The sequence below is a fragment of the Salmonella sp. 741265073_HBA genome (assembly GCF_046569105.1).
GTDB classification, from domain to species: Bacteria; Pseudomonadota; Gammaproteobacteria; order Enterobacterales; family Enterobacteriaceae; genus Salmonella; species Salmonella enterica.
Genome location: NZ_JBKFRY010000001.1, coordinates 398,931 through 454,119, shown reverse-complemented (window position 1 = coordinate 454,119; position 55,189 = coordinate 398,931). Strand labels below are relative to the sequence as shown.

Genomic DNA, 55,189 nt, shown 5'->3' with positions numbered 1-55,189 from the left:
CCGTTAACCCGGCGGTCAATTCGGCATAAAAGGGTGCCGATAAATCACGCACGATCAAACCGATAACGCCGCTTTGCCCGCCACGCAGCGCGGACGCCTGGCGGTTACGCACAAAGCCCAGTTGCTCAATTGCCGCGTTCACGCGCTCGCCGGTCGCGGCCGATATTCGCCCCTTGCCGCTCAGCACTAAGGAAACGGTGCTCACCGACACGCCAGCCGCCAGCGCAACATCGTGGATAGTGATTTTTTTGGCGATAGCCATGTCAACAAATCGCTCCAGAATCTGACAGATAAAACGTTTTACCTATCCGTTATCTTTATACGCGTTATTATCGGTCAGTAATGTGATTAATGCCGCACTAAAATTTGATAAAACGTTTTATCTTTTCGCCATCATAACCTGACACCAGCCTTTATTAACAAGGAGTCGTTAGATGACGACGAAAACCACGCCAAAAATAACGCTATGGGAATTTTTCCAGCAACTGGGTAAAACGTTTATGTTGCCCGTCGCCTTGCTCTCGTTCTGCGGCATTATGCTCGGTATCGGCAGCTCGCTTAGTAGCCACGACGTTATCACCCTGCTCCCCGTGCTGGGTAATCCCTTGCTACAGGCTATCTTCACCTGGATGAGTAAAGTAGGTTCTTTTGCCTTTAGCTTCCTGCCGGTGATGTTTTGTATCGCGATTCCGCTCGGTCTGGCGCGGGAAAACAAAGGCGTCGCCGCATTTGCCGGGTTCGTCGGTTATGCGGTAATGAACCTTGCAGTCAACTTCTGGCTCACGGCAAAAGGCATTCTGCCGACCACCGATGCGGCGGTGCTGAAAGCCAATAACGTACAAAATATTCTGGGCATCCCCTCTATCGATACCGGCATCCTCGGCGCCGTTATCGCTGGTATTATTGTCTGGATGCTGCATGAACGGTTTCATACCATTCGTTTGCCGGATGCGCTGGCTTTTTTCGGCGGTACGCGTTTTGTACCTATCGTTTCCGCCGTTGTGATGGGGCTTGTCGGCCTGGTTATCCCGCTCGTCTGGCCGGTTTTTGCGATGGGAATTAGTGGACTGGGTCATATCATCAACAGCGCCGGCGACTTTGGACCGATGATTTTCGGCACCGGCGAGCGCCTGCTGTTACCTTTTGGTCTGCACCATATTCTGGTAGCGCTGATTCGCTTCACCGAGGCGGGGGGTACGCAAGAGGTATGCGGGCATACCGTGAGCGGCGCATTGACTATTTTCCAGGCCCAACTCAGTTGCCCAACGACGCACGGCTTCTCTGAAAGCGCCACTCGCTTCTTATCGCAAGGCAAAATGCCGGCGTTTCTCGGTGGGTTGCCGGGCGCCGCGCTGGCAATGTACCACTGTGCCCGTCCAGAAAACCGTCCTAAAATTAAAGGATTATTGATTTCCGGTTTAATCGCCTGCGTTGTCGGCGGTACAACGGAGCCGCTGGAATTCCTGTTCCTGTTCGTAGCGCCGGTGCTGTACGTTATTCATGCTCTGCTGACCGGACTAGGCTTTACCATCATGGCTATTCTCGGCGTCACTATCGGCAATACGGATGGCAATATTATTGACTTTGTGGTGTTTGGCATCCTGCATGGTCTGTCAACAAAATGGTATCTGGTTCCGGTAGTGGCGGCGATTTGGTTTGCGGTTTACTACGTCATTTTCCGCTTCGCCATTACACGCTTTAACCTCAAAACACCGGGGCGCGAAGCGGAGATCGCCACCAGCATTGAAAAAGCGATCGCTGGCGCGCCAGGAAAATCCGGCTACAACGTGCCTGCTATCCTGGCGGCATTAGGCGGCACGGAAAACATCGTGAGTCTGGACAACTGCATCACCCGCCTACGTCTGTCCGTGAAAGATATGTCGCTTGTCGATGTCCAGGCATTGAAGGACAATCGTGCGATAGGCGTCGTACAGCTCAATCAGCATAATTTGCAGGTGGTTATCGGCCCACAGGTTCAGTCGGTAAAAGATGAAATGGTTGGTCTGATGAATACCGTTCAGGCATAAGGAAGAGATATGTTCGATTTTTCACAGGAAGTTGACCGTCGCGGAACGTGGTGTACGCAGTGGGATTATGTCGCCGATCGTTTTGGCGAGGCCGATCTACTCCCCTTTACGATCTCGGATATGGATTTTGCCACCGCGCCGTGTATCCTGGAGGCGCTAAACCAGCGCCTTTCCCACGGTGTGCTGGGCTATAGCCGCTGGAAAAATGAGGCGTTTTTAGGGGCGATTACCCACTGGTTTGCGACACGCCATCAGACCACGATAGATGCCCACTCCCTCGTATACGGCCCCTCCGTTATCTATATGGCGTCCGAGCTTATCCGCCAGTGGTCCGACGAAGGCGATGGCGTGGTAGTTCATACCCCCGCTTACGATGCTTTTTATAAGGCGATTGAAGGCAACCATCGCATCGTCACTCCCGTCCCGCTGGAGAAAGAAGGCAACGCCTGGTATTGCGATATGGCCAAACTAGAGGCGGCGCTGGCGCGTCCGGAAAGCAAAATCCTGCTGCTGTGCAGTCCGCAAAATCCCACCGGTAAAGTGTGGACGCGTGACGAGCTGGAAACGATGTCAACGCTGTGCGAGCGCCATGGCGTACGGGTGATTTCCGATGAAATTCACATGGATATGGTATGGGGAAACCTGCCGCATATTCCCTGGAGCAATGTCGCGCGCGGAGACTGGGCGCTGCTCTCCTCCGGCTCGAAAAGCTTCAACATTCCGGCATTAACCGGCGCTTATGGAATCATTGAAAATAGTGAAAGCCGTGAACGCTATCTGGCCGCCTTAAAAGGGCGCGACGGCCTCTCTTCGCCAGCGGTGCTCTCGCTCACGGCGCATATTGCCGCGTATCAGCACGGCGCGACGTGGCTGGATGCGTTACGCGCCTCGCTGGCGGCTAATATGCGCTATATTGAGCAGGCGCTGAATGGCGCCGTTCCGACGTTGAACTGGCAAGCGCCGCCATCGACCTATCTGGCCTGGATTGATCTCCGTCCACTCGGCATTGACGATCAAAAATTACAGCACACGCTCATTCATCAGGAGAAAGTCGCCATTATGCCCGGCGATACCTATGGCGCCGAAGGCCGGGGATTTGTGCGTCTGAATGCCGGATGCCCTCGCCTGAAACTTGAAAAAGGCGTCAACGGATTGATTAACGCTATCCGCACCGTTCGCTGATACTGTCTACAAGCGGTGGGCTGACCCTTTATCCTAAGATGCGATAACAGAGACAACCCCCGTGAGCTGACTGGGGGCGCGTTAAAGAGAATGATACAAAATTTCTCCCGCGCTCTCGCGAAGTTGCAACGTAATGACTCCGTTTTTGCAAAATTTCCAGAGCATTATCAATCTGTAGTATAATGGTGCGCACTTTTATTAAAAATTGAGTGCGCCCATGATTGATATTACGCTTCCTTTGACTGACATCCACCGCCACCTTGATGGCAACATTCGCGCCCAAACAATTCTGGATCTTGGTCGGCAGTTCAACATCGCCCTTCCCGCCCAAACGCTGGAAACGCTGATTCCGCATGTCCAGGTCACCTCAACCGAACCCGATTTAGTGAGCTTTCTCACGAAGCTCGATTGGGGGGTAAAAGTCCTGGCATCGCTTGACGCCTGCCGCCGTGTAGCCTTTGAAAATATTGAAGATGCCGCACGTAACGGCCTGCATTACGTCGAGCTTCGCTTTTCGCCCGGCTATATGGCGATGGCGCATCAGTTACCGATCGCAGGCGTGGTTGAAGCCGTTATCGACGGCGTACGCGACGGCTGTAACACGTTTGGCGTCGAGGCGCGACTCATTGGCATTATGAGCCGTACCTTCGGCGAGGCGGCATGTTTACAGGAGCTTGATGCGCTGCTGGCGCACAGAGAGAAAATCACCGCGCTGGATTTAGCCGGTGATGAGCTGGGCTTTCCCGGCAGTCTGTTTTTGTCGCACTTTAATCGGGCGCGCGATGCGGGCTGGCATATTACCGTTCACGCTGGCGAAGCCGCAGGGCCGGAAAGTATCTGGCAGGCGATTCGCGAACTGGGGGCCGAACGTATCGGACATGGCGTAAAAGCTGTCGAAGATCGCGCGTTAATGGATTTTCTTGCACAGCAGCGTATCGGTATTGAATCCTGTCTGACCTCGAATATTCAGACCAGTACCGTCGCATCGCTGGCAGATCATCCGCTCAAAACCTTCCTTGAGCATGGCGTTCTCGCCAGTCTTAATACGGACGATCCGGCTGTTCAGGGCGTAGATATTATCCATGAATATCACGTCGCCGCGCCAGCGGCAGGATTGAGCCGCGAACAGATTCGCCAGGCGCAGATTAACGGTCTGGAAATCGCCTTTCTGAGCGATGGCGAAAAACGTGCGCTGCGCGAAAAAGTGGCCGCGGCGTAAAATTGCTTTATTGATGCTAACGCCCTCTCTCCGCCTGCGGTTTAATGCTATCCCAGGCGGAGAAATGCGACATCTCAGGCAAGACACAGCGTCGCGCGATGTTTTGCCGATTCCATGCCCAGTTCAATCAACTCCATAATTTGAATCGCCTGACTTGCCGGCACGGGATTTTCACCGTTACCGTTTAACGCATCGCGGATGGCGGCATAATATGCCGGATAGTTACCCGGCAACGTAAGCCAGTTTTCTTCTTTGCGCGTCTCTCCCTCAACCAGGGTCAATACGCCGTCACGCATGTCGTATCCCCAGTCTTCCTGCGGTAAACGCTCGCCGTTTTTTAACCGTTCTTCCTGGGGATCGAGGCCATATTTTACATAGCTACCGCGCGAACCATGAACGATGTATCGCGCGGATTCCGCCGCGGCCAGCATCGTACCGTGCAAAATCACGCGGCGCTGGGGGTAGGATAAAATCGCGTGGAAATAATCTGTAGATTGCGCGCCCGGACGCAGTTGCGCTAAATCCACCGTCATGCTGACGGGCAGGCCAAAAAGTTGAATGGCCTGATCCAACAAGTGCGGCGCCAGATCGTACCAGATACCACTTCCCGGCCCGCCTTGTTCGCGCCAGCGGTCGCGCACCTGGGGACGGAATCGATCAAAGTGGGATTCAAACAAGGACACCTCGCCGAGCACGCCATCCGCCAGCAAGGCTTTCAGCGTCAAAAAATCGCTGTCCCAACGTCGGTTGTGGAAGACGGAAAGTACCCGGCCAGTACTCCGCGCAAGCGCATCCAATTCTCGCGCCTGTGACAGTGTCACGGTAAAAGGTTTATCAACCACCACATGCTTACCGGCTTCCAGCGCAGCTTTCGCCAGCGGGAAATGGGTATCGTTGGGCGTCGGGATCACGACCAGGTCGATATGCGGATCGTTAAATAAGTGTCGGGGCTCAGAGACCACGGAGACCGCCGGCCAGTCTGCTTTCACTTTTGTTTCATCGCTGCTGGATACCGCCGCAAGCTCTAGCCCTGGCGTTCCCATAATTAAGGGCGCATGAAAGGTTTTACTGGCGTAGCCATAACCGATTAACCCAACGCGGATTTTGTCATTCATCTCACTGCCTCCGGTTTTAGATATCGCTATTCCACACCATCGTGCGACTAGCCGCAATAGCGTCCTGACCATCAACGTAGCATCAAATGATTAACTTGTTACAGAACAAAGGCTGAAATCGTTTCCCTCCCTCTTGCCGACCGTTCGCCAGGAAAGTAACATTTACCCTCTGTGTTTATGGATAAATCAAAGCAAATGTCGTCAATAATGAATCGTCTTATTGAATTAACTGGGTGGATAGTTCTCGTTATCTCAGTCATTCTTTTAGGTATTGCCAACCATATTGACAATTACCAACCACCAGAGCCCACGGCTTCCGTCCAGAAGAAGTAAGCGTCAGATAATGTAAAGGCATTTTCGCGTGGTACGGTAAGCGGCGCCCCGGGGGGTGCAAAGAAAAGTCAAAAACCGGCAAAAAAAACGAAATATGTCCTATCTGGTCTGACGTTTATTGCCTGTTGTAGGAAAGCGCGTTAACCTTTCGCCCCAGGCGCCATGTGGCGCCTGACTCTTTACCGGTAAGAATATTCCCTTTTTACCTGCACCCCTGACCTCTCACTGGTGCGGTTTTGTTTATTTTTTATCAGTGACTACTCCGTTGGCATTATATTTAATATGGATCAACTTTATATGACTGTTCAGGATTATCTATTAAAATTCCGCAAAATTAGTTCGCTCGAAAGTCTGGAAAAACTGTTCGACCACCTTAACTATACCCTTACTGATGACATGGACATTGTTAATATGTATCGCGCTGCAGATCACCGCCGTGCCGAACTGGTTTCCGGAGGACGCCTGTTTGATGTAGGTCAGGTTCCGCAATCCGTCTGGCGCTATGTGCAATAAAGAAAGTAGCGTTTAACATCAAAAACCTTATAATATTTGCCCCAAAATGAGCGGCATGACCGTTAACGCGCGTAACCCCGGAGAAGATATGACTACAACACCGCCACAACGAATTGGAGGCTGGCTTCTTGGCCCGTTAGCCTGGCTGTTAGTCGCGTTGTTGAGCGCCTCGCTGGCGTTATTACTCTACGTTATGGCGCTTGCCACACCGCAAACGTTCAAGACGCTTAGCGGACAGGAAACCGGTAATTTACTGCTATGGGGCATTTCATTTATTACCGCTATCGCCATGTGGTACTATACCCTGTGGTTGACGATCGCATTCTTCAAGCGCAGACGCTGCGTGCCGAAGCATTACATTATCTGGCTGCTGGTGTCGGTGTTACTGGCGGTTAAAGCATTTGCCTTTTCGCCCGTCTCAGATGCCTTTGCCGTGCGTCAGTTACTCTTCCCACTGTTGGCGACGGCGCTCATTGTGCCTTATCTCAAACGTTCAGCGCGCGTTAAAACAACGTTTGTTAATCCGTAATAACCCTACAGTTAACCTGTTGTCGCCTGTGGTAGTTTGACAGATAATAGGCGGCTTTTTTATTTCAGGCCGAAACATGACTGATTACCTGCTGCTCTTTGTCGGAACTGTACTGGTCAATAACTTTGTACTGGTCAAATTCCTGGGCCTTTGTCCCTTTATGGGCGTATCCAAAAAACTGGAAACCGCCATGGGGATGGGCCTCGCGACGACCTTTGTCATGACGCTGGCGTCGATATGCGCCTGGCTTATCGACACCTGGATACTTATTCCGCTGGATCTGATTTATCTGCGGACGCTGGCCTTTATCCTCGTCATTGCTGTGGTCGTGCAATTTACCGAAATGGTTGTACGGAAAACCAGCCCGGCGTTATACCGCTTGTTAGGCATCTTCTTACCACTGATTACCACTAACTGTGCGGTTCTGGGCGTAGCGTTACTGAATATTAATCTCGGTCATCACTTTCTTCAGTCGGCGCTGTACGGGTTTTCCGCCGCCGTCGGTTTTTCATTAGTGATGGTTCTGTTCGCCGCCATCCGCGAACGCCTTGCCGTGGCGGATGTGCCCGCCCCTTTTCGTGGTAACGCGATAGCATTGATTACCGCAGGATTAATGTCTTTGGCCTTTATGGGCTTTAGTGGTTTGGTGAAGTTGTAATGAATACTATCTGGATTGCCGTTGGCGCCCTGACCCTTCTGGGCCTGGTGTTCGGCGCCATTCTGGGTTATGCCTCCCGCCGATTCGCGGTTGAAGATGATCCGGTTGTTGAAAAAATCGATGCGATTTTGCCGCAGAGTCAGTGTGGTCAGTGCGGCTATCCCGGCTGTCGCCCCTACGCCGAAGCCGTGGGTCTCCAGGGCGAGAAAATCAATCGTTGCGCGCCCGGCGGCGAAGCCGTCATGCTGAAAATGGCAGAGCTGCTAAACGTAGAGCCGCAACCATGCGATGGTGAAGAACAGCAGGCTGCGCCAGTACGTATGCTGGCAGTTATTGATGAAAATAACTGCATTGGCTGCACAAAATGCATTCAGGCCTGCCCGGTTGACGCCATCGTTGGCGCAACGCGCGCCATGCACACGGTCATGAGCGATCTCTGTACTGGCTGTAATCTGTGCGTCGATCCGTGTCCGACGCACTGCATCGAATTACGTCCGGTGAATGAGACGCCCGACAGTTGGAAATGGGATTTGAACACCATTCCCGTTCGCATCATTCCCGTGGAACAACATGCTTAAACTATTTTCCGCTTTCAGAAAAGATAAAATCTGGGATTTCGACGGTGGTATTCATCCGCCCGAAATGAAGACCCAGTCAAACGGCACGCCGCTGCGCCAGGTGCCTTTAGCGCCACGCTTTGTTATCCCTTTAAAACAGCACATTGGCGCTGAGGGCGAGCTGTGCGTTAGCGTCGGCGATCGCGTGCTACGCGGCCAGGCGCTTACCCGTGGACGTGGGAGAATGCTGCCGGTACACGCGCCCACCTCCGGGACGGTTATCGCTATTGCCCCCCACTCGACGGCACATCCTTCGGCGCTGGCGGAGTTAAGCGTCATCATTGATGCCGACGGCGAGGACCGCTGGATTGAACGCGAGGGCTGGTCTGATTACCGCGCCCACAGCCGTGAAGCGCTCATTGAACGCATTCATCAGTATGGCGTTGCCGGGCTTGGCGGCGCAGGGTTTCCCACCGGCGTTAAATTGCAGGGCGGCGGCGATAAAATCACTACGCTTATTATCAATGCCGCAGAGTGCGAACCTTACATTACGGCGGACGATCGTCTGATGCAGGACTGCGCCGCGCAGATTGTGGAAGGTATTCGCATCCTGGCGCATATTCTGCAACCCCGTGAGGTATTAATCGGCATTGAAGATAACAAACCGCAGGCTATTTCCATGCTGCGCGCCGTACTGGCTGACGCCCACGATATTTCGTTACGTGTGATCCCAACCAAATACCCTTCCGGCGGCGCAAAACAGCTCACCCAAATACTGACGGGAAAACAGGTTCCCCACGGCGGGCGCTCCTCTGATATTGGCGTGCTGATGCAAAACGTCGGTACGGCTTATGCCGTTAAACGCGCCGTGGTTGACGGCGAACCGATCACAGAACGCGTTGTCACCTTAACGGGTGAAGCGGTAAGCCGTCCGGGTAACGTCTGGGCGCGGCTCGGCACTCCCGTTCGTCATTTGCTTAACGATGCCGGGTTCTGCCCTTCCGCTGACCAGATGGTCATCATGGGCGGCCCGTTGATGGGATTCACCCTTCCCTGGCTTGACGTACCGGTCGTAAAAATCACCAACTGCTTGCTGGCGCCATCCGTGACTGAAATGGGAGCGCCTCAGGAAGAGAAAAGCTGTATTCGTTGCAGTGCTTGCGCTGACGCTTGCCCTGCCGACCTTTTACCGCAGCAGCTTTATTGGTTCAGCAAAGGGCAGCAGCATGACAAGGCTACCGCTCACCATATTGCTGATTGTATAGAATGCGGCGCCTGCGCCTGGGTCTGCCCCAGTAATATTCCGCTCGTCCAATATTTCCGTCAGGAAAAAGCGGAGATTAATGCGATCAGGCTTGAAGAAAAACGCGCCGCCGAAGCCAAAGCACGTTTTGAGGCTCGTCAGGCAAGACTGGAGCGCGAAAAAGCCGCCCGCCTTGCACGTCATAAGAGCGCAGCGGTACAACCAGCGGCAAAAGATCAGGATGCCATTGCCGCTGCGCTGGCGCGGGTAAAAGAGAAACAGGCGCAGGCCACGCAACCGGTGGTTATTCAGGCGGGTAGTCTGCCAGACAATAGCGCCGTCATCGCGGCCCGTGAAGCGCGTAAAGCGCAAGCGCGCGCTAAACAAGCCGCTCATCCGATGGCTGACAGCGCGATACCCGGCGACGACCCGCGTAAAGCTGCAGTGGAGGCAGCCATCGCCCGCGCCAAAGCCCGTAAGCAGGAGCAGCAGGCCGGAAGCGAACCTGCCGAACCGGTCGATCCGCGTAAAGCCGCGGTGGAGACAGCCATCGCCCGCGCCAAAGCCCGTAAGCAGGAGCAGCAGGCCGGAAGCGAACCGGTCGAACCGGCCGATCCGCGTAAAGCCGCAGTGGAAGCGGCTATCGCCCGCGCCAAAGCCCGCAAGCAGGAGCAGCAGACCGGAAGCGAACCTGCCGAACCGGTCGATCCGCGTAAAGCTGCGGTGGAAGCGGCCATCGCCCGCGCCAAAGCCCGCAAGCAGGAGCAGCAGGCCGGAAGCGAACCTGTCGAACCGGCCGACCCGCGTAAAGCCGCGGTGGAGGCGGCTATCGCCCGCGCCAAAGCCCGCAAGCAGGAGCAGCAGGCCGGAAGCGAACCTGCCGAACCGGCCGACCCGCGTAAAGCCGCGGTGGAAGCGGCCATCGCCCGCGTTCAGGCAAAAAAAGCAGCACAGCAGCAGGTAGTTAACGAGGATTAAATGGTATTCAGAATCGCAAGCTCGCCTTATACCCATAACCAGCGCCAGACATCGCGAATCATGTTGCTGGTATTAATCGCCGCTCTGCCGGGGATTGCCGCGCAGACGTGGTTTTTTGGTTGGGGAACGCTTTTCCAGATCGTTCTGGCTGCCATCACGGCGCTCGTCGCGGAAGCCATTGTCCTTAGACTGCGCAAACAATCGGTCGCCAGTCACCTACAGGATTATTCCGCGTTATTGACGGGGCTTTTGCTGGCGGTCAGCATCCCTCCGCTCGCGCCCTGGTGGATGGTCGTGCTGGGAACCGGATTCGCCATTATTATCGCTAAACAGTTATATGGCGGGCTGGGACAAAACCCCTTTAATCCGGCAATGATCGGTTACGTGGTGCTCTTAATCTCCTTTCCGGTGCAAATGACAAGCTGGTTGCCGCCTTATGAAATAGCCGCAACAACGCCCGATATGCTGGACACGTTGCGGATGATTTTTACCGGGCATACCGCCAGCGGCGGCGATATGACACTGCTACGTATTGGTATTGACGGTATCAGCCAGGCGACGCCGCTGGATACGTTTAAAACGTCCTTGCGCGCCGGGCACTCCGTTGAGCAAATCATGCAGTACCCGATATACAGCGGCGCGCTGGCTGGCGTGGGCTGGCAGTGGGTTAACCTCGCCTGGCTTGTCGGCGGCGTATTCCTGCTGTGGCAAAAAGCTATCCGCTGGCATATCCCGGTCAGTTTTCTACTGACGCTGGCGCTATGCGCCGCGTTAGGTTGGCTTTTTTCGCCCGCTACGCTGGCCTCGCCGCAGCTTCATCTGCTGTCAGGCGCCACCATGCTGGGCGCATTTTTTATCTTGACGGATCCGGTTACCGCCTCCACGACCAACCGTGGACGTTTAATTTTCGGCGCGCTGGCTGGGGTATTAGTGTGGCTGATTCGTAGCTTCGGCGGCTATCCGGACGGCGTTGCTTTTGCTGTCCTGTTGGCGAATATCACGGTTCCTCTGATCGACTACTACACGCGCCCCCGCGTCTATGGACATCGCAAAGGATAAACCATGCTGAAAACGATTCGTAAACACGGTATTACGCTGGCGCTTTTTGCCGCAGGTTCTACGGGATTGACTGCGGTGATTAATCAGATGACAAAATCAACCATCCACGAACAAGCGCTGCAACAACAGCATGCCCTGTTCGATCAGGTATTGCCGCCAGATCGTTACAATAATAATCTGCAAGATAGCTGTTATCTGGTCGATGCGCCCGCCCTCGGCAAAGGCACACATCGTGTTTTTATCGCTCGCAAGGATGATAAACCCGTAGCAGCCATCATTGAGGCCACCGCGCCAGATGGCTATTCCGGCGCTATCCAGCTTATTGTTGGTGCAGATTTCAACGGTACCGTCCTGGGGACGCGCGTGACGGAACATCATGAGACGCCAGGGTTAGGTGATAAAATTGAACGCCGTTTGTCTGACTGGATTACCCACTTTAGCGGTAAAACCATCAGCGGTGAAAATGATACGCACTGGGCGGTGAAAAAAGATGGCGGTGATTTTGATCAATTTACCGGGGCGACAATAACGCCGCGCGCCGTGGTGAATGCGGTTAAACGCGCCGGGCTGTACGCCGAATCACTGCCCGCTCAGCTCCCCCATTTAACCGCCTGTGGAGAATAGCCATGAGCGAAATAAAAGACATTGTTGTTCAGGGGTTATGGAAAAATAACTCTGCTCTGGTGCAGCTACTTGGCCTGTGCCCTTTACTGGCGGTGACGTCTACGGCAACCAACGCTCTGGGGCTGGGTCTGGCCACAACGCTGGTATTAACGCTGACCAACCTTACGGTGTCCGCACTACGTCGCTGGACGCCGGCAGAAATCCGTATCCCGATTTACGTTATGATCATTGCCTCGGTGGTAAGCGCAGTACAGATGCTGATCAATGCGTATGCGTTCGGTTTATATCAGTCTTTAGGGATTTTTATTCCGCTGATTGTAACGAACTGCATTGTTGTCGGTCGCGCCGAAGCGTTTGCCGCGAAAAAAGGACCGTGGCTTTCCGCGTTGGACGGTTTTTCCATCGGCATGGGCGCGACAGGCGCGATGTTCGTGCTGGGTTCGCTGCGCGAGATCCTCGGGAATGGTACGCTTTTCGATGGCGCGGATAGCCTGCTGGGAGGCTGGGCAAAAGTATTACGGGTCGAGATATTTCACACCGACTCGCCTTTCCTGCTGGCGATGCTGCCGCCAGGCGCGTTTATCGGCCTGGGGCTCATGCTGGCGGTAAAATATCTTATTGATGAAAAAATGAAGAAACGCCGCGCCGAAACCGCGCCTTCCGCTGTTCCGGCAGGTGAAACAGGGAAAGTCTGATGAACAAAGCAAAAAGGCTGGAAATTCTGACGCGCCTGCGCGACAACAATCCGCACCCCACAACGGAACTCAATTTCACGTCGCCGTTTGAGTTGCTGATTGCCGTGTTGCTTTCCGCGCAGGCAACCGACGTCAGCGTGAACAAGGCTACCGCCAAACTTTACCCGGTCGCCAATACGCCAGCCGCGATGCTGGAACTGGGCGTAGAAGGCGTGAAATCCTATATCAAAACCATCGGTTTATTTAACAGTAAAGCGGAAAACGTGATTAAGACCTGCCGTATTTTACTGGACAAGCATAATGGCGAAGTGCCGGAGGATCGGGCGGCGCTGGAAGCGCTTCCCGGCGTGGGCCGTAAAACCGCTAACGTGGTGCTAAATACCGCCTTCGGCTGGCCGACCATCGCCGTTGATACGCATATATTTCGTGTATGCAACCGAACACAGTTCGCGCCGGGTAAAAATGTCGAGCAGGTAGAAGAGAAGTTACTGAAAGTAGTGCCGAATGAGTTCAAAGTGGACTGCCATCACTGGTTAATTTTGCATGGCCGCTATACCTGTATCGCCCGAAAACCCCGCTGCGGCTCCTGCCTCATTGAAGACCTTTGCGAATACAAAGAAAAAGTCGATATTTGATATGGTCGGAGTGCGTCCGTCACGCCAGCGCGCTCCCACCTTCGGCCTGGATCTATTTTAGCCATCAATCATTCCAGTCTCTGTCCTTTTTCTGATGTAATGTGCTTTCGTTTTCCCTCCACGTCAGGTTAATCATTTTTTTAATCGCAAAAATTTCTATCTATCCGTGATCAGGATCACTTTGATAACTTCATGTGAAATTTAATGACATCTAAGGTTACATTTACAACCGGATAGACTGACGCCCCGTTTTCACTACAAAATATTACTCTGCCATTTTTTCAGATAATGGCCTATATCACTGCTTTTCACCTTAAATAGCAGAAGATATCGCCTTTCACCCAAACCAATGGCCTTTTTGCAGTGTAAAAATCTGCCATTCTTCAAATGAAGAAATTTAACGCTGGATAACATTTCTGACATCGGACGATTCAACCAGAAGAGTTATATGTAACAGATTATTACAAAGCTCTTGTCTGGAGAGGAAAGATAGTGAACATTACCTGCCGTTTCCCCTCCAATATAACAATCGGACGGATGAGTCTGACTCATCACGCGCCAGACAATCCCTGTTAATACGGGGCGTAAAAAAGAGGTAAAAGTGTCTACTGCAAACAAAAAACCAACTGAAAGCGTCAGTTTGAACGCTTTCAAACAACCGAAGGCGTTCTATCTCATCTTCTCGATAGAGTTATGGGAGCGTTTTGGTTATTACGGCCTGCAAGGCATTATGGCCGTCTACCTGGTAAAACAACTGGGTATGTCAGAAGCGGATTCCATCACCCTTTTCTCTTCCTTCAGTGCGCTGGTGTACGGCCTGGTCGCCATTGGCGGTTGGTTAGGTGATAAAATTCTGGGCACCAAACGCGTTATTATGCTGGGTGCCGTGGTGCTGGCTATCGGTTATGCGCTGGTCGCATGGTCTGGTCATGACGCTGGCATCGTCTATATGGGCATGGCGGCTATCGCTGTGGGTAACGGTCTGTTTAAAGCTAACCCGTCTTCCCTGCTGTCTACCTGTTACGCGAAGGACGATCCGCGTCTCGACGGCGCATTTACTATGTATTATATGTCCGTCAACATCGGCTCCTTCTTCTCTATGCTGGCGACGCCGTGGCTGGCGGCGCGTTATGGCTGGAGCACCGCGTTTGCGCTTAGCGTCGTCGGTATGCTGATAACCGTCGTTAACTTTGCTTTCTGCCAGCGCTGGGTGAAAAGCTACGGTTCCAAACCCGACTTTGAACCGATCAACTTCCGTAATCTGCTGCTGACAATCGTGGGTATTGTCGTTCTGATTGCGGTCGCCACCTGGCTGCTGCACAACCAGGACATCGCGCGTATGGTGCTGGGCGTAATCGCTCTTGGCATCGTCATTATCTTCGGTAAAGAAGCGTTTTCCATGCACGGCGCGGCTCGCCGTAAAATGATCGTCGCCTTTATTTTGATGCTGCAGGCGATTATCTTCTTCGTACTGTACAGCCAGATGCCGACGTCGCTGAACTTCTTTGCCATTCGTAACGTCGAGCACTCTATTCTCGGTATCGCGTTCGAACCGGAACAGTATCAGGCGCTGAACCCATTCTGGATCATTATCGGCAGCCCGATTCTGGCCGCTATCTATAACAGGATGGGCGATACGCTGCCGATGCCGATGAAATTCGCCATTGGTATGGTGCTGTGTTCCGGCGCGTTCCTGATTCTGCCGCTGGGCGCCAAATTTGCGAACGATGCCGGCATCGTATCCGTAAACTGGCTGATCGCAAGCTACGGCCTGCAAAGTATCGGTGAGCTGATGATCTCCGGTCTGGGACTGGCAATGGTCGCACAGTTGGTTCCGCAGCGTCTGATGGGCTTCATCATGGGTAGCTGGTTCCTGACAACGGCAGGCGCTAACATCATCGGCGGTTATGTCGCCAACCTGATGGCTGTGCCGAGCGACGTGACTGACCCACTGATGTCCCTGGAAGTCTATGGTCGCGTATTTATGCAGATTGGCATAGCAACCGCCGTTATCGCCATCCTGATGCTGCTGACAGCGCCTAAGCTGAACCGTATGACCCAGGACGATGATAACGCTGAAAAAGGCTCTAAAGCCGCTACAGTTTAATTTTCCGGGAAACAACATTCAGGCCGCTAACTGTGCGTTAGCGGCTTTTTTTTTGCTCGTCCCCGCACTACCATACTTTAAACCTCAGCAAAAAGGAGTTACCGATGAAACTGTTCTACAAACCGGGTGCCTGCTCTCTTGCTTCCCATATTACCCTGCGCGAAATTGGCAAAGACTTTACGCTTGATGGCGTCGATCTCGCAAAAAAACGCCTGGAAAATGGTGATGATTACCTGGCAGTCAACCCTAAAGGACAGGTTCCGGCTCTGCTGCTGGATGACGGCACACTGTTGACTGAAGGCGTCGCCATTATGCAGTATCTCGCCGACAGCGTTCCCGACCGCCAGCTTCTGGCGCCGGTAAGTAGTCTTGCTCGCTATCATACGCTGGAATGGCTCAACTATATTGCAACGGAACTGCATAAAGGCTTTACCCCTCTGTTCCGCCCTGACACGCCAGAAACACTCAAACCCGCCGTTCACGCCGGTCTGGAAAAGAAATTGCAGTATGTGGATGAGTCGCTTTCAGACGACCAGTGGATTTGCGGCCAGCGTTTTACCATTGCAGACGCTTATCTGTTTACCGTATTGCGTTGGGCCTATGGCGTAAAACTGAATATGGACGGGTTAACGCATATTGAAAGTTATATGCAGCGTGTCGCAAAAAGACCGACCGTTGCGGCAGCGCTTAAAGCGGAAGGACTGAATTAATGTCATGTTGCCGGATAGCTCGCTGTACCGCCATCCGGCCTCTTTTTAGCAGCAATAATTACAGCCGCGTTGCGCTGAAGTAATGTTCAGGGTTAGCGATCCTGTCCTGGGCCGCCACGACCTGCAGTTCGTACTCCTGCATCGTTTTGGTGGCGATCATAATCTCATAGACTGCCGCCGTAACGTGCTCCAGCGCCTGCTGCAACGTCGCGCCCTGCAAAAGTTTGACCAGCAATAAACCACTGGTGACATCGCCAACGCCAACCGGCTGACGTGAGCCGAAATCCACCAGCGGACGGCTAATATGCCAGGCTTCCTGCGCTGTCACCAGCAGCATTTCAAAGCGTTCTGAACTGTAACCGGCGCGGGCGAGATGTTTTACCAGTACAATTTCTGGCCCCTGAGCAATCAGTTCGCGCGCCGCCTGCACGGCGTCATCCACACTATTCACGCTATGTTTGCTGAGAATTTCCAGTTCAATCAGGTTAGGCGCGATAATATCGCTGGCGGGTAGCGCATAACGCACATGGAACTCTGCGACGCCAGGCGCCACGATACAGCCCTTTTCCGGATGCCCCATCACGGGATCGCAGAAATATTTTGCCTGCGGATTTGCCGCTTTAACCTGGCGCACAATACCGAGAATGTGTTCTCCCTGCTCGGCAGATCCCAGGTAACCGCTAAGTACGGCGTCGCAGTGCGCTAACTGGCCAATGTCCGCAATCCCCTGGACAATCTCAGTCAGATGGCTGGGCGGCATGACACAGCCGGTCCATTTACCATATTGCGTGTGGTTAGAAAACTGAACGGTATTCAGCGGCCAAACATTCGCGCCAAGACGGCGCATGGGAAATTCGGCGGCGCTGTTGCCCGCATGTCCGAAAACAACATGGGACTGGATAGCGAGGATATTCTTCATTTTTTTACCTGAACATCAAAAATAAGGGAGTGATTTCTCACTCCCTGTTACTTAATGCCTTATTTCCAGCAAATCAGACAATAGTTCTTTTTGCCGCGACGTAATAAGGTATAGCGGCCAAACAGACGGTCCTCATCGTTAAAGATGTATTCAGGATCGGATTGTTTTTCACCATTGATAGTGACAGCGTTGGAGGCGATAGTCTTACGCGCCTGACCACGTGACGGCTGGAGCTCGGCGTCTACCAGCGCCTGCATCAGGTCGGCGCCTTTTTCCATTTCAACCATCGGTACGCCGTCCTGCGCCAACTGCTCAAAGTCAGCTTCGCTCAGCGCGCTCAGTGAACCGCTGAACAGACATTCAGTGATCCGTTTCGCCGCGACCAGCCCTTCTTCACCATGAACCAGGCGCGTCACCTGCTCGGCCAGCACATACTGCGCGCGCGGCGCTTTCCCGCTGTTTTTATCTTCTTCTTCCAGGGCATTGATCTCTTCAATGTCCATAAAAGTGAAGAATTTCAGGAAGCGATAAACATCGGCATCTGCGGTGTTAATCCAGAACTGGTAGAATTTGTACGGACTGGTTTTCTTCGGATCCAGCCAGACAGCGCCGCCTTCGGTTTTACCGAATTTCGTGCCGTCAGCTTTGGTGATCAGTGGAACGGTCAAACCAAATACCTGATTCTGGTGCAGGCGACGGGTCAGGTCGATACCGGAAGTGATGTTCCCCCACTGGTCAGAACCGCCAATCTGTAAGGCAACGCCGTGCAGTTTATTCAGACAAGCGAAGTCGTACCCCTGTAGCAGGTTATAAGAGAACTCCGTGAAAGAGATACCCTGATCGTCACGGTTCAGACGCTGCTTCACCGCTTCTTTGTTGATCATCTGATTAACGGAAAAATGTTTACCGATATCGCGCAGGAAAGTCAGCACATTCATGCTGCCGAACCAGTCATAGTTATTGGCCGCGATAGCGGAGTTTTCGCCGCAATCAAAGTCCAGGAATGGGGCAACCTGTTTACGAATTTTCGCCACCCACTCCTGAACGGTCTCTTCAGTGTTCAGTTTACGCTCGGCGGCTTTGAAGCTCGGGTCGCCAATCAGACCGGTCGCGCCGCCTACCAGCGCAACAGGTTTGTGCCCTGCCTGCTGGAAGCGTTTCAGGCATAACAATGGAACCAGATGCCCCAAATGCAAGCTGTCAGCGGTAGGATCGAAGCCGCAATAGAGCGCGATCGGGCCTTGCGCCAGTCGCTCTGCCAACGCGTCTTCGTCCGTCACCTGGGCTACCAGCCCCCGCTCTTGCAATTGTTTAATCAAGTTACTGCTTGCCATCAAAATCTCCATGTATAAAACGACTGCACCTTTGCCGGTACACGACTTTTCGCCAGACGCGAAAGAGACATAGCATAAAACGGCGGATTCATCCGCACCAGTGCTTAAAACAAGATTTTTGCATCTTTAGGGCGCAAGACGGTCGATTTTCCATGCGCCGTCGTCGCGTTGGTACAAAAAGCGATCGTGCAGACGATGTTCGCCGCCCTGCCAGAACTCCATCTGTTCGATACTCACGCGAAAACCGCCCCAGAAGCTGGGTAACGGCACTTCGCCCTGTTGAAACTTCTGCTTAAGCTCCAGGAATTTGCTTTCGAGGATACCGCGCGCGGAAATGCGGCTGGATTGTTTAGAGACCCATGCGCCGATCTGGCTGTCGCGCGGACGGCTGTGGAAATACCTCACCACCTCAAGTGTGGAGAGACGCTCGGCTTTGCCTGTCACCATCACCTGGCGTTCAAGCATATGCCAGGGAAATAACAGACTGATACGCGGATTGTGCTCAATTTGATGCGCCTTGCGGCTTCCCAGGTTGGTATAAAAGACCAGGCCTTTTTCATCATAATGCTTGAGCAATACAATACGCTGGTACGGTTGCCCCTTGTCATCTACGGTCGCCACGACCATTGCCGTCGGATCGGCCAGTCTGGCGTCGCACGCTTGCCCAAGCCAGCGCTCAAATAAGGTTAACGGTTCAGCGGGTAAATCGCGGCGACGCAAGCCGCCTTTCGTGTATTCACGGCGCAGATGCGCGATCTGCTGCAATTGGTCGTTATCAGACATGGCGTTGATCAGAAATAATCAGTGGGTGGCGCTATTGTGCGCCCCCATACTGAAAATCTCAACGCTTCGGATTTTGTAACTGACAGTTATTAAGCACAATTCTGTCTCGTTTATAGACCGTGGCGCTCTCGCCTTGCGACCAGAAAACATAAATCCCGTCGGTATAACGCGCGCCCGAGGCCGAGATTCCTTGCTTCAGGGTCAGCAGCTTATTGTCATAAACAAAACTGACCTCTTCACGCGGGTTATTGACTTTAACGGTAAGCGGCTTCTCATCACACTGGTATTCCAGCGTATCCGTTTGCATACGTTCAACAAATTGTTGATAAACGCTACAGCCGGTCAGCAGCACAGGTAAACACATTATTGCGATCTTTTTCATAGGCATATCCCGAAAGCTCTCCTGCTTCTGGAAGGGCAAACGCCCCTTCCTGACCTTGCTAGTTTACCGATATAGGGTCCGGGAAAAATTCAGTTAACTCTGAGTTATTGGGTTAGCCGGGTAAATAGCGCCTAAAACAGTGGCTTCTGTAGCCCCCGTCACGGAAGGTAAATTTCCCGGCAGGCCCGCGAGCGTTCGCCAGGCAAGCCAGGCAAAGGCCAGCGCTTCCATATCATCGCCGCTGATCCCCGCCTTATCGGTGGTCGAAACCTCGATACCGGGCAACAGCGCCGCCAGACGGGCCATCACTAACGGATTCCGGCTTCCGCCGCCACAAACCATCAGCCGCTCGCAGCCGCCATTGAGCAGCACCTGTTGGGCGATGGAGACCGCCGTCAGCTCCGCCAGCGTGGCCTGTACATCGCGCGCGTCTGCGCCAGGGAAAGCCGTAAGATGACGCTCTAACCAGCCATAGTTGAAATATTCGCGTCCTGTACTTTTGGGCGCCGACGCAGCAAAGTACGGATCGCGCAACATCTTTTGCAGCAATGGAAGAATAACCTGACCTTCTTTCGCCCATGCCGCGTCTTTGTCGTAGGGCTGCGCGCATTGTCGCCAAATCCACGCATCCATCAACATATTACCCGGCCCCGTGTCGTACCCGCGCACCGCCTGTCCGGGGAAAAGCAGAGATAAATTGGCGATGCCGCCGATATTCAGGACCATACGTTTTTCCGTCGGATGTCCCAACAGCGCGTGATGGAAAGCGGGCACCAGCGGCGCGCCTTGTCCGCCCAGCGCAATATCCCGCCGCCGAAAATCGCCGACCACTGTAATCCCCGTATGGGCGACGATGTGATTATTATCGCCAATTTGCAGCGTATGCGGGGCCTCGCCGGTCGGCTCATGCCAGACCGTTTGCCCATGACAACCAATGGCGACGATATCCCGCGGCTGCAAACGTTGTTGCGCTAACAGCGCATTAACCGCCTGTGCAAAAAGCCGGCCTAACTGGGTATCCAGCTGGCCGAGTTGCGAGAGCGTAAGCGGCTGTCCCTGGCAAATATCGAGAATGCCTTTTTTCAGATGAACGGGAATGGGCCAGGTGAGACTTGCCTGTTGCGCTACCATTGTTTCATCAATTGCCGCCAGTACAACATCCACGCCATCAAGGCTGGTCCCGGACATAACGCCAATAAAACGGCCCGATTTCATACCTCTTCCTTATTAAGCTGGGTTAAGCCTTAACACTCGGCATAACGTATTTTGCAATGCTATGCCCGCGTCACGTTTTTTGCCGTGCAGTCCACGGATATCAATGACCTGTCTTTTCTTGCTTCCCACTTCGTTTAAGATTAGTTAATTAACTTCTGATTATGATTTTTACATTCTTTTGGCAGAAGATATGACCTTAACTGCATAAATGCCATATAATTTAGCTATAGGGATGCTGAAATAGCGTTTCGTGAAGAACAGGAGATGGGTAAATGATTAAACGTGTACTGGCCGTTTCACTGATGGGGTTATCCTTAGCGGGGTGTGTTAACAATGATAGCCTTTCGGGTGATGTTTATACCGCATCCGAGGCTAAACAAGTTCAGAATGTAACGTACGGTACTATCGTTAACGTTCGTCCGGTTCAAATTCAGGGCGGTGATGATTCTAACGTGATTGGCGCTATCGGCGGCGCGGTGTTGGGCGGATTCCTCGGCAACACTATCGGCGGCGGTACGGGTCGTTCACTGGCGACCGCGGCAGGCGCGGTGGCTGGCGGCGTAGCGGGCCAGGGCGTCCAGAGCGCAATGAATAAAACCCAGGGTGTGGAACTGGAAATTCGTAAAGACGATGGCAACACCATTATGGTTGTGCAGAAACAAGGAAATACGCGTTTCTCGGCAGGTCAGCGTGTCGTGCTGGCCAGCAATGGCAGCCAGGTTACTGTCTCTCCACGCTAAACCAGGCTTTACGTGTGGTCACATGGCCACACGTATGCCCCTGCACCTCAATCGTGAGAGTGCAATTCCATAATGTTGTGTTCAAGTTTGGCGATAAGTTTAATCAGAATCTCAATCTCTTCTGAAGAAATCCCAGCCAAAATTTCACCGCGCGTTTTATGAATGACCGCTTCCATCTCAGCGATCAGCGGCTCCGCTTTTTCGGTCAGTTTAATGCGCTTAGCGCGACGATCGCTGGCGCAGGTTTGCCGCGAAATTAGCCCCTTATCTTCAAGTTGATCCAACGTGCGTACCAGCGATGGCTGCTCAATGCCTATCGCTTTAGCCAATTGAATCTGCGACTGGTCAGGCGGCAATTGATGAATATTGTGCAACGTGACCCAATGTGTCTGCGTCAATTCCAGAGGCTTGAGGCGATGGTCAATCAGAGCACGCCAAATGCGCACCAACCGTGCCAGATCAGAACCTAGTGGCGATTCCAATTTCATCTCCTTATAATTAGCTTGCTAAGTTATTATGCTGATTTTAGAATAGTGTGCAGTATTTGTATTCTCAAAACAAATGTATTGCTAAATTTGCTTACCAATAGACATTTTTTCAGACATAGTGCGCACCTGGCACCTGTAGCTTCAGTTTTGGCTAAAACTAAAGCATCGATGTCTGACGCAAAGGAACATTGCTTGTGAAGTGTATACTCAACGCCACAGGATTGCCCTTACAAGATCTCATGTTGGGAGCATCTGTTTACTTTCCGCCATTCTTTAAAGCCTTTGCGCTTGGGTTCGTTATCTGGTTGTTTATTCACCGACTCCTGCGTGACCGGATATACTCTGATGAAATCTGGCATCCCCTGTTAATGGATCTCTCCCTCTTTACGCTTTGCGTATGTCTGGGCCTCGTTTTACTGATCGCGTGGTAAATATGTCGTTAAAAACAATAAAATATTTTTCTACTCTCATTGTCGCCGTCGTCGCCGTTCTGGCCGCGTGGTGGTTATGGAATTACTATATGCAGTCACCGTGGACACGCGATGGTAAAATCCGCGCGGAACAGGTCAGCGTAACGCCGCAGGTTTCTGGCAGCATTACCCAACTCAATATCAAAGATAATCAGTTCGTCAACGCCGGGGACGTTCTCTTTGTCATTGATAAAACGCCCTTCCATATTGCAGAACTTAACGCGCAGGCGCAGTTGGCCAAAGCGCAGTCCGATCTGGCAAAAGCGAATAATGAAGCCGATCGACGTCGACATTTATCGCGTAACTACATCTCTGCTGAAGATCTGGATAGCGCCAATCTGAATGTTAAAGCGATGCAGGCCAACGTAGATGTCGCACTGGCAACGTTAAAACAGGCGCAGTGGCAGCTTAGCCAGACGGAAGTAAAAGCGCCGGTATCCGGCTGGGTGACCAACCTTTCCACACGTACCGGTGATTATGCCAGTACCGGTAAGCCGCTTTTCGCCCTGGTAGATAGCCATTCATTTTATGTAATGGGATATTTCGAAGAAACCAAACTACGCCATATCCGCGAAGGTGAGCCTGCATTAATAACACTGTATAGTGGCAATATTAAGTTACAGGGTCACGTTGGCAGCATCGGGCGCGCTATTTACGACCAAAGCGTGGAAAGCGACTCCGGTTTAGTGCCCGATATCAAACCCAACGTACCGTGGGTACGTCTGGCGCAACGCGTACCGGTACGTATCGAATTTGACGCTTTGCCGCAGGATATCACGCTCGTCTCCGGCACTACCTGCAGCGTAGCCATTGGACAGCGGTAATGAAACTCTCCCTGCCGGCCCTGCGAAATACGCCCTGGTTTAAAGCGACCTCCGGCCAGTGGCGTTACGCGTTGCGCAATACCATTGCTATGTGTCTCGCGCTGACATTCGCTTATTATCTCAATCTGGATGAGCCCTACTGGGCGATGACTTCGGCCGCAGTGGTGAGCTTTCCGACCGTAGGCGGCGTAATCAGTAAAAGTCTGGGGCGTATTGCCGGGAGTTTACTCGGCGCGACCGCCGCGTTAATTATTGCCGGCCATACGCTGAATGAACCCTGGTTGTTCTTATTTAGCATGGCCGCCTGGATCGGTTTTTGTACCTGGGCCTGCGCGCATTTTACCAATAATGCCGCTTATGCTTTCCAGTTGTCCGGCTACACGGCGGCAATCATCGCGTTCCCGATGGTTAATATTGTAGAAATCACGCAGTTGTGGGATATCGCCCAGGCACGTGTATGTGAAGTTATCGTCGGCATCCTCTGTGGCGGCATGATGATGATGATCCTACCCAGCACATCGGATGGCACTGCCCTGCTCACCGCGTTGAAAAACATGCATGCGCGCTTGCTGGAACATGCCAGTCTACTTTGGCAGCCGGAGACTACCGACGCCATCCGCTCCGCGCATGAGGGCGTGATTGGGCAAATCCTGACCATGAACCTGCTGCGTATTCAGGCCTTCTGGAGTCACTACCGTTTTCGCCGCCAGAATGCATTGCTAAATGCATTGTTACACCAGCAATTACGGCTAACCAGCGTGATCTCCAGTCTGCGTAGAATGCTTTTAAACTGGCCGACGCCGCCGGAAAACAGCCGCGAAGTTATTGAACAACTCTTAGCTGCGCTGGCGAAACCGCGCGCGGACAGCTACACCGTGGCGCGGATTATTGCCCCGCTACGCCCGCAGGATGAACAGGATTATCGTCACCTCGCGTTCTGGCAGCGATTACGCTATTTTTGCCAGCTATATCTGCGCAGCAGCCGCCAGTTATATCTGATCGAAAGCGGCGCGCCGGTGGATCAAATCCATATCCGCCGCACTCCCGGCCTTGCGCGGCATACGGATAACGCAGAGGCCATCTGGAGCGGCGTGCGTACCTTTTGCACGCTCACGGTAATTGGCGCCTGGAGTATTGGCGCGCAATGGGAATCCGGGCCCGGCGCATTAACCCTGGCGGCGATCAGTTGCGTCCTCTATTCCATCGTCGCCACGCCGTTTAAGTCGCTCACCTTATTGATGCGTACTTTAGTGCTGCTGTCCTTATTCAGCTTCGTGGTGAAATTTGGCCTGATGGTGCAAATCACCGATCTGTGGCAATTCTTACTTTTCCTTTTTCCGCTGTTCGTCACGATGCAACTGCTTAAACTGCAGATGCCTAAGCTGGCGGGACTGTGGGGGCAGCTTATCGTTTTTATGGGCTCATTCATCGCCGTGACCAACCCGCCGGTGTACGACTTCGCCGACTTCCTTAACGATAATACCGCCAAGATCGTCGGCGTCGCGATTTCCTGGCTGGCGTTTGCGATTTTGCGCCCCGGTTCCGATGCCGTAAAAAGCCGCCGCCATATCCGCGCGCTACGCCGGGATTTCGTCGATCAGCTTAGCCGTCATCCTTCCCATAGCGAAAGCGAGTTTGAATCGCTGACCTATCATCACGTCAGTCAGCTCAGCAATAGCCAGGATGCGCTGGCGCGCCGGTGGTTATTACGTTGGGGAGTGGTACTGCTGAACTGCTCGCATGTGGTGTGGCAGCTGCGCGCCTGGGAGTCGCGTTCCGATCCGCTTTCCCGGGTGAGGGATATTTGTATATCCCTGCTGCGCGATGTGATGAGCGAGCGCGGCGTGCAGCAACGCCCGCTTGCCGTCACGCTACAGGAATTACAGCGTATCTGCGACACGCTCGCACATCATCATCAGCCCGCCGCGCATGAACTGGCGGCGATTATCTGGCGTTTACACTGTTCGCTGTCGCAGCTGGAACAGGCTCCAGCGCAGGGAACGCTGTCTCCGGGTTATTTAATGACGCCGCAGGCGTAACGCATTCCGCCGCCGCCGAGCGGTTTCGGCTGATCGGACATGTTATCGCCGCCCACATGGATCATGAGCGCTTTATCTTTCACTTCATCAAGAGACTTCAGACGCGGCGCAATAACCGGTTCGGTGGCGATACCATCATTATTAACGACTAACACCGGGAGGTCGCCCAGATGCCCCTGGCCTTCCGGTCCTTCATGCTTGCCGGTATTTTGTGGGTCCAGATGACCACCAGCGGCTTCTGCGGCAACCGCTTTGCCGTCTTTAATCGCGGGCTGGCAGCTATCTTTGGCATGAATGTGAAAACCATGCTCGCCCGGCGGTAACGCTTTAAGGTGTGGGGTAAATTTTAAGCCGCCTTCGGTTTCATCGATGACGACGGTGCCGATAGACTGTCCTACGCCTTGCGCCGTCACCAGATTCATCTCTACTTTCTCGCTGGCGGCCTGCGCCCCCGCACAGGCCAGCAGCGTCACCATCGCTAAACTTAATCGCTTCATAAAACCTCCGTTACATGTGGTCGCCTGTTAAGTGTAAACCACTGGCGAAAACATGAACGGAAAGTCAACGAGTTGGCGATTACGGCACGTCATAACCCAGTGCCGCCTTGCGGATTCGGAACCACTGTTGACGCGACAATGACAGCGTTTCCGCTTCTAGTGCGGCGCGTACGCGTTCGATTTTACCCGAGCCAATAATCGGCAGCGGCTGCGACGGCAAACGTAAAATCCAGGCATAGACCACCTGTTCAATAGAACTGGCGTTGAGTTCTTGCGCGATAACGGAAAGTTCCTGGCGCAACGGCTGATAAGCCTCATCATTAAACAGCCGACCGCCGCCAAGACATGACCAGGCCATCGGACGAATACGCAGTTGCTGTAATTGATCTAATGTGCCGTCCAGCAACAAAGGCTGATGAACCGGCGAGATCTCCACCTGATTGGTCGCCAGGGTGAACGGCAGGCGCGATTGCAGCAACGTAAATTGCGCTGGTGTAAAATTAGAAACGCCAAAATGGCGTACTTTGCCGCTTTGGTGCAGATGTTGAAACGCCTCGGCGACGTCATCCGCATCCATTAACGGATCGGGACGGTGAATTAACAACATATCCAGATAATCTGTCGCTAGATTTTTTAATGACTGTTCGGCGCTCAGAATAATATGCCGGCGATCGGTAATATAATGACCGAGCCTATTTTCCGCTCTGGCGGTGGTCGCAATACCGCATTTGGTAACGATTTGCAGTTTTTCCCGCAAATGCGGCGCCAGCGTTAGCGCCTCGCCAAACGCCGCTTCGCACTGATAACCGCCATAAATGTCCGCATGGTCAACGGTAGTGACGCCCAAATCCAGATGTTCTTCGATAAAACTCACTAACTGACGCGCGGACATATTCCAGTCCATCAGACGCCAGTAACCCATGACAAAACGCGAAAACTCCGGGCCTTGTGGAGCGATGGTGACACGCTGAACCATAACAGATTCCTCATAGAGAATAATGAGGTTGAGTATACGCAATTCCGCGTTTAAAAGAGTGAAGGTTGTTGAGGATCTTCCGATGGGAGAGGCTTGTTTGCGCGTATTTTACGCAAGAAACGCTGGCGACAAAGCCGCAGTACATTTTGTTTCTCGGCATCGCTCATTTTTTGCCAGTTAAACCGTTCGTCGCGGCTGCGCATACAGCCCCGACAAAAGCCACGCTCATCAGACTGACAGATACCGCGACATGGGCTTGCTACAGGAAAAAACTCCAACTGCTCGGCCACATCCCCTCCTCAACGTTTGGCGCTTATGACTATTGAAGACGCTAACTGACATTATGGCAACTCTGCTTGCAGTAGACCGACTGGTCTACTATACTACCTGCTATGAATAAGCAAACCGAACACGATACCCGCGAACATCTGCTGGCCACCGGCGAGCAGCTTTGTATGCAGCGGGGTTTTACCGGCATGGGGCTTAGCGAGTTGCTCAAAACCGCCCAGGTGCCTAAAGGGTCGTTTTATCACTACTTTCGCTCGAAAGAAGCCTTCGGCGTCGCCATGCTTGAGCGACATTATGCCTGCTATCATCAGCGTCTTACGGCGCACTTCACCTCCGGTCCCGGTAATCATCGCGATCGTCTTCTCGCCTGGTATCAGGAAACGTTAAAGCAGTTTTGCCAGCAAGGCGCCATCAGCGGTTGCCTGACAGTGAAACTGTCAGCGGAGGTCTGCGATCTGTCGGAGGATATGCGCTCTACGATGGATAAAGGGGCGCAGGAGATCATGGCACTGCTTGCACGCGCGCTGGAAGATGGCCGTAATAGCCACTGTTTACATTTCACCGGCCAGCCGTTGCCACAGGCGCAGGTACTTTATGCCCTGTGGCTGGGCGCCAATTTGCAGGCCAAAATATCCCGTAGCGCCGCGCCGCTGGAAAATGCGTTGGCGCATGTTAAGACCATCATTGCAACGCCTGAGCAGTAACAGGCGTTTTTATTTCCTTTATTACAAGACGACCGGTCTACTTATATCAGGAGCCACTATGTCATCAGCAAAATTGTTTACCCCCCTCAAGGTGGGTGCCATCACGGCGACAAATCGCGTATTTATGGCGCCTTTGACGCGTTTGCGGAGTATTGAACCGGGCGACATTCCTACGCCGTTAATGGCGGAATATTACCGTCAACGCGCCAGCGCCGGATTGATCATCAGCGAAGCCACACAAATCTCCGCACAGGCGAAAGGCTATGCCGGCGCACCGGGATTACACAGCGATGAGCAGATCGCCGCCTGGAAAAAAATCACTCAGGGAGTTCATGCTCAGGGCGGCCATATAGCGGTGCAACTGTGGCATACTGGCCGTATTTCACACGCCAGCCTGCAACCAGGCGGACAAGCGCCCATCGCGCCATCCGCTATCAATGCGGGAACCCGCACCTCTTTGCGTGACGAAAACGGCCAGGCCATCCGCGTAGAGACTTCCACGCCGCGCGCGCTGGATACTCACGAGATTCCAGGGATCGTCAACGATTTCCGCCAGGCTATCGCCAATGCCCGAGAGGCAGGCTTCGATCTGGTGGAGCTGCACTCCGCGCACGGTTATCTGCTGCACCAGTTCCTCTCACCGTCTTCTAATCACCGTACCGATCAGTACGGCGGCAGCGTAGAGAATCGCGCCCGTCTGGTGCTGGAGGTGGTTGATGCAGGCATTAAGGAATGGGGCGCGGACCGTATCGGCATCCGCCTTTCTCCTGTCGGCACTTTCCAGAATGTCGATAACGGCCCGAATGAAGAGGCTGACGCCCTTTATCTGATTGAAGCGTTAGGCAAACGCGGCATTGCTTATCTGCATATGTCTGAACCAGACTGGGCGGGCGGCGAACCGTACAGCGACGCGTTCCGTGAAAAAGTGCGCGCACGTTTCCACGGTCCCATCATCGGCGCTGGCGCCTATACGCCAGAAAAAGCGGAAGATCTGATCGAAAAAGGGCTGATTGACGCCGTGGCGTTTGGTCGCGATTACATCGCTAACCCGGATCTGGTAGCGCGTCTGCAATGTAAAGCGAAACTCAATCCACAGCGTCCCGAAAGTTTTTATGGCGGCGGCGCGGAAGGCTACACTGACTACCCTACTCTGTAATTTCATTGATAGCGGCCTCACATCGCCGCTATACTTTGAATATCTTGACTATTTTAAGGATAACGAAAATGCGTTTATTGCATACTATGCTGCGCGTCGGCGATTTGCAGCGTTCCATCGCTTTTTACACTAACGTTCTGGGCATGAAATTGCTGCGTACCAGTGAGAATCCGGAATACAAATACTCGCTAGCCTTTGTGGGATATGGTCCGGAAACGGAAGAAGCGGTCATCGAACTAACCTATAATTGGGGCGTTGAGAGCTACGACATGGGCAATGCGTATGGGCACATCGCGCTGAGCGTTGACAATGCTGCTGAAGCCTGTGAACGCATTCGTCAGAACGGCGGCAACGTGACCCGTGAAGCGGGGCCGGTAAAAGGCGGTTCGACCATCATCGCCTTCGTTGAAGATCCGGATGGCTATAAAATCGAATTGATTGAAGCTAAAGACGCAGGCCGCGGTCTGGGTAACTGATCCCCCGCCGGGCGCAGGTCACTGCGCCCGTTGTTTTACTGCATCCCGGCGTAAAATTTGCCATAATACGCGCTGCATTTTTTCGTATTAAGAGACTCAGATGTCCGATAACGCTCAACTTTCCGGTCTGTGCGACCGTTTTCGTGGTTTTTATCCTGTCGTCATCGACGTTGAAACTGCAGGATTTAACGCTAAAACCGATGCGCTGCTCGAAATCGCCGCCATCACGCTGAAAATGGATGAACAAGGCTGGCTGATGCCGGACACGACGCTGCATTTCCATGTGGAGCCGTTCGCTGGAGCCAACTTACAGCCGGAAGCGCTCGCGTTTAACGGTATCGATCCCTCTAACCCGCTACGCGGCGCGGTGAGTGAATATGAGGCGCTACACGCTATTTTCAAAATGGTGCGTAAAGGTATCAAAGACAGCGGTTGTAGCCGCGCCATTATGGTCGCGCATAACGCCACTTTTGATCACAGTTTTATGATGGCCGCCGCAGAGCGCGCCTCGCTGAAACGTAACCCGTTTCATCCGTTCGTCACCTTTGATACTGCGGCATTGAGCGGACTGGCGCTGGGACAAACGGTGTTATCAAAAGCGTGCCTGGCGGCAGGTATGGAGTTTGACGGTGAAAAGGCCCATTCCGCTTTGTATGATACCGAGCGGACAGCGGTGCTGTTTTGTGAAATCGTCAATCGCTGGAAGCGCCTGGGCGGCTGGCCGTTACCTTTGCCGACGGACAAATAACGTGGCTAACGACGCCGCTCTTGCTTACTATGGCAGTAAAAAAGCGACCTTTACAGGTCGCTTTCCCCTTTCACAGATTACTCTGCGTCCGGCTCCTGAGTTTTATATTTTGCCGCAGTTTCTTTAATAAGCTGCTGCAACTCACCACGCTGATACATTTCAATCACAATATCACACCCGCCGACCAGCTCGCCGTCCACCCACAGTTGTGGGAATGTCGGCCAGTTGGCGTATTTCGGTAATTCAGCGCGAATATCCGGGTTTTGCAGGATATCAACATAGGCAAAACGTTCCCCGCAGGCTGAAAGCGCCTGAACGGCCTGCGCAGAGAAACCACAGCTTGGCAGTTTCGGTGAACCTTTCATATACAGGAGAATCGGGTTTTCAGCGATCTGGCGCTGAATTTTTTCGATAGTGGTGCTCATTGTCTCGCTTCCTTAAACTACTTTTACGACCGAAGCCTGTCATTGTAACGGGTCAGGCTGGCAACGGAAAATAACATTTTCATCATGCCTTATTATTTTACCGTCTGCGGGAATAAGTTGTATACAAAATATCTTTTAAGCGGGTTGCCACGCAGTGATTCGTCGATAACGCGTTCGTGTTTAGCATTAATTGCTATTTTTTTTACATCTGTTAACGAAACACAGCTTCAGAAACCAAAAGCAATTACCAATCTGTGCTTTTGTAGATTAGAATTATCAGGTTTTGTAAATCATACGCAGGCATGAATCGCCTGCCTTTAACAGAGGATTGCTCAGTGGCGCGGATAAACAAAATCTCGATCACGCTCTGTGCTTTACTTTTTACTACTCTCCCCTTTACGCCAATGGCCCATGCATCCAGGCAAGCCAAAGCGACGCCTGCTGTTTCTCATGTCACGAAAACGGCAGATAAAAAGAAAAGCACAACGAAAAAGATCAGTAAAACCAGCAAAAAAAACGTAAAAAAAACCTCAAAAACCAGCCGTTCTTCTTCCGCTTCTACGCCAAAACGTACCACCGCCTCCACGAAATCTCGTCATACGACGCATCGCCGGAACAGAACCGCGCCCACGTCAATCGCCGCCCTCGACGTAACGGAAAAATGCACGACGCGTAAAGGCCGTAAGCCGCACTGCGTGAAGGGGAAAGGAACATTGCCGGTCTCTATTGCCGATGCGCATCGTGCAAAAGTACAAAAAGCGACGAAAACCGCGATGTCCAAACTCATGAATCAGATTGGTAAACCGTATCACTGGGGAGGCGCGTCGCCGCGCACCGGTTTTGATTGCAGCGGTCTGGTTTATTATGCCTATAAAGATTTAGTGAAGATCCGTATCCCCCGAACGGCGAATGAGATGTATCACCTGCGTGACGCGGCGCCCATTGAGCGTAGCGAGTTGAAAAACGGCGATCTGGTGTTCTTTCGTACGCAGGGGCGCGGCACCGCCGATCACGTTGGCGTCTATGTCGGCAACGGTAAGTTTATTCAGTCCCCGCGCAGCGGTCAGGAAATTAAGATCACCTCACTGAACGAAGAGTACTGGCAGCGTCATTATGTCGGCGCCCGTCGGGTGATGACGCCTAAAACAATTCGCTAATATTTTATCCTGTCGTTTAACGACAGGATAACTTCTTCTTTTGCGCCACCTCTCAATTTGCTACCCTATCCTTACGCGCACCAGGGTTATTGTGCGTGCGCAATATTAATAATAAGGAGAGAAGCAATGTCGTTCGAATTACCTGCATTACCGTATGCCAAAGATGCTCTGGCGCCGCATATTTCTGCTGAGACGCTGGAATATCACTATGGCAAACATCATCAGACTTACGTGACCAATCTTAACAATTTGATCAAAGGCACGGCGTTTGAAGGCAAATCGCTGGAAGAGATCGTGCGCGCCTCCGAAGGCGGTATCTTTAATAACGCCGCTCAGGTGTGGAACCACACCTTCTACTGGAACTGCCTGGCGCCAAACGCTGGCGGCGAACCGACCGGGAAACTGGCTGATGCTATCGCGGCATCTTTTGGCAGCTTCGCGGAATTTAAAGCGCAGTTCACCGATGCCGCTATCAAAAACTTTGGTTCCGGATGGACATGGCTGGTAAAAAGCGCTGATGGCAAACTGGCTATCGTTTCTACCTCAAATGCCGGTACGCCGCTGACTACGGATGCAACGCCGTTGCTGACGGTTGATGTGTGGGAACACGCGTATTACATCGACTACCGCAACGCCCGTCCAAACTATCTGGAGCATTTCTGGGCGCTGGTTAACTGGGAATTTGTTGCGAAAAATCTCGCCGCATAAGTCTGAGTACGCAGAAGGTACGCCTTCTGCGTTTTAGAGAGGGATAGACAGAGGAGACGCCCCCCTCAGAAGAGAGGAAATCAGTGCAGAGCGGCCGTTAATCCACCTGCGACAATCACGCCCAGAACAATCAGCGTAGTAATCAACGAAAATTTCAGGTCGGTACTCATCAAGTTTTCTCCTTTTTATTCCCACACAAAAAGTGATATAGCGCATTTTTGCACATTCCCGCACAAAAATCTCTCATGTTTTATATTGATAACTGTTTTTAACGCTTCCCCTTTTCCTCAAGATCAGACAAAATTCCAGGCTTACTGAATTAGCGTAACGGCCATTGACCCCTTCCTGACGTTCCGTGTCGTTTTTCCGGCGTGCCGCAACCCTGATGTTGCGATTAGGGTGTGTGTAGGCAAACGTTTACCTGGCGTTTCTCAGGAGCTTAGCGAGGGTCTGGAGTGAAATGTAATGGCAACAATTAAAGATGTAGCGAAACGAGCAAACGTTTCCACTACAACTGTATCACACGTAATCAACAAAACGCGTTTTGTCGCTGAAGAAACGCGTAACGCGGTCTGGGCGGCAATTAAAGAGCTGCACTACTCTCCCAGCGCCGTCGCGCGTAGCCTGAAGGTTAACCATACCAAGTCGATAGGCTTACTGGCGACCAGCAGCGAAGCGGCCTATTTTGCCGAAATTATCGAGGCAGTTGAAAAAAACTGTTTCCAGAAAGGCTATACGCTGATTTTAGGCAACGCCTGGAATAACCTGGAAAAACAGCGCGCCTACCTGTCCATGATGGCGCAAAAGCGCGTGGATGGCCTGCTGGTGATGTGTTCTGAGTATCCAGAACCTCTGCTTTCCATGCTGGAAGAGTATCGCCATATTCCGATGGTGGTGATGGACTGGGGTGAAGCGAAGGCCGATTTTACCGACACGGTGATTGATAACGCCTTTGCAGGCGGCTATATGGCGGGTCGTTATCTGGTTGAGCGCGGCCACCGGGATATTGGCGTTATTCCCGGCCCGCTGGAGCGCAACACCGGCGCGGGCCGGCTCGCAGGCTTTATGAAAGCCATGGAGGAGGCGCTGATCAACGTGCCGGACAACTGGATTGTTCAGGGCGACTTCGAGCCGGAATCCGGTTACCACGCGATGCAGCAAATTTTATCGCAGTCACATCGCCCTACCGCCGTTTTCTGCGGCGGCGATATTATGGCGATGGGCGCGCTTTGCGCGGCTGACGAAATGGGGCTTCGCGTACCGCAGGACGTTTCGGTGATCGGTTATGACAATGTGCGTAACGCCCGTTTCTTCACCCCGGCGCTGACGACGATTCACCAGCCCAAAGACTCTTTAGGCGAAACCGCATTTAATATGCTATTGGATCGCATCGTCAATAAGCGTGAAGAGTCACAGTCTATTGAAGTTCATCCACGCCTGGTTGAGCGTCGCTCGGTCGCTGACGGCCCGTTCCGCGACTATCGGCGTTAATCCCCACTGTCGGGAGCCTCTTCTGGCTCCCGCAGCCACTCCCGATTCAACGTTTCGCTATCGCCCAAATAGTCCAGCAGCCATGCCAGCGCGGGCGAGGCCTCGTTTTGCTGCCACGTCACGCAACAGGCCGCATCGGGAAACGGATTCTCTAACGTCAGCGCCACCCATTTTCCGCTGTCTATCCACTGTCGGGCAAAATGCGTCGGCACCATTCCCACGCATAGTCCTGCCGACAGGCAGGTTGCCGATGACTCCCAGTCCGGTACGACGACCCTTTTTTGGTTATCCAGCAGCCAGGTAATCCGTTTTGGTAAGGTTCGCGAAGTGTCTTCCCTGACCAGCGACGGCCAGTTGCGCAGGGTATCATCGCTTAACGGCCCAGGCATCGACGCCAGCGGGTGATCGCTTGCCACTACGCAGCTCCAGCGCAGGGTCCCCATATCCCGAAAAGCGTAACGCCCCCCTACCGGAATCGCCTGCGTCGCCCCAATCGCCAGTTCGACACGCCCGTCGGAGAGCGCGTCCCAGACGCCGTTAAACACCTCCTGAAAAACCAGCAGTTCCACATCGTCAAAATGGCGATAGAAATCGACGATCATCTGCCGGGTACGTTCTGGTCTGACGATATTGTCCACCGCAATAGCTAACTGCCCGCGCCAGCCATTAGCAATTTGCTGACACTGCTGGCGAGTGATCTGCATTTTTTTGATAACAGAACGCCCTTCTTTTAAAAACCAGACGCCAGCAGGCGTCAGTTCAACATCACGGTGACGCCGTACAAAAAGCGGTACGGCCAGCCACTCCTCTAACTGACGAACGGTGTAACTGACTGCTGAAGGCACACGATGCAGTTCCTGCGCCGCCGCGCTAAAACTGCCATTGCGCGCTACGGCGTCAACCACTTCAAGCGAGTATTCCGACCACATAATTTGCCCACAAAAATTTTGAATTCACTGGACAAATATTAACGTTTCACAACCGTAATTTCACTCCCTACACTCTGCGACAATGTCTGTCTGATAAGAAAGAGAAACAAATATGCAACCTGGAAAAGGTTTTTTAGTCTGGTTAGCCGGTCTTAGCGTGCTGGGATTTCTGGCTACGGACATGTACCTGCCCGCATTTGCCGCCATACAGGCGGATTTACAAACGCCTGCCGCCGCTGTCAGCGCCAGCCTCAGCCTGTTTTTAGCTGGCTTTGCCGTCGCGCAACTCCTCTGGGGACCGCTATCGGATCGTTATGGCCGTAAACCGATTTTACTGCTGGGGTTATCTATCTTTGCGCTCGGAAGTCTGGGGATGCTGTGGGTAGAAAGCGCGGCAGCACTGCTGACGCTGCGCTTTGTGCAGGCCGTCGGCGTTTGTGCGGCAACGGTAATCTGGCAAGCGCTGGTGACCGATTATTATCCTTCGAAAAAAATTAATCGTATCTTCGCCACTATCATGCCTCTGGTGGGATTATCCCCGGCGCTTGCGCCCTTACTGGGAAGCTGGATACTGACGCATTTCTCATGGCAGGCGATTTTCGCCACCCTGTTCGTGATTACGTTGTTGCTGATGTTACCGGCGCTGCGCTTAAAACCATCGGTAAAAGCGCATACCGAGGGACAGGATAAACTCACTTTCGCGACGTTGTTACGCTCTAAAACCTATCGCGGTAATGTGCTGATTTATGCCGCCTGTTCCGCCAGCTTTTTTGCGTGGCTAACAGGGTCGCCGTTTATTCTCAGCGCGATGGGTTACAGCCCGGCAGTGATTGGCCTGAGCTATGTTCCGCAAACCATCGCTTTTCTGATTGGCGGATATGGTTGCCGCGCGGCGCTACAAAAATGGCAGGGCTACCAATTGCTTCCGTGGCTGTTAGGGCTGTATGCGCTGAGCGTTATCGCCACCTGGGGAGCGGGCTTCCTGAATAATGCCTCACTGGTGGAGATACTGATTCCTTTCTGCGTAATGGCGATTGCTAATGGCGCCATCTACCCTATCGTCGTCGCGCAAGCGTTACGCCCTTTCCCTCAAGCCACGGGACGCGCTGCGGCGCTACAAAATACGCTGCAACTGGGGTTATGTTTCCTGGCTAGTCTGGTAGTTTCATGGCTCATCAGCACGCCGCTGCTGACCACCACCAGCGTAATGCTCTCTACCGTTGTTCTGGCGGCGTTAGGTTACAAAATGCAGTCTCATGCAGATTGCGCTGAGACCTGATTTCCCCATGCCAATGTCGCCCACGACAAGTCCCACTAAAGACTTGTTAACCGCCAGTAATTAGCACGCTAACAATTTTCGGTTGAATCATCAAAAATTGCGGCCTATACTGATTCACGGTTGTTTATATTACGATAATTATTAGGCATTAACGGGAACCGGAGCGTTCCCGATTCACCATGGATGGCCTTTTCGGCAAGGGTTCCTCCCTTCCTCTGTTCTACGTCGGATAACTGGCTCACGGAATTGCCCGTGGGATTTCTCACAAAGCCAAAAAAGCGTCTACGCTGTTTTAAGGTTCTGATCACCGTCCAGTGATGGAGAAGCTATGAGTTCATCGTGTATAGAAGAAGTCAGCGTACCGGATGATAACTGGTACCGAATCGCCAACGAATTGTTAAGTCGCGCGGATATTACAATTAATGGTTCCGCCCCGTCTGACATTCGTGTTAAGAATCCCGATTTTTTTAAACGCGTCCTTCAGGAAGGATCGTTGGGGTTAGGTGAGAGTTACATGGATGGCTGGTGGGAATGCGAGCGTCTGGATATTTTCTTCAGCAAAGTCTTACGTGCCGGTCTTGAAAATCAACTCCCCCACCATGTTAAAGATACGCTCCGTATCCTCGGCGCGCGTCTGATTAATCTACAAAGTAAAAAACGCGCCTGGATTGTCGGCAAGGAACATTACGATCTTGGTAATGACCTTTTTTCCCGTATGCTTGATCCCTATATGCAATATTCTTGCGCCTACTGGAAAGATGCCGATACGCTGGAAGCGGCACAGCAAGCCAAGCTGAAATTAATTTGCGAAAAGCTACAGCTACAACCGGGGATGCGTGTGCTGGATATCGGCTGCGGCTGGGGCGGCCTGTCGCAATATATGGCGACCCATTATGGCGTTAGCGTGGTGGGCGTAACGATCTCCGCTGAACAACAAAAAATGGCGCAGACGCGTTGCGAAGGTCTGGATGTCTCCATTCTCCTGGAAGATTATCGCGACCTTAACGATCAGTTTGACCGAATCGTCTCCGTCGGTATGTTCGAACATGTCGGGCCAAAAAACTACAACACCTATTTTGAAGTTGTTGACAGGAATTTAAAACCGGATGGTCTTTTCCTGCTCCATACTATTGGTTCTAAAAAAACCGATCATAATGTCGATCCGTGGATTAATAAGTATATTTTCCCCAACGGTTGCTTGCCGTCTGTTCGTCAAATCGCCGAGGCCAGCGAATCACACTTTGTAATGGAAGACTGGCATAACTTTGGCGCCGACTATGACACGACTCTGATGGCGTGGCATGAGCGCTTTATCAATGCCTGGCCAGAGATTGCGGGCAATTATAACGAGCGCTTTAAACGTATGTTCAGCTATTATCTCAACGCCTGCGCGGGTGCGTTTCGCGCGCGTGATATCCAGCTTTGGCAGGTGGTATTTACGCGCGGCGTTGAAAACGGTCTGCGCGTTCCTCGCTAATCATCTCCCCCGCATTTCATGCGGGGGAATCTTATTTTCCGTTAGCCAATGTCGGCCTGATTTCTGACCGCATTTTCTCGTGCAGCCAGTACGCGTTCTACGGTATCGACAACCGCCTGCGTTTGCGGATCGATCTCAATATTCACACGCTCACCCAGTTTTTTTCTGCCAAGCGTAGTACGCTCCAGCGTTTCCGGAATGAGATGCACGCAGAAGCGCGTTGGCGTTACCTCGCCGACGGTCAAACTGATGCCGTCGACGCCGATAAAGCCTTTGTACAGGATATACTTCATCAGGGACGCATCCTGCACTTTAAACCACACCTGATGGTTATTTTCGGAGGTCAGGATTTTCGCGATCTCCGCCGTCGTAATAATATGCCCCGACATCAGATGTCCACCGATTTCATCGCTGAATTTGGCGGCGCGCTCTACGTTGACCTCATCACCTACCCTCAACGCGCCCAGATTGGTGATGCGCAAAGTTTCTTTCATCAGATCAAAACTTATCTGATTGCCGTTTATTTCAGTCACCGTCAAACAGCATCCGTTATGCGCTACCGACGCCCCCGTCTCCAGCCCCTCCAGCATGTAGTCCGGTAACGTCACCACATGGGTGCGAAAGTTGGGTTTTTCATCAATCGATACCAGTTTCGCGGTACCCTGTACGATCCCCGTAAACATATCTTCAACTCCTGAAATAAATAAAAGCAGAACTGTTCAGCACAATAGCAGGTGGAAAAACAGCTTGCCAGCAATGCGCCGTTAACAACTGTTTTTTCGCTGGAGAAATAGTAATACCCCGCTACAATAGACTGAAATTTCCCCTGCTATTTCTTTTGGCTGCCACTACGGCGGCTTTTTAGTCTTTCATATAACAACAAAATAAAAGGTGAATACGTGCAGAAGTATACCAGTGAAGCGCGTCAGTTATTAGCGTTAGCGATACCGGTGATCCTTGCGCAAGTGGCACAGACCGCAATGGGATTCGTCGATACCGTCATGGCAGGAGGCTATAGCGCTACGGACATGGCTGCCGTCGCTATCGGCACCTCTATCTGGCTTCCCGCCATTTTGTTTGGTCACGGCTTACTGCTGGCCTTGACGCCTGTGATTGCGCAACTCAATGGCTCCGGCCGTCGCGAGCGTATCGCGCATCAGGTTCGACAAGGGTTCTGGCTGGCGGGCTTTGTCTCCGTGCTGGTGATGATCGTCCTGTGGAATGCCGGATACATTATCCGCTCTATGCATAATATTGATCCGGCGCTGGCCGATAAAGCCGTGGGTTATCTTCGCGCGCTGCTGTGGGGCGCGCCAGGATACCTTTTCTTTCAGGTAGCGCGAAACCAGTGCGAAGGTCTGGCCAAAACCAAACCGGGTATGGTGATGGGATTTTTGGGCCTGCTGGTGAATATTCCGGTGAACTATATTTTTATCTATGGTCATTTTGGTATGCCTGAACTCGGCGGTATCGGCTGCGGCGTTGCAACCGCGGCGGTCTATTGGGTGATGTTTATCGCCATGCTTTCTTACATTAAACACGCGCGTTCAATGCGTGATATTCGTAATGAAACAGGCTTTGGCAAACCCGATAGCGTCGTCATGAAGCGCCTGATTCAACTGGGGTTGCCGATTGCGCTGGCGCTGTTCTTTGAAGTGACGTTGTTTGCGGTCGTTGCGCTGCTGGTTTCGCCATTAGGTATTGTGGATGTCGCGGGTCATCAGATTGCGCTTAACTTTAGCTCGCTGATGTTCGTGCTGCCGATGTCGCTGGCTGCGGCGGTAACGATTCGAGTGGGTTATCGTCTGGGCCAGGGCTCAACGCTGGATGCGCAAACCGCAGCGCGCACCGGTTTAGGCGTCGGCATTTGTATGGCTGTGGTTACCGCGATCTTTACCGTTACTCTGCGTAAACATATTGCTTTGCTCTACAATGACAACCCTGAGGTCGTGGCGCTTGCTGCGCAATTAATGCTGCTCGCTGCGGTTTATCAGATTTCCGACTCTATACAGGTTATCGGCAGCGGTATTCTGCGCGGTTATAAAGATACGCGTTCCATCTTTTTTATCACCTTTACCGCCTACTGGGTGTTAGGTTTACCCAGCGGTTATATCCTGGCGTTAACGGATCTGGTGGTGGATCGTATGGGACCGGCGGGCTTCTGGATGGGGTTCATCATCGGCCTGACCTCGGCGGCGGTGTTAATGATGCTACGGATGCGCTATCTACAACGTCAGCCGTCCGCCATCATTTTGCAGCGCGCTGCGCGATAATACGACGATAGCCGTCGCATGGCGGCTATTTTCTCGACATGTTGCATATTTCCACCGCAATCAGGTGATTTCAGGAAGAAAATTGCGATTTCCCTCTTGCCTCATTGCAGTTGTGACGCTAATATTCGTCCCCGTTGTCACCTACAACGTTGCGTTCATAGCTCAGTTGGTTAGAGCACCACCTTGACATGGTGGGGGTCGTTGGTTCGAGTCCAATTGAACGCACCATCATTTTAATGCGTCTGTAGCTCAGTTGGTTAGAGCACCACCTTGACATGGTGGGGGTCGATGGTTCGAGTCCATTCAGACGCACCAATCCATTATCTTGTTTAATTTTAAAATACGCTATCTGGTGCTTGTGCCAGGCTAAAAGCGATTATTTTCAGTCTCTCACCTTTATCGTCAAGCGCTGCTCTATACTGTATTACCCCTCTTAACCTTCGCAGTGGCCTGAAGAAGCATACCAAAAGCATTTATGGTGTTTCGGTAGAATGCGCATAATCTATCTTCATCACCATACGTAACAAGGCTGCAACGGGTTCAAATAACGTTTCAGGAATTTTATCTCCACGTTCCACTTCAAAAAATAATGAGCGGGCCAGCTCAACATTTTCAACAACGGGGATGCAGTTGCGTTCAGCGATGTTAACAATATAGTTAGCTTGAGCATCACTACCTTTTTCCAGAACGCGTGGTATTGGCATATCGGTGGGGTGATAGCCGAGACAAACCGCAATATGCGTTGGATTACGCACTACCGCAACAGATTGTTTAACCGATTGAGCTAAACTCCCACTTTGTATTTCACTCTGCATTTCCCGACGCCGTGTCTTCATTTGAGGGTCTCCCTCCAGATCTTTATGCTCCTGTTTTACGTCATCTTTACTCATTTTTAGATCTTTTCTAATCTTATAATATTGAAAAGAATAGTCCAGTATGCCAACGACGATATAAAAAGCCATCACCCCTACCCATAACCATTTTATTAAAGAAGAAACTACAAGCAGGCCACAGGCTAACCCACAGTACGGTAGCGCCCGAAAAGTACTGGCATAATAATAAAAGAAAAAGGCAAAGATAAGAGATAGCATGATAACTTTTAGGCTGGATTTACATAATTCCACTACGCTATGTAAAGAGAATATCTGCTTAAAATTACTTACCGGATTTATATGCTCACTTTTAAAACCAATGGCCTTGCTGGCAATAACCACCCCCACCTGAAGAAACACGCTACCCACAGTAGCAACTATTACCCCTGCGCCCAGAAACAGCAGTGCAGAAGTCAATGACTCTATCAAAGCATGAGTCAATTGCGTTAATGCATAAGAAAATGGTTTATTTACTAATTGTAATGTGAAAGTTATTGACGCAATCAGTATCAAAATCATCTTTTCAGTAAAGAAATGAAAATACAAATAAAGCGCAATCAGCTGAAATAATGATGTTATTTCAATACTTTTGACGACCTGCCCTTCCTTACGGCCATCACGTAATTTCTTTTCTGTAGGCTGTTCTGTTTTCTCGCTCATACAGATGGGAACCAGTCTTTCAGATAAATATAAAATTTATCGCTTTCAACCAAATAGTGATGAAGAGCATAAGGGAATGAGATCAGTAGCGTTAGTAAAACTAATATACTTTTGAGCGGCATTGAGAAGAAAAATACATTCAATTGTTGTGCCGACCGATTTAAAAGACCTAAAGCCAGATCGGCTAATACCATACATATTATGGCAGGAAGAGAGAAGCTGATGCATAATTGATAAAGCGTTCTCCACTCTGCCTGGATATATTTTAAAAATTGCCGGTCAAATAATAAAGTACGCCCTGGCGGTAAATATTGGTATGACTCATACAGAATGTTTAATATAAACTCCATGCCGCCGCTTATAAAGAAAATAACACACAAAAACTGGCTGAAAAGCAAGCCAAAAAGTGAGGTTTCAGCTTCCATTGTAGAATTGAATATCGTACCCATTGTCGCGCCACGTAAAGTATCAAGCAGAAACCCCGCCATATCAACGGCCCAAAAGGGAACCGCCGCACAAAACCCAATTAAAAAACCAATAATCACCTCTCCGGTGACTAACCCTAACCAACTGTAATCTTTACCAATATGCATCATAATCTTCTGCTGGTAAATGATTGGTAATATCGGAAAGGTAAGTGACATAAGCACGCCATTACGTAAAAGTGCGGCCCCTAAACTGCCACTTTTTAATAGGGGAAGTAATAAAGAAAGGCTCAATGGGCGAATAAAAGCCACAGCCAATGCAATAAGCCACTCATTTAACTGTTGTGTCATTCAACCATGCTCTCCAATTCGTAACATTATCTGCCGGGTATAATTCAACAGGATACCGCTAAGCCATGGGTAGCTGACCATTAAGGTTATTGCAATTGCCAATAATTTAATCATGAACTGTAGCGTTTGGTCCTGTATTTGAGTCAAGGCCTGAACAAGGCTTACGATGACACCAACTACCGATGCCACCAACACCACCGGCATAGACGTAAAAAGGACGATCCATAAAAGTTGCGTTACAAATTGCGTCAATTCAGAATCATTCATGAAAAGCTCTGTACCAATTGCGCCAGTGTCAGATCCCAACCGCCTGCCAGTAAAAATATTAGCAGCTTAAACGGTAATGAAATGGTCATCGGCGACACCATCATCATTCCCATAGCCAGCAGTATATTTGAAATAAGCAGGTCAATAGCCAGAAAGGGAAGATAAATAAGTAATCCAATCCGAAATGCCTGCGTTAACTGACTCACCGTAAATGCCGGAATTAATATGAGCAAAGAATCAGGTTTTATCTTTCTTTTTATGTCTTCAGGCCAGGTTCGTTTTATCAAATTCCGAAAATAATTGGCTTCCTTCTCTTCAGAGTTTTTTTGCAAAAACTGTCGATAAGGCGCTAATGCTTTACTGTCCCACTCAGACGTCCAGAAAGGAGCGCCAGCGACCTGAACCGGATGCCAGCGCTCTTTTACAGCTAATAGCGTCGGCCCCATAATGAATAAGGAAAGTACAAGCGCAAGGCCATACAGTGCAATGTTTGGGGGAACTTGTTGAATACCCAGTGCATTTCGTAAAATCGAAAATACCACCGCCAGTTTAAGGAAAGAGGTTCCCATGACGATAATGAGAGGCAGTATTGAAAGCAGAAACAATATACCAATCAGTTGCAAAGGCGAATCGGGTAAAGACATACTGTATCTCTCATGACACGACCTGGAACGCTATTATATTGTTCGCATATTATTTTTCTTATCAGGTTTACGCTGTATTTTTGGAAAGATACCAACGTGTAATACGCACCATAAATTCATTGCCACAGGCAATCAACTCACCTTGCCCAATAATACGGTCATTTACTCTTATCGTCACCTCTGGCGCAAAACATCCACCTACAGGCAAAACGTCCCCCGTTTTAAGTTGTCGTAATTGTCCAATTTCCAGACTCGCACGTCCGATTTCAAAGAGCACCTGTTGTGGTATCTGCTCAAGTTCGACTGAAGACGTTCCGTCACTCTTTGACATTGGGTTCCCTGACGCAAGTAGCGTTTCGATATCGTGGACTAATTCGTCAAATTTCATCGTGTTATCCTCTGTCAGCAATACCCTTGCGTAGATTCCCCCTGGTAGTTGAATAGCAAAAAAACCGAGTCTGATGTCGCCAAAGCAATGAATCCGAACGCCCATGCCGATTTCGATAGACTCAAGTTCAATTAATGTAAGCTGGCACCAGCCTGAATATACAGGGACTACAATAGGAGGAGCAGGATAAATCTGTTGACGCTCAGCAGAAAGCTCTCCGACTATATTGCGCAAAAAACCCGTTGGCCATGTAAAAATAATGCTATGGAACTCATGTTCTTCAACTATCCATTTAATATGCAACGCTAGCTGATGTGGTAGATTACTGCAGGATGTTGGCGGTTCGTTCTGACAGAGGGTGGCATCACTGGCTTGCAATAACGGCGCCAGCCCCCATTCAGCTATTCCATATAGCAATTCAGGATCGATAGCCGATCGATTAGCGGTGCCAATTAACCCTTCACACCAGCGCTGCCAGCATTGTTCTGCAATCCACACCCTACCCAGCTCATTATGATAATTTATGGTAAATAATATCCCTTGCTGTACTGGATATTGTTGCATACTCAATGTCAGCTCACCAATGGTAGTGCCTTGCGTTGGAAGCATCTCCACCCACGGACGCTCTTCATTCGCTATTCTTAACATAGAATATCTCCAGGGAAATTATATACCCCATATGCAGCAACTGAGACTCCAGCCACTGCTTTAGCGCTTTCATCGAACGGTAAATTTCATGATGAGGGACATTGATTTTTAGCTGGATTAGCCCCCCTGATTCACATACTTCACACTCTACACCGTCAAGATAACCGCCACTAACACGATAACGTTGCGTGAAAACCACGTTTTTATGCAATGCTGCAGGAGGATTATTCTCACCAATGGGTAATGCCTGGTGCATGAGCTGTTCAAAGTCCATACGTTCCGCCTCCGCCTCGTTATCATCCTGATAAGACTGGCATGGCAACCCAAGACTTCCCTCAACTTTGGTAATACGCATCGCTTAATACCATAGTAATTTTTTCTTTCTTTTTCATAAGCGCATTAAAATTCTTCTGTAATTCGCTTCGCCGGGAGACAAGCTGCTGATACTGATTCTCTAACTGCTGCCGTTGCGTCAAAAAGCTCTGCGCCTGTGTGAATAGTCCGGCCATTTGTTGTTTCTTATCCAACAATAAATGACAAGATAACGTACCTTGCCAGCCCATTAATTCTTTCAGTCTGGTAGTCACTGCTAAAGCGCGCGTCTGGCAAATCTGCTGTTCCGTAATAATCGCCTGTTGCTGCTGATCAAGTACGGTAAGTTTGCCGCGTAATTGCTTTTCACGCCGCGCGATTATCTCCAGCAAAGTTTCCATGATCACTCGGTGAGTATTTGATGTAATTTTTCTATGAGTAGCTCGGGTCCGCATACTTCATCCTTACTTTGTCGCAAAAATGTGCAAATATCCGGATAGGTATCAATGGCTTTGTCAGTATCTGGATCAACTCCTCGCTGGTATTCCCCAATGCGTATTAACAGCTCAACCTCCTGGTAAAGCGCCAGGCGCCGTCGCAATATCGCCGCCAGTTGACGATGCTCATGGCTGGTAACGACTGGAAAAACGCGGCTGAGCGTTGCCAGCACGTCAATGGCAGGATAATGCCCCCTCTCTGCAAGCCGCCGGGATAGCACAATATGTCCATCAAGCAGTGAACGGACTTCATCCGCCAACGGCTCATTCATATCATCGCCTTCCACCAGTACCGTATAAAATGCGGTAATACTGCCTTTTTCTCCCATTCCTGTACGTTCTAAAAGTCGTGGCAATGCACTAAATACGCCTGGCGGATATTCTCCAGAAACCGCGGTCTCTCCGGCGGCCAGAGCGATTTCCCGTGCGGCCCTGGCATAACGCGTCAGTGAGTCGGCAAGCAAGACGACTCGCTTTCCATTATCGCGAAAAAATTCTGCTATCGTGGTGGCCACAAACAGCGCCCTCACGCGCTCTAAGGCGGGTCTGTCAGAAGTTGCGACAACAATGACACAACGTTTTCGGGTCTCTTCAGACAGTGTAAAATCGATGAACTCGCGGACTTCTCGTCCACGTTCACCAATTAACACCAGAACATTGCTGTCTGCGTCTGGCGCATTACACAGCATCGCCAGAAGCGTGCTTTTCCCCACGCCAGGAGCAGAAAAAATACCCACTCGTTGCCCTTCGCCACAGGTCGCAACGCTATCAATAGCGCGAATCCCCGTCATTAATGGTTGAGTGATAGGCTGTCGAACCATTGCGGGAGGAGGCATTGCATCATAGTCTTTCCAGCAGACTTCGGGCAGTTCGCGGCCATCAAGGGGACGACCAAAACCATCAATGACTCGCCCTAATAACGCTTCGCCCACGGGAACCTGATGGCGTCGCCTTAAGGCCATCACTTGCTGCCCGCAGTGAAGCCCGATAGTACTCGTAAAAGGAGATAGCAAAGCTTTGCTGCCATTAATCCCCACGACCTCAGCAAGTTCTTCTCCAGGCTTTATACAGCACAACTCTCCCATAAATACCCCAGGCAACCACGCATTTAACAACGCTGCGCTGACATCCTGAATTCGGCCCCATCGACAATAACCATCGGGGGGCGGATATTTCAGCCTCAGACGTTGCATCAATTCATTCTTCATTGTCCGCCAACTCCTCTTCGCTAAGGTCAATACTTTCTACCACTTGTATAAGGCTCTCCTCTCCTAATTCCTGCCATGACAAAATCGGTACGTCGAACAAGGTGGCTTCTGTAATTTTTCGCAAGAAACGTCGGGTGTCGACAGAAGTGACAATGAATAATTTGGCTGACTGCTTCAGCGCCTGCTCGATAAGTTGCAGGATCTGCGTCTTATGACGAGACGACAGCGCAGTATAGGTCCCCATTGCCGTCTGGCGAATGGATTCACGCACGAGGTTCTCAATACCTTCTCCTATCCGCAAAATCGGCAGCGGTTTTCCTTCCGGATTAAGACGACGCAGAATATGACGGCGAAGCGCGATACGGACATATTCTGTCAACATCAGGACATCTTTTTCACGTGGCGCCCAGTCAATTAAGGTGCCGAAAATAAGACGTAAATCTCTAATAGAAACCCGCTCTGATACAAGCCGTTGCAAAGTTTCAGCGATTTTATTAATGGGTAACTGGCGCTGAAGTTCTTTCACCAGCTCAGAGTAGTTTTTTTCCATCGCATTCATTAGATAACGCGTTTCCTGAACACCAATAAACTCTCCCATATGCCGAAGCAGGACACATTTTAATAAGGCAGAGATACGTTGGCTGCCCGCGAAAACGTCCAGTCCAAAACCTTGCGCCTTATGGGCCATGTCTTTTGTAAGCCAACAGATCTGCCCCATCCCGTTCGGTAACGTCTGGCTGTCACCCACCACACTAGCGTCCGCGCCTATCAATAAATAATCCGCCTGGGCGGGAATAGATAAACTAAATACGGGTTCCTGATATAGCAGTACCGTCAATTTTTCGGTGGGTTCAGGCAAAACCTCAATATTCACCTCAGGGAGAGGGACGCCGGTATCCTCAAATAAAAACCATCTCATGGCGTCAATATCACGAATCAGGTCGGCAGAATGTAACGTCGGGCTAAGACGTAAGATTAGAGGACATGCGCCGGGAACCATACTATCTTTTTCCGGTGCTTCGACGCCATTTGCGGAAACGACAGACTTTTTGCGGCGAATGAGGATAATTGGCAATGCTAACAACGCTGAAAAGAAAGCGAGAGTGATAAAAGGAAAACCAGGAATTAAAGCGAGGAGCATTAAAACCACAGCGGTTAATATGAGCGACTGAGGTTGTCTGGCAATTTGAGAACTCAACTCTGTCGCCAGGTTCTGGCGTTTCTCACCCGGAACACGGGTGACAATAATTCCCGCGCTAAGGGAAATCAGCAGCGATGGAATTTGCCCACATAAACCATCTCCGATTGACAGTACGCTATAAGTGTGAACAGCCTCACTCATTGACATATCATATTGCACGATAGCGATAATGATACCGCCGATAATGTTCACCAGAACAACAATAATACCGGCAATCGTATCGCCTTTAACAAATTTCATCGCACCGTCCATCGCACCGAGAAAGCGGCTTTCCTGCTGGACGTGCTGTCTTAATGTACGGGCATGGTCTGCATCGATAACTCCGGCACGCAAATCGCCATCGATACTCATTTGTTTGCCTGGCATCCCATCAAGCGAGAAACGTGCGCTAACTTCCGCCACCCTCTCGATACCTTTTGTAATGACAATAAACTGCACGATAGTAATGATGGTAAATACGACCAACCCAACGGTGAGATTTCCTCCTACGACAAACTTACCGAAAGCATCCACAATATTACCGGCATTATGTTGTAACAGTACCAGCCGTGATGTGCTGATTGTGAGTGACAAACGATATAATGTAGTAATAAGTAATAAAGACGGAAATACCGATAAATCGAGAGGGTCACTAAGATAAATAGCAATTAAGAGCAGGATCACTGAAAACATAAGGTTAATAGTAATCAGGATATCAACCATCCAGGTCGGTAAAGGTAACAGCATCATCACAATAGCGATTAATAACACCGTCGCCAGAACCATATCCTGCCGACCCGCGCATACACTGAGCCACTGTTGCGCCCTGATTCCCTCACCTAACCATGAACGCATTGCGACTCCAGAAATTTTATTTGTCGATGATGTAATCGTAACCAGAGCTCGGCGGAGCTGGAAAGAGGAGGAGAACAGCTCATTGCAAGCCCATCGCGCAACAAAAATAATCGCTGAGGAATACCCTGGAACGCTGCAGGTTTCCAGTGAGTTAAGGCTTTAAAAAGCAGATCTTCGTCTAAGAAGGTTTGCTTGAGTATCTGACATAAGTGAATACGACCGTTATGATAGTTTAGATAGGTTTCATATTGTCCTTGCCGCCAGAACATATTGGTTGCTAAAGGCCGTTGAGCTAATCCTGCTAATTGAATAAAAAGCTGAATATTACGTTCAGTAATAAGATCCCAATCCATCCTGCCGCCTCATGATGAGCCAGAACGCCAATTTACCTAAATATTGAAAGCCAGGTATCAGAATAAAACCTGATTTACCTTTACTTCACGAAGCGTTTCGAGAATTTGTTCACGTTGATCTTCGTCGTTAAAACAGTTATCAGGTATCAACATAAACTGCGCATCAAGTTGTTGGAGTAACCGATTGAACATCTTCGATGAAGAAACTATAGCGGTAAGTCTATCAAGCAACCAATCACTGAAAAGCCAGCGCTCACAAATGATATCGAGTAGTAGCGGCAGTAATGTATTAGGCGGCAACTGGCAAATCCACTCCTCACGCTGGCACTCTTTTTCAAGGCCAAGGAATAACAACAAACGACGCAAACGTACTAATGCTGCGGCCAAACGACTTTGCTCCGAGGGTTCGATGCATATGCTAAGTTCAAAGGCTATTGCTCTTAGCAAAATACGGACCCGCTCACAGCGATCCGGCCAGTCTGCCACGCGTCTGAACCACTGCGATAAGGGCATTTCATCGTTGTCTATCGCCTGTTGCATAAAACGCTTCAGCGAGGACAGCGTAGCGGTATCCACTTCGCCAAGTTCCAGTAAACTAAAAACGGCAAGTTCCCATCCCTCCTCCGCTGTAAGCGTATCCAGTTGCGATTGCAAATCGCGTTTTTTCTTTTTTGACAACCCGCCGGCAGTAAGCGCCATTGCAAGAGCGATAATTTGATACGCATTCTGTAAATCAGGATCACTATTCTCTTCAGTAAGCGGACGCAACGTTGCCCCATTATCCTCCTGTATTTGTTTTATCAAACGCAGCAAAGCCTGCTGTCTGCGCTCCAGTTTCTCAGCATCCGTGAATTTATAACTTTCGCGCAGTTTACCACTCAGCGCCATTCCTATTTCTTCCATCGTCTCATAGAACGCTGCCCCCGTCGTTTCCTGTAACTCCTGGAGAGCTAACATTGAAGGCGAAATAACCTCTTGTTCCTCTATAACCTGACCAGGGGTAAATGCTGTAGGGGGCGTCATTTTTATCTCATTAATTTTAATATTCATCGCTACCTCTTTTATCTTCACCATTACGTAACCATTTCAGTAACGCGTTGAAATGACGAGAAAGTGAAAATTCAACGGCATATCGTGTTGAGGAAAGTTCAGCCTGATCGGGAGAGAAACCAGGCTCGATAATCAACGTAAACCGCTTGCCAAAAGTTTCACGCATCAATGCCTCTTTTTCAGGATGAATACGCAAATAAAGCGCTCCCTCTTCCGCCATAGCCGTGGCCTGGCGTGCCAGACGATGGCACATAACACTATCTACCGACTGTTGGTCGAACCAGGCCAACAGAACCTGTTCTATACTATTTTTAATATGATGCGCTGCTTGATCGACCAATGAACGAAATTGATTTTCATCTTCTTGTAAATGTTTTACATGCTGTTCCAGCCATTCCACTTCCATTTTTTCCAGCGTATTTTTACGCAACCACGCTAGTTCTTGTTGCAGCTCAACTTTCTGTTCACGCTGATAACGATAGGCGTCTCGGATGATTTTTTCAGCCTTACGGTAAGCGGAGCTCACAATAGCATGTGAAACTCTCTTAGCTTGTTGTTCTTGTGCAAATAAAGTTAATTGTAATGTTATCCACGGTGACTCAATAATATTTCGAGCGGGTAGCTTATGGTTAATTTCCGTCAGAGGAAGTGAAGTAAAACTCATAGCAAATGCTCCATGAAGATAATCTCGGTAAGAGAAGTCTTCGGCCAAAGTATACGCTGCGGAGGGGGTAATAATACTAATAGCGCATGTAAAACCGCATCGTCATGCGCTTCCCGATTAAGAATGGCGGTACCGATCTGCAATGCAGTTTGTTGCATCACTTGCGGAGGAAGTAATTTGCCATCTTTTTGCCCCAACCAACCATATAGCTGCCAGATCTCATCCTCGCTAAACCACTGTAGAAGCAATTGCCGATACTCTGGTAGCATAAAATAGTCACTACACCTGAGTTTGAATAATCCCAGCCCAAAGGCAAATGCCGATATACGCGGCGCAAGACGAACCTGCCGTTTTTGCCTGTCATTTAAACAGGCTGGAATAACAGAGCTTCCCCTTAGTCTATTTAACGCTCTGTCAAGAAGACGATCCAATTCGGGCCGATCGCCATAACGCCAGCAGTTTGAAGGATGAAAACCCAGCTTATCCAGCCATTCCGGTACAGCGTAACGAGCAGGTTGCCAGAAATAACGATAAAGTTGCAACACCTCGGGATCAGGTCGGCTCAAAAACGGCGTCTCAGGCAAAAATAGCCGATCAGGATGCCCACTCCTAATAACAGTCCTGTCAACGATAACATCAACTGATAAGGGTATTTCATCAACCACTTCTCCACCTTCCCTTTATTGGCGTTGATCACGTCCATAATCCAGAATGTTTGTCTCGCGGGTACATCAGGTACCATTCTGAATTCAGCAGGCTGCATCAAGATACTAATCTTACTGTATTGCAACCCAGGGATTGACATCTCTATTAAATCTTTAATTTTTACCCGAAAGGCCTCCATATTGACCTGAGGTGAATATTTTATAAATACGGCAACTGAGCTCGGAGAAGCGTTACTTCCCTCATCATAAGTCGGTAGCGCAATGGTCACTTTTGCATTAATCACGCCCTCCATCTGACTCAGCATTCCTTCAATTCTTTGTTCTTTTAAAAAATTAATCTTCTGCTGTTCTTCCTGGGGTGATACCACTAACTGATTAGCCGGAAACATCTTATCCGCCGTTGTAAACTGCCGATGCGGATAACCGTTAAGTCTAAGTAGCTCAACCGCATTAATAAACTGCGACTGCTCGACACGTAAGGTAACACCGTCCTCTTCCTGTTTTTTTTCCGCATCAATATGATGCTGCATAAGTAATGCCAGCATTTGATTCGCCTCATCTTCTGGCAATGAGCGATAAAGATCCACATCACATGCCGTAAGAAAGAGCGCGAGGACAGTGAGAAATACTATACGATGAACCTTCATGTCATGCTATCCAGCTTATTAAGCGCTTGCGATGCTGCGCCTGATATTCTGGCAAGATAATCGACGCCTACCGTTAACTGCATATAATCCATTTGTCTGGTCAACATAACCTGCGGTAATAAAGCACTGGCGCTACTGGTGGATGCATCATCTTTCAGCAATTGTTCAAAAAAATTAATTTGCTCCTGGCTCGGTTCTGCAGAGGACTTTACATAAGATTGAGTGCTTACAGGCACTGTGCTCATATCAGAAATATTCAATTTTCAAACCCCTCATTTGGTGCAGGAAATAACAGACGCAGCGCCATAGCCTCTGGCAAATCAATATCCGATAAAATTTTCGCGGCTTTTAGCGGCTCATTTAAACCCGCCAACAATAATGCCAGACATACCAACTGTAATTTTTTATCCGGAACAATAACCGTTAGCGCTGGTAACATCGCATGTACCTGGGAAATCAGGCTATGGTTAACGCCCGCAAACATGATTTCCAGCAGCAACCGTCGAACATCGTCGCTAATAACTTCAGATTTTAGCAATGATTCCACTAAGCATATCCTTGATCATTTTGATCAGTGAACTTTCGTAATTAATAAATGTAGAATACTGCTGTAAGGCAAATTGCGCTTTAATCATCGATTCTGGGTTGAGCAAATCATTACCATTCATTTTGTCATTAATGGCCTGGCCTGCCTGGTGCGCCATGTGGGAGAGCATATCCACTAATTGTGCAATATCCATAATGCTTTTCCTTAAAATAAATACATCGTAAGGATACTGGCAACATAGCAAAATTTTGAAAGCAATGAACATCCGGTATATACCTGAAAACGATTACTCCGGCGCACGTTGTTCTGGCGTCACCTGAGCCAGCAAACGATATAATGGGCTGCTGACCTGCATACCGGTCATTGCCATCCCATCCATACCGAAGCGAGTAAAACTCATTAGTCCATAGGTAATATCATTAAGACGCTCTAATAAATGAGGCTGTAATCCCAAACTACCACTCCAGTATGAATGCGTCATTACCGTCGCGGTTAAGGCTAATCTACCGCCCAGGGAGACGGCTTTAGCAATCGCCATACTTTTGCGTTGATTGGCGAAACAATTAGCAATATAAAAAACGGCATTGCCTATACTGTCGTGAGCCATAGGCAAATGATGTTTATGATGGTAGATAAGACAGGCGACATCCGCGATGGCAATAGCAAGGCCAATCCCTGCCAGGGCTACGAGCGGTGCGCCTCCACCACTTAGCACTGTTAATGCTATTCCAGCGGAACAGCATAAAATCTGTCCGCCCAAAATAACCGTTTGCCAACTAAAAATTTCTTTTGGAAAACACTCTATCACTCGTTTCGCAAGTCCGGCCAATAACCGCTCTTTTCCTTGTTGAGGACCTATTCTACCACTCTCCATATTGGTTTCCGGATGTGGCAATGAGGGACATGGAGGTGATTCCTCAGGCGCGTTAACAGGACGTTGCCCTGCTACCTGAGCATTTGGGCTAACAGGTTTCATGGTTCTCCCCGAGATGTATGACCAGAACTGTCCATTAATGCAGGTGCAGTAGCAGATTGACAGAGCGATGCCATTTGTTCCGCCAATAACACACTGGGATCGGCATGAAGTTCATCAACAGAATTTTCCTGATCGTCGCCAGAGGGGCGGGCAAGGCAATAATCCAGTACCGCACCTATCGCCGTCAGGCTAACGGAGGTAATTACACTCCCCATGTCCAAAGAGGCCGCTATATTTTCAGCCGCGGGCAGTGGAAACTGTAGGGGTAAAACCAACATAGAAATAGCGATTCCTGAACGTATTAATAAAGAAAGACAATTAGCAAGGGTGTTAGCGCAGTTAAGACTTGCCCCACATTTTAAGGCCAGCGCACTGACCACAAGAGCAACGCTATCACTGGCGGTTTGTAACGGCTTCTTTTGCTGACATATCAATTGATAATTATGATACGCACAGCAAGCATCCCCAATAGCAATCACGAGCGCCGCCCCCGCAAGAATAGCAATGGGTAATCCTGCCCCGCCAGAAATTACCGCTGCAGCAACCGATAACCCAAACACGACTGTCGCACCCAGCGCACGAATAGTGTATTGCATAAAATGTATAGCATAATCCCTCTGCTGCCTTATTTGTTCAGGCGTAAGCAGCACCGGGGCTGCGGGGGTACCTGGGGCTGGAATTTCAGGAGGAGGAAACGATACCTCCTTCGCTTGTATATCGGAAGGAGGACTATTACCATCGACTATATTACTTGCCGCTGACGGAATATGAATTTTCATATTTCGTTCTGTTATTTAAGCAATAAGAGTATCAACCATTATTTGCGCATTCTGGCGAATCTCACTCCATGAGGCATCCGCATAACTCATCTTGATTGCGGTTTGAAAAGCCTCTCTCGCCAACCCGGGTTCCCCCATCATTTTGAGACAGACGCCCGTTTGGTAAACCGGCTCTGGATGGCTGGCATCCAGCATCAAGGCATGTCCATAGAAATTAATGGCCGTCGTGTATTCTTTAAGCATCATCCAGGTGCCAGCTAATGCAATATGGGCACGCCAACTCCATGGCTGGGCCATCACCAGCCAACTAAAATCGATTACGGCGCGCGAATAATCCCCCTCCTGCCATGAGGCGTAACCACTGGCATAAACGGTTTCCGGATCAACGGATAATAGCTGTTTCAGAATGTCTTCGGGTATTTTATTTTTCTGATCTTCTTTCATCATCATACCTATTGATTGTTATTTTCACGTGATAATGATTTACGTCAGGAAGGTTATTTAAAAACGTCGCTGGATAAGATGCTCGGCGGATAAAACTGTCCAGTTATCGCCATCAAGCTGTGTAAAGGTCGCTCCCATTACTGTCAGGATGCGCAATAATTTCCTGCGTAGCATGGCTTTTTTTTCATCCAGAACGTCGGTGATTATCAACATCTTTAAACATGTTAACTGCGGGTGATGCACAAATATCCCGCGTAAAAGTCCCAGTAAGTGAAACAATTGCTGTGGTCGAGGTTGCCCGGGCGTCAGGCGCCTGAACTCACAAATAATCATTTCTTTTGCCTCAATACGATAGATCACCAGGTAAGGCGATAATATAAACTGTTGCCCAAGTAATATGGCGGTCTCCCCTAAATATGCAGGCTCAGTAAACACCTGATGCCGACGCAACCATTGCTCTATTTCTTGCACCATGTTTACCTCGTTAATGCCCGGAGTATTTCAGCAAGAACCGTGACCAGTGACGACCCCACGCCGATGATTTGCTGCATAATTTCAGTTGCTTTCTCCATAATTTCCATCAGGGATTTATTATAAGATTGGGTCCCATTTTGTTGCAGGTCGGCAATCGCTTTATCTTGATCACTTTGACGTTGCGCTACACCGGACCCCAGGCTCATGACTCCCCCAGCTGTGTGGCCTACGGCTTGACCCGCTATAAGACCGGTTTCCCCGCCTACAGCCCCTAATCCTATCGTCAGCACTCCCGACAATATTGCGCCACCCGCAGTAATC

The 55,189-nt window shown here is 50.6% G+C and carries 66 protein-coding genes and 2 tRNA genes (2 of these 68 only partly in view); 31 read left to right on the top strand and 37 right to left on the bottom strand.

Features of this window, described 5'->3' with window-relative positions:
- Positions 1-262, bottom strand: partial view of a Mal regulon transcriptional regulator MalI gene (locus tag ACLD3P_RS02355; protein WP_000951918.1) — the 5' portion only. The gene continues 767 nt to the left of window position 1, outside the view; only the first 262 of its 1,029 coding nucleotides appear in the window; the start codon lies at positions 260-262; the stop codon falls past the left edge of the window.
- A gap of 172 nt (positions 263-434) precedes the next feature.
- Between ACLD3P_RS02355 and malX the strand changes: the two genes are divergently transcribed.
- From malX to add, 3 genes are all read left to right on the top strand, one after another.
- Positions 435-2,027, top strand: a complete 1,593-nt coding sequence (gene malX, locus ACLD3P_RS02350; RefSeq protein WP_023179786.1) for a maltose/glucose-specific PTS transporter subunit IIBC — start codon at positions 435-437, stop codon at positions 2,025-2,027.
- Positions 2,028-2,036: 9 nt separating this feature from the next.
- Positions 2,037-3,209, top strand: a complete 1,173-nt coding sequence (locus ACLD3P_RS02345; protein WP_411006685.1) for a MalY/PatB family protein — start codon at positions 2,037-2,039, stop codon at positions 3,207-3,209.
- A 217-nt stretch (positions 3,210-3,426) separates the two neighbouring features.
- Positions 3,427-4,428, top strand: a complete 1,002-nt coding sequence (gene add, locus ACLD3P_RS02340) for an adenosine deaminase (protein ID WP_000565565.1) — start codon at positions 3,427-3,429, stop codon at positions 4,426-4,428.
- Between the two features lie 74 nt (positions 4,429-4,502).
- Here the strand turns inward: add and ACLD3P_RS02335 are convergent, their stop codons facing one another.
- Positions 4,503-5,543: an oxidoreductase gene (locus tag ACLD3P_RS02335; RefSeq protein ID WP_024154894.1), complete on the bottom strand. Its 1,041-nt coding sequence runs from the start codon at positions 5,541-5,543 to the stop codon at positions 4,503-4,505.
- Between the two features lie 207 nt (positions 5,544-5,750).
- Here ACLD3P_RS02335 and blr point away from each other — a divergent pair, with 207 nt between their 5' ends.
- The 12 genes from blr to gstA all read left to right on the top strand — a co-directional run bounded on the left by blr (position 5,751) and on the right by gstA (position 16,184).
- Positions 5,751-5,876 (top strand): division septum protein Blr, encoded by a 126-nt coding sequence (gene blr, locus ACLD3P_RS02330; protein WP_001708800.1) that lies wholly within the window; start codon positions 5,751-5,753, stop codon positions 5,874-5,876.
- A gap of 297 nt (positions 5,877-6,173) precedes the next feature.
- Positions 6,174-6,389, top strand: a complete 216-nt coding sequence (gene ydgT, locus ACLD3P_RS02325; RefSeq protein ID WP_000217946.1) for a transcription modulator YdgT — start codon at positions 6,174-6,176, stop codon at positions 6,387-6,389.
- 88 nt (positions 6,390-6,477) lie between these two features.
- The gene (locus ACLD3P_RS02320) at positions 6,478-6,918 is read left to right on the top strand and encodes a DUF2569 domain-containing protein (RefSeq protein ID WP_000214061.1); all 441 of its coding nucleotides are present in this window, start codon (positions 6,478-6,480) and stop codon (positions 6,916-6,918) included.
- A gap of 76 nt (positions 6,919-6,994) precedes the next feature.
- A complete protein-coding gene (gene rsxA, locus ACLD3P_RS02315; RefSeq protein WP_000133179.1) occupies positions 6,995-7,576 on the top strand; it encodes an electron transport complex subunit RsxA in 582 nt (193 codons plus the stop codon).
- A complete protein-coding gene (rsxB, locus tag ACLD3P_RS02310) occupies positions 7,576-8,154 on the top strand; it encodes an electron transport complex subunit RsxB (protein ID WP_001092600.1) in 579 nt (192 codons plus the stop codon). Before rsxA ends, rsxB begins: the two co-directional genes overlap by 1 nt.
- On the top strand, positions 8,147-10,354 hold the full coding sequence (gene rsxC / locus ACLD3P_RS02305; RefSeq protein WP_411006367.1) for an electron transport complex subunit RsxC: 2,208 nt from the start codon (positions 8,147-8,149) through the stop codon (positions 10,352-10,354). Before rsxB ends, rsxC begins: the two co-directional genes overlap by 8 nt.
- A complete protein-coding gene (gene rsxD / locus ACLD3P_RS02300; RefSeq protein WP_000231891.1) occupies positions 10,355-11,413 on the top strand; it encodes an electron transport complex subunit RsxD in 1,059 nt (352 codons plus the stop codon).
- A 3-nt stretch (positions 11,414-11,416) separates the two neighbouring features.
- Complete coding sequence (gene rsxG / locus ACLD3P_RS02295; RefSeq protein ID WP_000920817.1) at positions 11,417-12,037, top strand: electron transport complex subunit RsxG; 621 nt, start codon at positions 11,417-11,419, stop codon at positions 12,035-12,037.
- Between the two features lie 2 nt (positions 12,038-12,039).
- Entirely contained in the window at positions 12,040-12,732 is a 693-nt protein-coding gene (locus ACLD3P_RS02290) for an electron transport complex subunit E (protein WP_001289628.1), read from the top strand.
- Positions 12,732-13,367, top strand: coding sequence for an endonuclease III (gene nth, locus ACLD3P_RS02285; RefSeq protein ID WP_001030318.1), 636 nt, complete (start codon positions 12,732-12,734; stop codon positions 13,365-13,367). The genes ACLD3P_RS02290 and nth overlap by 1 nt, the downstream gene beginning before the upstream one ends.
- A 601-nt stretch (positions 13,368-13,968) precedes the next feature.
- Positions 13,969-15,474: a dipeptide/tripeptide permease DtpA gene (dtpA, locus tag ACLD3P_RS02280; protein WP_000100909.1), complete on the top strand. Its 1,506-nt coding sequence runs from the start codon at positions 13,969-13,971 to the stop codon at positions 15,472-15,474.
- 104 nt (positions 15,475-15,578) lie between these two features.
- Complete coding sequence (gstA, locus tag ACLD3P_RS02275) at positions 15,579-16,184, top strand: glutathione transferase GstA (RefSeq protein ID WP_023220688.1); 606 nt, start codon at positions 15,579-15,581, stop codon at positions 16,182-16,184.
- 58 nt (positions 16,185-16,242) lie between these two features.
- On the opposite strand, the gene pdxY is transcribed toward gstA, so the two are convergent.
- From pdxY to anmK, 5 genes are all read right to left on the bottom strand, one after another.
- A complete protein-coding gene (pdxY, locus tag ACLD3P_RS02270; protein ID WP_000789740.1) occupies positions 16,243-17,103 on the bottom strand; it encodes a pyridoxal kinase PdxY in 861 nt (286 codons plus the stop codon).
- 59 nt (positions 17,104-17,162) lie between these two features.
- Complete coding sequence (tyrS, locus tag ACLD3P_RS02265; RefSeq protein WP_000168626.1) at positions 17,163-18,437, bottom strand: tyrosine--tRNA ligase; 1,275 nt, start codon at positions 18,435-18,437, stop codon at positions 17,163-17,165.
- Between the two features lie 126 nt (positions 18,438-18,563).
- The gene (gene pdxH, locus ACLD3P_RS02260) at positions 18,564-19,220 is read right to left on the bottom strand and encodes a pyridoxamine 5'-phosphate oxidase (protein ID WP_001282334.1); all 657 of its coding nucleotides are present in this window, start codon (positions 19,218-19,220) and stop codon (positions 18,564-18,566) included.
- Between the two features lie 58 nt (positions 19,221-19,278).
- Entirely contained in the window at positions 19,279-19,608 is a 330-nt protein-coding gene (gene mliC / locus ACLD3P_RS02255) for a C-type lysozyme inhibitor (RefSeq protein WP_001132086.1), read from the bottom strand.
- Positions 19,609-19,695: 87 nt separating this feature from the next.
- Positions 19,696-20,817, bottom strand: coding sequence for an anhydro-N-acetylmuramic acid kinase (gene anmK, locus ACLD3P_RS02250; RefSeq protein WP_371064763.1), 1,122 nt, complete (start codon positions 20,815-20,817; stop codon positions 19,696-19,698).
- Positions 20,818-21,089: 272 nt separating this feature from the next.
- Between anmK and slyB the strand changes: the two genes are divergently transcribed.
- Positions 21,090-21,557 (top strand): outer membrane lipoprotein SlyB, encoded by a 468-nt coding sequence (slyB, locus tag ACLD3P_RS02245; RefSeq protein ID WP_000597179.1) that lies wholly within the window; start codon positions 21,090-21,092, stop codon positions 21,555-21,557.
- 47 nt (positions 21,558-21,604) lie between these two features.
- Here the strand turns inward: slyB and slyA are convergent, their stop codons facing one another.
- Positions 21,605-22,045 (bottom strand): transcriptional regulator SlyA, encoded by a 441-nt coding sequence (gene slyA / locus ACLD3P_RS02240; RefSeq protein WP_000764550.1) that lies wholly within the window; start codon positions 22,043-22,045, stop codon positions 21,605-21,607.
- Positions 22,046-22,239: 194 nt separating this feature from the next.
- On the opposite strand from slyA, the gene ACLD3P_RS02235 reads away from it, so the two are divergent.
- The 3 genes from ACLD3P_RS02235 to ACLD3P_RS02225 are packed head-to-tail and all read left to right on the top strand — an operon-like array spanning position 22,240 to position 25,378.
- Positions 22,240-22,476, top strand: a complete 237-nt coding sequence (locus ACLD3P_RS02235; protein ID WP_000649755.1) for a DUF1656 domain-containing protein — start codon at positions 22,240-22,242, stop codon at positions 22,474-22,476.
- Between the two features lie 2 nt (positions 22,477-22,478).
- Complete coding sequence (locus ACLD3P_RS02230) at positions 22,479-23,339, top strand: HlyD family secretion protein (protein ID WP_001527784.1); 861 nt, start codon at positions 22,479-22,481, stop codon at positions 23,337-23,339.
- Entirely contained in the window at positions 23,339-25,378 is a 2,040-nt protein-coding gene (locus ACLD3P_RS02225; RefSeq protein ID WP_000777616.1) for an FUSC family protein, read from the top strand. The genes ACLD3P_RS02230 and ACLD3P_RS02225 overlap by 1 nt, the downstream gene beginning before the upstream one ends.
- Here ACLD3P_RS02225 and sodC2 read toward each other — a convergent pair.
- From sodC2 to ACLD3P_RS02210, 3 genes are all read right to left on the bottom strand, one after another.
- Positions 25,354-25,875 carry a superoxide dismutase [Cu-Zn] SodC2 gene (gene sodC2 / locus ACLD3P_RS02220; protein WP_115286051.1) on the bottom strand — a complete coding sequence of 174 codons (522 nt, stop codon included), beginning with the start codon at positions 25,873-25,875 and terminating at the stop codon, positions 25,354-25,356. The genes ACLD3P_RS02225 and sodC2 overlap by 25 nt on opposite strands.
- 79 nt (positions 25,876-25,954) lie before the next feature.
- Complete coding sequence (locus ACLD3P_RS02215) at positions 25,955-26,851, bottom strand: aldo/keto reductase family oxidoreductase (RefSeq protein WP_000250721.1); 897 nt, start codon at positions 26,849-26,851, stop codon at positions 25,955-25,957.
- Positions 26,852-26,901: 50 nt separating this feature from the next.
- On the bottom strand, positions 26,902-27,141 hold the full coding sequence (locus ACLD3P_RS02210) for a DUF1289 domain-containing protein (protein ID WP_001538148.1): 240 nt from the start codon (positions 27,139-27,141) through the stop codon (positions 26,902-26,904).
- 102 nt (positions 27,142-27,243) lie between these two features.
- Between ACLD3P_RS02210 and ACLD3P_RS02205 the strand changes: the two genes are divergently transcribed.
- The 4 genes from ACLD3P_RS02205 (at position 27,244) to rnt (ending at position 30,223) form a co-directional block, all read left to right on the top strand.
- Complete coding sequence (locus tag ACLD3P_RS02205) at positions 27,244-27,843, top strand: TetR/AcrR family transcriptional regulator (protein ID WP_001041823.1); 600 nt, start codon at positions 27,244-27,246, stop codon at positions 27,841-27,843.
- Between the two features lie 58 nt (positions 27,844-27,901).
- A complete protein-coding gene (locus ACLD3P_RS02200) occupies positions 27,902-28,999 on the top strand; it encodes an alkene reductase (protein ID WP_411006366.1) in 1,098 nt (365 codons plus the stop codon).
- 68 nt (positions 29,000-29,067) lie between these two features.
- Positions 29,068-29,475, top strand: coding sequence for a lactoylglutathione lyase (gene gloA / locus ACLD3P_RS02195; protein WP_001237787.1), 408 nt, complete (start codon positions 29,068-29,070; stop codon positions 29,473-29,475).
- Between the two features lie 100 nt (positions 29,476-29,575).
- Positions 29,576-30,223 (top strand): ribonuclease T, encoded by a 648-nt coding sequence (rnt, locus tag ACLD3P_RS02190; protein ID WP_001282272.1) that lies wholly within the window; start codon positions 29,576-29,578, stop codon positions 30,221-30,223.
- Between the two features lie 77 nt (positions 30,224-30,300).
- Here the strand turns inward: rnt and grxD are convergent, their stop codons facing one another.
- Positions 30,301-30,648 (bottom strand): monothiol glutaredoxin 4, encoded by a 348-nt coding sequence (grxD, locus tag ACLD3P_RS02185; protein WP_000108176.1) that lies wholly within the window; start codon positions 30,646-30,648, stop codon positions 30,301-30,303.
- 335 nt (positions 30,649-30,983) lie between these two features.
- On the opposite strand from grxD, the gene ACLD3P_RS02180 reads away from it, so the two are divergent.
- Both ACLD3P_RS02180 and sodB read left to right on the top strand, forming a co-directional pair.
- Complete coding sequence (locus ACLD3P_RS02180) at positions 30,984-31,805, top strand: C40 family peptidase (protein WP_001520344.1); 822 nt, start codon at positions 30,984-30,986, stop codon at positions 31,803-31,805.
- Positions 31,806-31,931: 126 nt separating this feature from the next.
- The gene (gene sodB, locus ACLD3P_RS02175; protein ID WP_000007294.1) at positions 31,932-32,513 is read left to right on the top strand and encodes a superoxide dismutase [Fe]; all 582 of its coding nucleotides are present in this window, start codon (positions 31,932-31,934) and stop codon (positions 32,511-32,513) included.
- Between the two features lie 80 nt (positions 32,514-32,593).
- Here the strand turns inward: sodB and ACLD3P_RS02170 are convergent, their stop codons facing one another.
- On the bottom strand, positions 32,594-32,683 hold the full coding sequence (locus tag ACLD3P_RS02170) for a YnhF family membrane protein (protein ID WP_000102277.1): 90 nt from the start codon (positions 32,681-32,683) through the stop codon (positions 32,594-32,596).
- A 295-nt stretch (positions 32,684-32,978) separates the two neighbouring features.
- On the opposite strand from ACLD3P_RS02170, the gene purR reads away from it, so the two are divergent.
- Positions 32,979-34,004: an HTH-type transcriptional repressor PurR gene (gene purR, locus ACLD3P_RS02165; protein WP_000190992.1), complete on the top strand. Its 1,026-nt coding sequence runs from the start codon at positions 32,979-32,981 to the stop codon at positions 34,002-34,004.
- Here purR and punR read toward each other — a convergent pair.
- On the bottom strand, positions 34,001-34,933 hold the full coding sequence (gene punR, locus ACLD3P_RS02160; RefSeq protein ID WP_115286052.1) for a DNA-binding transcriptional activator PunR: 933 nt from the start codon (positions 34,931-34,933) through the stop codon (positions 34,001-34,003). The two genes, purR and punR, sit on opposite strands and share 4 nt — an antisense overlap.
- 112 nt (positions 34,934-35,045) lie before the next feature.
- On the opposite strand from punR, the gene punC reads away from it, so the two are divergent.
- Together punC and cfa are read left to right on the top strand one after the other, a co-directional pair.
- Entirely contained in the window at positions 35,046-36,212 is a 1,167-nt protein-coding gene (gene punC, locus ACLD3P_RS02155; RefSeq protein ID WP_076935191.1) for a purine nucleoside transporter PunC, read from the top strand.
- A 328-nt stretch (positions 36,213-36,540) separates the two neighbouring features.
- Complete coding sequence (gene cfa / locus ACLD3P_RS02150) at positions 36,541-37,689, top strand: cyclopropane fatty acyl phospholipid synthase (RefSeq protein ID WP_000098879.1); 1,149 nt, start codon at positions 36,541-36,543, stop codon at positions 37,687-37,689.
- A gap of 41 nt (positions 37,690-37,730) precedes the next feature.
- Here cfa and ACLD3P_RS02145 read toward each other — a convergent pair whose 3' ends face one another.
- Entirely contained in the window at positions 37,731-38,372 is a 642-nt protein-coding gene (locus ACLD3P_RS02145; RefSeq protein ID WP_000493971.1) for a riboflavin synthase, read from the bottom strand.
- A gap of 216 nt (positions 38,373-38,588) precedes the next feature.
- Between ACLD3P_RS02145 and mdtK the strand changes: the two genes are divergently transcribed.
- The 3 genes from mdtK to ACLD3P_RS02130 all read left to right on the top strand — a co-directional run bounded on the left by mdtK (position 38,589) and on the right by ACLD3P_RS02130 (position 40,277).
- The gene (gene mdtK, locus ACLD3P_RS02140) at positions 38,589-39,962 is read left to right on the top strand and encodes a multidrug efflux MATE transporter MdtK (RefSeq protein WP_001175081.1); all 1,374 of its coding nucleotides are present in this window, start codon (positions 38,589-38,591) and stop codon (positions 39,960-39,962) included.
- Positions 39,963-40,113: 151 nt separating this feature from the next.
- A tRNA-Val gene (locus ACLD3P_RS02135) sits at positions 40,114-40,190 on the top strand.
- A 10-nt stretch (positions 40,191-40,200) separates the two neighbouring features.
- Positions 40,201-40,277 (top strand) — tRNA-Val (locus tag ACLD3P_RS02130).
- 158 nt (positions 40,278-40,435) lie between these two features.
- Here ACLD3P_RS02130 and ssaU read toward each other — a convergent pair.
- The 22 genes from ssaU to sseD all read right to left on the bottom strand — a co-directional run.
- Complete coding sequence (ssaU, locus tag ACLD3P_RS02125) at positions 40,436-41,494, bottom strand: SPI-2 type III secretion system apparatus protein SsaU (protein ID WP_001291707.1); 1,059 nt, start codon at positions 41,492-41,494, stop codon at positions 40,436-40,438.
- On the bottom strand, positions 41,491-42,270 hold the full coding sequence (gene ssaT, locus ACLD3P_RS02120) for an SPI-2 type III secretion system apparatus protein SsaT (protein WP_111769300.1): 780 nt from the start codon (positions 42,268-42,270) through the stop codon (positions 41,491-41,493). The genes ssaU and ssaT overlap by 4 nt, the downstream gene beginning before the upstream one ends.
- A complete protein-coding gene (ssas, locus tag ACLD3P_RS02115; RefSeq protein WP_000999982.1) occupies positions 42,271-42,537 on the bottom strand; it encodes an SPI-2 type III secretion system apparatus protein SsaS in 267 nt (88 codons plus the stop codon). It lies immediately after the preceding gene.
- On the bottom strand, positions 42,534-43,181 hold the full coding sequence (ssaR, locus tag ACLD3P_RS02110) for an SPI-2 type III secretion system export apparatus protein SsaR (protein WP_000056367.1): 648 nt from the start codon (positions 43,179-43,181) through the stop codon (positions 42,534-42,536). Before ssaR ends, ssas begins: the two co-directional genes overlap by 4 nt.
- 67 nt (positions 43,182-43,248) lie before the next feature.
- Entirely contained in the window at positions 43,249-44,217 is a 969-nt protein-coding gene (gene ssaQ, locus ACLD3P_RS02105; protein WP_411006365.1) for an SPI-2 type III secretion system cytoplasmic ring protein SsaQ, read from the bottom strand.
- Positions 44,198-44,572, bottom strand: a complete 375-nt coding sequence (ssaP, locus tag ACLD3P_RS02100) for an SPI-2 type III secretion system apparatus protein SsaP (protein ID WP_079972936.1) — start codon at positions 44,570-44,572, stop codon at positions 44,198-44,200. Before ssaP ends, ssaQ begins: the two co-directional genes overlap by 20 nt.
- On the bottom strand, positions 44,553-44,930 hold the full coding sequence (ssaO, locus tag ACLD3P_RS02095) for an SPI-2 type III secretion system apparatus protein SsaO (RefSeq protein WP_000449092.1): 378 nt from the start codon (positions 44,928-44,930) through the stop codon (positions 44,553-44,555). Before ssaO ends, ssaP begins: the two co-directional genes overlap by 20 nt.
- A 2-nt stretch (positions 44,931-44,932) precedes the next feature.
- Positions 44,933-46,234 (bottom strand): SctN family type III secretion system ATPase SsaN, encoded by a 1,302-nt coding sequence (gene ssaN / locus ACLD3P_RS02090; RefSeq protein WP_411006364.1) that lies wholly within the window; start codon positions 46,232-46,234, stop codon positions 44,933-44,935.
- Positions 46,224-48,269, bottom strand: a complete 2,046-nt coding sequence (gene ssaV / locus ACLD3P_RS02085; protein ID WP_001258216.1) for an SPI-2 type III secretion system apparatus protein SsaV — start codon at positions 48,267-48,269, stop codon at positions 46,224-46,226. Before ssaV ends, ssaN begins: the two co-directional genes overlap by 11 nt.
- Positions 48,254-48,622, bottom strand: a complete 369-nt coding sequence (gene ssaM, locus ACLD3P_RS02080; RefSeq protein WP_000383706.1) for an SPI-2 type III secretion system apparatus protein SsaM — start codon at positions 48,620-48,622, stop codon at positions 48,254-48,256. The genes ssaV and ssaM overlap by 16 nt, the downstream gene beginning before the upstream one ends.
- A gap of 57 nt (positions 48,623-48,679) precedes the next feature.
- Entirely contained in the window at positions 48,680-49,696 is a 1,017-nt protein-coding gene (gene ssaL / locus ACLD3P_RS02075) for an SPI-2 type III secretion system apparatus protein SsaL (RefSeq protein WP_411006363.1), read from the bottom strand.
- A complete protein-coding gene (gene ssaK, locus ACLD3P_RS02070; RefSeq protein ID WP_411006362.1) occupies positions 49,662-50,336 on the bottom strand; it encodes an SPI-2 type III secretion system apparatus protein SsaK in 675 nt (224 codons plus the stop codon). The genes ssaL and ssaK overlap by 35 nt, the downstream gene beginning before the upstream one ends.
- Positions 50,333-50,881 (bottom strand): type III secretion system domain-containing protein, encoded by a 549-nt coding sequence (locus ACLD3P_RS02065; protein ID WP_023194624.1) that lies wholly within the window; start codon positions 50,879-50,881, stop codon positions 50,333-50,335. The genes ssaK and ACLD3P_RS02065 overlap by 4 nt, the downstream gene beginning before the upstream one ends.
- Positions 50,882-50,898: 17 nt before the next feature.
- Complete coding sequence (ssaJ, locus tag ACLD3P_RS02060; RefSeq protein ID WP_076935187.1) at positions 50,899-51,648, bottom strand: SPI-2 type III secretion system apparatus lipoprotein SsaJ; 750 nt, start codon at positions 51,646-51,648, stop codon at positions 50,899-50,901.
- Positions 51,645-51,893, bottom strand: a complete 249-nt coding sequence (gene ssaI / locus ACLD3P_RS02055; RefSeq protein WP_131046457.1) for a SctI family type III secretion system inner rod subunit SsaI — start codon at positions 51,891-51,893, stop codon at positions 51,645-51,647. The genes ssaJ and ssaI overlap by 4 nt, the downstream gene beginning before the upstream one ends.
- Positions 51,894-51,904: 11 nt before the next feature.
- Positions 51,905-52,195, bottom strand: coding sequence for an EscG/YscG/SsaH family type III secretion system needle protein co-chaperone (locus tag ACLD3P_RS02050; RefSeq protein WP_000444713.1), 291 nt, complete (start codon positions 52,193-52,195; stop codon positions 51,905-51,907).
- Positions 52,173-52,388 (bottom strand): type III secretion system needle filament protein SsaG, encoded by a 216-nt coding sequence (ssaG, locus tag ACLD3P_RS02045; RefSeq protein ID WP_000350226.1) that lies wholly within the window; start codon positions 52,386-52,388, stop codon positions 52,173-52,175. Before ssaG ends, ACLD3P_RS02050 begins: the two co-directional genes overlap by 23 nt.
- Positions 52,389-52,481: 93 nt before the next feature.
- Positions 52,482-53,171, bottom strand: a complete 690-nt coding sequence (sseG, locus tag ACLD3P_RS02040; RefSeq protein WP_000805835.1) for a pathogenicity island 2 effector protein SseG — start codon at positions 53,169-53,171, stop codon at positions 52,482-52,484.
- Positions 53,168-53,950, bottom strand: a complete 783-nt coding sequence (gene sseF / locus ACLD3P_RS02035) for a type III secretion systems effector SseF (protein WP_080203471.1) — start codon at positions 53,948-53,950, stop codon at positions 53,168-53,170. Before sseF ends, sseG begins: the two co-directional genes overlap by 4 nt.
- Before the next feature lie 15 nt (positions 53,951-53,965).
- Positions 53,966-54,400, bottom strand: a complete 435-nt coding sequence (gene sscB, locus ACLD3P_RS02030; RefSeq protein ID WP_000979963.1) for a SycD/LcrH family type III secretion system chaperone SscB — start codon at positions 54,398-54,400, stop codon at positions 53,966-53,968.
- Between the two features lie 51 nt (positions 54,401-54,451).
- On the bottom strand, positions 54,452-54,868 hold the full coding sequence (gene sseE / locus ACLD3P_RS02025) for an LcrR family type III secretion system chaperone SseE (protein WP_000249606.1): 417 nt from the start codon (positions 54,866-54,868) through the stop codon (positions 54,452-54,454).
- Positions 54,869-54,870: 2 nt separating this feature from the next.
- Positions 54,871-55,189, bottom strand: partial view of an SPI-2 type III secretion system translocon protein SseD gene (sseD, locus tag ACLD3P_RS02020; RefSeq protein WP_411006361.1) — the 3' portion only. It continues 269 nt past the right edge of the window; only the last 319 of its 588 coding nucleotides appear in the window; its start codon lies beyond the right edge, outside the window; it ends in the stop codon at positions 54,871-54,873.

Bases quoted from the DNA above. Each gene is read 5' to 3' on its own strand.
- malX (WP_023179786.1), top strand. From the start codon at position 435: ATGACGACGAAAACCACGCCAAAAATAACGCTATGGGAATTTTTCCAG.
- ACLD3P_RS02345 (WP_411006685.1), top strand. From the start codon at position 2,037: ATGTTCGATTTTTCACAGGAAGTTGACCGTCGCGGAACGTGGTGTACG.
- add (WP_000565565.1), top strand. From the start codon at position 3,427: ATGATTGATATTACGCTTCCTTTGACTGACATCCACCGCCACCTTGAT.
- ACLD3P_RS02335 (WP_024154894.1), bottom strand. From the start codon at position 5,543: ATGAATGACAAAATCCGCGTTGGGTTAATCGGTTATGGCTACGCCAGT.
- blr (WP_001708800.1), top strand. From the start codon at position 5,751: ATGAATCGTCTTATTGAATTAACTGGGTGGATAGTTCTCGTTATCTCA.
- ydgT (WP_000217946.1), top strand. From the start codon at position 6,174: ATGACTGTTCAGGATTATCTATTAAAATTCCGCAAAATTAGTTCGCTC.
- ACLD3P_RS02320 (WP_000214061.1), top strand. From the start codon at position 6,478: ATGACTACAACACCGCCACAACGAATTGGAGGCTGGCTTCTTGGCCCG.
- rsxA (WP_000133179.1), top strand. From the start codon at position 6,995: ATGACTGATTACCTGCTGCTCTTTGTCGGAACTGTACTGGTCAATAAC.
- rsxB (WP_001092600.1), top strand. From the start codon at position 7,576: ATGAATACTATCTGGATTGCCGTTGGCGCCCTGACCCTTCTGGGCCTG.
- rsxC (WP_411006367.1), top strand. From the start codon at position 8,147: ATGCTTAAACTATTTTCCGCTTTCAGAAAAGATAAAATCTGGGATTTC.
- rsxD (WP_000231891.1), top strand. From the start codon at position 10,355: ATGGTATTCAGAATCGCAAGCTCGCCTTATACCCATAACCAGCGCCAG.
- rsxG (WP_000920817.1), top strand. From the start codon at position 11,417: ATGCTGAAAACGATTCGTAAACACGGTATTACGCTGGCGCTTTTTGCC.
- ACLD3P_RS02290 (WP_001289628.1), top strand. From the start codon at position 12,040: ATGAGCGAAATAAAAGACATTGTTGTTCAGGGGTTATGGAAAAATAAC.
- nth (WP_001030318.1), top strand. From the start codon at position 12,732: ATGAACAAAGCAAAAAGGCTGGAAATTCTGACGCGCCTGCGCGACAAC.
- gstA (WP_023220688.1), top strand. From the start codon at position 15,579: ATGAAACTGTTCTACAAACCGGGTGCCTGCTCTCTTGCTTCCCATATT.
- pdxY (WP_000789740.1), bottom strand. From the start codon at position 17,103: ATGAAGAATATCCTCGCTATCCAGTCCCATGTTGTTTTCGGACATGCG.
- tyrS (WP_000168626.1), bottom strand. From the start codon at position 18,437: ATGGCAAGCAGTAACTTGATTAAACAATTGCAAGAGCGGGGGCTGGTA.
- pdxH (WP_001282334.1), bottom strand. From the start codon at position 19,220: ATGTCTGATAACGACCAATTGCAGCAGATCGCGCATCTGCGCCGTGAA.
- mliC (WP_001132086.1), bottom strand. From the start codon at position 19,608: ATGCCTATGAAAAAGATCGCAATAATGTGTTTACCTGTGCTGCTGACC.
- anmK (WP_371064763.1), bottom strand. From the start codon at position 20,817: ATGAAATCGGGCCGTTTTATTGGCGTTATGTCCGGGACCAGCCTTGAT.
- slyB (WP_000597179.1), top strand. From the start codon at position 21,090: ATGATTAAACGTGTACTGGCCGTTTCACTGATGGGGTTATCCTTAGCG.
- slyA (WP_000764550.1), bottom strand. From the start codon at position 22,045: ATGAAATTGGAATCGCCACTAGGTTCTGATCTGGCACGGTTGGTGCGC.
- ACLD3P_RS02230 (WP_001527784.1), top strand. From the start codon at position 22,479: ATGTCGTTAAAAACAATAAAATATTTTTCTACTCTCATTGTCGCCGTC.
- ACLD3P_RS02225 (WP_000777616.1), top strand. From the start codon at position 23,339: ATGAAACTCTCCCTGCCGGCCCTGCGAAATACGCCCTGGTTTAAAGCG.
- sodC2 (WP_115286051.1), bottom strand. From the start codon at position 25,875: ATGAAGCGATTAAGTTTAGCGATGGTGACGCTGCTGGCCTGTGCGGGG.
- ACLD3P_RS02215 (WP_000250721.1), bottom strand. From the start codon at position 26,851: ATGGTTCAGCGTGTCACCATCGCTCCACAAGGCCCGGAGTTTTCGCGT.
- ACLD3P_RS02205 (WP_001041823.1), top strand. From the start codon at position 27,244: ATGAATAAGCAAACCGAACACGATACCCGCGAACATCTGCTGGCCACC.
- ACLD3P_RS02200 (WP_411006366.1), top strand. From the start codon at position 27,902: ATGTCATCAGCAAAATTGTTTACCCCCCTCAAGGTGGGTGCCATCACG.
- gloA (WP_001237787.1), top strand. From the start codon at position 29,068: ATGCGTTTATTGCATACTATGCTGCGCGTCGGCGATTTGCAGCGTTCC.
- rnt (WP_001282272.1), top strand. From the start codon at position 29,576: ATGTCCGATAACGCTCAACTTTCCGGTCTGTGCGACCGTTTTCGTGGT.
- grxD (WP_000108176.1), bottom strand. From the start codon at position 30,648: ATGAGCACCACTATCGAAAAAATTCAGCGCCAGATCGCTGAAAACCCG.
- sodB (WP_000007294.1), top strand. From the start codon at position 31,932: ATGTCGTTCGAATTACCTGCATTACCGTATGCCAAAGATGCTCTGGCG.
- ACLD3P_RS02170 (WP_000102277.1), bottom strand. From the start codon at position 32,683: ATGAGTACCGACCTGAAATTTTCGTTGATTACTACGCTGATTGTTCTG.
- purR (WP_000190992.1), top strand. From the start codon at position 32,979: ATGGCAACAATTAAAGATGTAGCGAAACGAGCAAACGTTTCCACTACA.
- punR (WP_115286052.1), bottom strand. From the start codon at position 34,933: ATGTGGTCGGAATACTCGCTTGAAGTGGTTGACGCCGTAGCGCGCAAT.
- punC (WP_076935191.1), top strand. From the start codon at position 35,046: ATGCAACCTGGAAAAGGTTTTTTAGTCTGGTTAGCCGGTCTTAGCGTG.
- cfa (WP_000098879.1), top strand. From the start codon at position 36,541: ATGAGTTCATCGTGTATAGAAGAAGTCAGCGTACCGGATGATAACTGG.
- ACLD3P_RS02145 (WP_000493971.1), bottom strand. From the start codon at position 38,372: ATGTTTACGGGGATCGTACAGGGTACCGCGAAACTGGTATCGATTGAT.
- ssaU (WP_001291707.1), bottom strand. From the start codon at position 41,494: ATGAGCGAGAAAACAGAACAGCCTACAGAAAAGAAATTACGTGATGGC.
- ssaT (WP_111769300.1), bottom strand. From the start codon at position 42,270: ATGACACAACAGTTAAATGAGTGGCTTATTGCATTGGCTGTGGCTTTT.
- ssas (WP_000999982.1), bottom strand. From the start codon at position 42,537: ATGAATGATTCTGAATTGACGCAATTTGTAACGCAACTTTTATGGATC.
- ssaR (WP_000056367.1), bottom strand. From the start codon at position 43,181: ATGTCTTTACCCGATTCGCCTTTGCAACTGATTGGTATATTGTTTCTG.
- ssaQ (WP_411006365.1), bottom strand. From the start codon at position 44,217: ATGTTAAGAATAGCGAATGAAGAGCGTCCGTGGGTGGAGATGCTTCCA.
- ssaP (WP_079972936.1), bottom strand. From the start codon at position 44,572: ATGCGTATTACCAAAGTTGAGGGAAGTCTTGGGTTGCCATGCCAGTCT.
- ssaO (WP_000449092.1), bottom strand. From the start codon at position 44,930: ATGGAAACTTTGCTGGAGATAATCGCGCGGCGTGAAAAGCAATTACGC.
- ssaN (WP_411006364.1), bottom strand. From the start codon at position 46,234: ATGAAGAATGAATTGATGCAACGTCTGAGGCTGAAATATCCGCCCCCC.
- ssaV (WP_001258216.1), bottom strand. From the start codon at position 48,269: ATGCGTTCATGGTTAGGTGAGGGAATCAGGGCGCAACAGTGGCTCAGT.
- ssaM (WP_000383706.1), bottom strand. From the start codon at position 48,622: ATGGATTGGGATCTTATTACTGAACGTAATATTCAGCTTTTTATTCAA.
- ssaL (WP_411006363.1), bottom strand. From the start codon at position 49,696: ATGGTGAAGATAAAAGAGGTAGCGATGAATATTAAAATTAATGAGATA.
- ssaK (WP_411006362.1), bottom strand. From the start codon at position 50,336: ATGAGTTTTACTTCACTTCCTCTGACGGAAATTAACCATAAGCTACCC.
- ssaJ (WP_076935187.1), bottom strand. From the start codon at position 51,648: ATGAAGGTTCATCGTATAGTATTTCTCACTGTCCTCGCGCTCTTTCTT.
- ssaI (WP_131046457.1), bottom strand. From the start codon at position 51,893: ATGAGCACAGTGCCTGTAAGCACTCAATCTTATGTAAAGTCCTCTGCA.
- ssaG (WP_000350226.1), bottom strand. From the start codon at position 52,388: ATGGATATTGCACAATTAGTGGATATGCTCTCCCACATGGCGCACCAG.
- sseG (WP_000805835.1), bottom strand. From the start codon at position 53,171: ATGAAACCTGTTAGCCCAAATGCTCAGGTAGCAGGGCAACGTCCTGTT.
- sseF (WP_080203471.1), bottom strand. From the start codon at position 53,950: ATGAAAATTCATATTCCGTCAGCGGCAAGTAATATAGTCGATGGTAAT.
- sscB (WP_000979963.1), bottom strand. From the start codon at position 54,400: ATGATGATGAAAGAAGATCAGAAAAATAAAATACCCGAAGACATTCTG.
- sseE (WP_000249606.1), bottom strand. From the start codon at position 54,868: ATGGTGCAAGAAATAGAGCAATGGTTGCGTCGGCATCAGGTGTTTACT.